This is a genomic window from Streptomyces sp. NPDC058401, from assembly GCF_042722885.1.
GTDB lineage: Bacteria > Actinomycetota > Actinomycetes > Streptomycetales > Streptomycetaceae > Streptomyces.
In genome coordinates this window covers 1-54557 of record NZ_JBHXKA010000010.1, presented here as the reverse complement: position 1 = coordinate 54557, position 54557 = coordinate 1, and the positions used below count along the sequence as shown (strand labels likewise).

53 protein-coding genes are annotated in these 54557 nt (G+C 73.8%); 27 read left to right on the top strand and 26 right to left on the bottom strand.

Going from position 1 to position 54557, the window contains the following annotated elements; all coding sequences use genetic code 11:
- The first annotated feature begins 70 nt into the window (after positions 1-70).
- The 9 genes from ACFWNV_RS05710 (at position 71) to ACFWNV_RS05670 (ending at position 7149) form a co-directional block, all read left to right on the top strand.
- Positions 71-802: a TetR/AcrR family transcriptional regulator gene (locus ACFWNV_RS05710; protein ID WP_383941001.1), complete on the top strand. Its 732-nt coding sequence runs from the start codon at positions 71-73 to the stop codon at positions 800-802.
- On the top strand, positions 799-1542 hold the full coding sequence (locus tag ACFWNV_RS05705) for a DUF2993 domain-containing protein (RefSeq protein WP_383940998.1): 744 nt from the start codon (positions 799-801) through the stop codon (positions 1540-1542). Before ACFWNV_RS05710 ends, ACFWNV_RS05705 begins: the two co-directional genes overlap by 4 nt.
- Before the next feature lie 121 nt (positions 1543-1663).
- A complete protein-coding gene (locus tag ACFWNV_RS05700) occupies positions 1664-2086 on the top strand; it encodes a hypothetical protein (RefSeq protein WP_383940995.1) in 423 nt (140 codons plus the stop codon).
- A 93-nt stretch (positions 2087-2179) separates the two neighbouring features.
- Positions 2180-2602, top strand: coding sequence for an SgcJ/EcaC family oxidoreductase (locus ACFWNV_RS05695; RefSeq protein WP_383940992.1), 423 nt, complete (start codon positions 2180-2182; stop codon positions 2600-2602).
- An 83-nt stretch (positions 2603-2685) separates the two neighbouring features.
- Complete coding sequence (locus tag ACFWNV_RS05690; RefSeq protein ID WP_383940989.1) at positions 2686-3633, top strand: ADP-ribosylglycohydrolase family protein; 948 nt, start codon at positions 2686-2688, stop codon at positions 3631-3633.
- Positions 3634-3658: 25 nt separating this feature from the next.
- On the top strand, positions 3659-4432 hold the full coding sequence (locus ACFWNV_RS05685; RefSeq protein ID WP_383940986.1) for a class I SAM-dependent methyltransferase: 774 nt from the start codon (positions 3659-3661) through the stop codon (positions 4430-4432).
- 113 nt (positions 4433-4545) lie between these two features.
- Positions 4546-5262 carry a VanZ family protein gene (locus tag ACFWNV_RS05680; protein WP_383940983.1) on the top strand — a complete coding sequence of 239 codons (717 nt, stop codon included), beginning with the start codon at positions 4546-4548 and terminating at the stop codon, positions 5260-5262.
- An 86-nt stretch (positions 5263-5348) separates the two neighbouring features.
- Complete coding sequence (locus ACFWNV_RS05675) at positions 5349-6059, top strand: response regulator transcription factor (protein WP_383940980.1); 711 nt, start codon at positions 5349-5351, stop codon at positions 6057-6059.
- Positions 6052-7149: a sensor histidine kinase gene (locus ACFWNV_RS05670; RefSeq protein WP_383940977.1), complete on the top strand. Its 1098-nt coding sequence runs from the start codon at positions 6052-6054 to the stop codon at positions 7147-7149. Before ACFWNV_RS05675 ends, ACFWNV_RS05670 begins: the two co-directional genes overlap by 8 nt.
- 51 nt (positions 7150-7200) lie before the next feature.
- Here the strand turns inward: ACFWNV_RS05670 and ACFWNV_RS05665 are convergent, their stop codons facing one another.
- Positions 7201-9315 (bottom strand): D-alanyl-D-alanine carboxypeptidase, encoded by a 2115-nt coding sequence (locus ACFWNV_RS05665; RefSeq protein WP_383940974.1) that lies wholly within the window; start codon positions 9313-9315, stop codon positions 7201-7203.
- A gap of 226 nt (positions 9316-9541) precedes the next feature.
- Between ACFWNV_RS05665 and ACFWNV_RS05660 the strand changes: the two genes are divergently transcribed.
- Entirely contained in the window at positions 9542-10234 is a 693-nt protein-coding gene (locus tag ACFWNV_RS05660; protein WP_383940971.1) for an N-acetylmuramoyl-L-alanine amidase, read from the top strand.
- A 13-nt stretch (positions 10235-10247) separates the two neighbouring features.
- On the opposite strand, the gene ACFWNV_RS05655 is transcribed toward ACFWNV_RS05660, so the two are convergent.
- Both ACFWNV_RS05655 and ACFWNV_RS05650 read right to left on the bottom strand, forming a co-directional pair.
- Entirely contained in the window at positions 10248-11129 is an 882-nt protein-coding gene (locus tag ACFWNV_RS05655; RefSeq protein WP_383940968.1) for an alpha/beta hydrolase, read from the bottom strand.
- A gap of 125 nt (positions 11130-11254) precedes the next feature.
- Positions 11255-13006, bottom strand: coding sequence for a chloride channel protein (locus tag ACFWNV_RS05650; RefSeq protein WP_383940965.1), 1752 nt, complete (start codon positions 13004-13006; stop codon positions 11255-11257).
- Positions 13007-13321: 315 nt separating this feature from the next.
- Here ACFWNV_RS05650 and ACFWNV_RS05645 point away from each other — a divergent pair, with 315 nt between their 5' ends.
- Positions 13322-14662 carry a cytochrome P450 gene (locus ACFWNV_RS05645; RefSeq protein WP_383940962.1) on the top strand — a complete coding sequence of 447 codons (1341 nt, stop codon included), beginning with the start codon at positions 13322-13324 and terminating at the stop codon, positions 14660-14662.
- Here the strand turns inward: ACFWNV_RS05645 and ACFWNV_RS05640 are convergent.
- Complete coding sequence (locus ACFWNV_RS05640; RefSeq protein ID WP_383940959.1) at positions 14634-15383, bottom strand: ZIP family metal transporter; 750 nt, start codon at positions 15381-15383, stop codon at positions 14634-14636. The genes ACFWNV_RS05645 and ACFWNV_RS05640 overlap by 29 nt on opposite strands.
- Before the next feature lie 144 nt (positions 15384-15527).
- Complete coding sequence (locus ACFWNV_RS05635) at positions 15528-18011, bottom strand: YfhO family protein (RefSeq protein ID WP_383940957.1); 2484 nt, start codon at positions 18009-18011, stop codon at positions 15528-15530.
- A gap of 376 nt (positions 18012-18387) precedes the next feature.
- On the opposite strand from ACFWNV_RS05635, the gene ACFWNV_RS05630 reads away from it, so the two are divergent.
- Entirely contained in the window at positions 18388-19008 is a 621-nt protein-coding gene (locus tag ACFWNV_RS05630; protein WP_383940954.1) for an L-threonylcarbamoyladenylate synthase, read from the top strand.
- 67 nt (positions 19009-19075) lie between these two features.
- On the opposite strand, the gene ACFWNV_RS05625 is transcribed toward ACFWNV_RS05630, so the two are convergent.
- The 6 genes from ACFWNV_RS05625 to ACFWNV_RS05600 form a co-directional block, all read right to left on the bottom strand.
- Positions 19076-19327 carry a hypothetical protein gene (locus ACFWNV_RS05625; RefSeq protein ID WP_383940951.1) on the bottom strand — a complete coding sequence of 84 codons (252 nt, stop codon included), beginning with the start codon at positions 19325-19327 and terminating at the stop codon, positions 19076-19078.
- The gene (locus ACFWNV_RS05620) at positions 19324-19917 is read right to left on the bottom strand and encodes a TetR family transcriptional regulator (RefSeq protein WP_383940948.1); all 594 of its coding nucleotides are present in this window, start codon (positions 19915-19917) and stop codon (positions 19324-19326) included. The genes ACFWNV_RS05625 and ACFWNV_RS05620 overlap by 4 nt, the downstream gene beginning before the upstream one ends.
- A complete protein-coding gene (locus ACFWNV_RS05615; RefSeq protein WP_383940945.1) occupies positions 19914-21392 on the bottom strand; it encodes an MFS transporter in 1479 nt (492 codons plus the stop codon). The genes ACFWNV_RS05620 and ACFWNV_RS05615 overlap by 4 nt, the downstream gene beginning before the upstream one ends.
- Positions 21393-21526: 134 nt before the next feature.
- Complete coding sequence (locus tag ACFWNV_RS05610) at positions 21527-22468, bottom strand: hypothetical protein (RefSeq protein WP_383940942.1); 942 nt, start codon at positions 22466-22468, stop codon at positions 21527-21529.
- 78 nt (positions 22469-22546) lie between these two features.
- Entirely contained in the window at positions 22547-23950 is a 1404-nt protein-coding gene (locus tag ACFWNV_RS05605) for a uracil-xanthine permease family protein (RefSeq protein WP_383940939.1), read from the bottom strand.
- Positions 23947-25077, bottom strand: coding sequence for an aryl-sulfate sulfotransferase (locus tag ACFWNV_RS05600; RefSeq protein ID WP_383940937.1), 1131 nt, complete (start codon positions 25075-25077; stop codon positions 23947-23949). Before ACFWNV_RS05600 ends, ACFWNV_RS05605 begins: the two co-directional genes overlap by 4 nt.
- Before the next feature lie 167 nt (positions 25078-25244).
- On the opposite strand from ACFWNV_RS05600, the gene ACFWNV_RS05595 reads away from it, so the two are divergent.
- Positions 25245-25841 carry a helix-turn-helix domain-containing protein gene (locus tag ACFWNV_RS05595; protein ID WP_383940934.1) on the top strand — a complete coding sequence of 199 codons (597 nt, stop codon included), beginning with the start codon at positions 25245-25247 and terminating at the stop codon, positions 25839-25841.
- A gap of 30 nt (positions 25842-25871) precedes the next feature.
- On the opposite strand, the gene ACFWNV_RS05590 is transcribed toward ACFWNV_RS05595, so the two are convergent.
- Complete coding sequence (locus ACFWNV_RS05590) at positions 25872-27038, bottom strand: AI-2E family transporter (protein WP_383940932.1); 1167 nt, start codon at positions 27036-27038, stop codon at positions 25872-25874.
- Between the two features lie 275 nt (positions 27039-27313).
- Here ACFWNV_RS05590 and ACFWNV_RS05585 point away from each other — a divergent pair, with 275 nt between their 5' ends.
- The 7 genes from ACFWNV_RS05585 (at position 27314) to ACFWNV_RS05555 (ending at position 36283) form a co-directional block, all read left to right on the top strand.
- Positions 27314-27685, top strand: a complete 372-nt coding sequence (locus tag ACFWNV_RS05585) for a hypothetical protein (protein WP_383940929.1) — start codon at positions 27314-27316, stop codon at positions 27683-27685.
- Positions 27686-27880: 195 nt separating this feature from the next.
- The gene (locus tag ACFWNV_RS05580) at positions 27881-31894 is read left to right on the top strand and encodes a helix-turn-helix domain-containing protein (protein ID WP_383940926.1); all 4014 of its coding nucleotides are present in this window, start codon (positions 27881-27883) and stop codon (positions 31892-31894) included.
- Positions 31895-32102: 208 nt separating this feature from the next.
- Positions 32103-32951, top strand: coding sequence for a C40 family peptidase (locus ACFWNV_RS05575; protein WP_383940923.1), 849 nt, complete (start codon positions 32103-32105; stop codon positions 32949-32951).
- A gap of 169 nt (positions 32952-33120) precedes the next feature.
- Positions 33121-34347 (top strand): serine hydrolase domain-containing protein, encoded by a 1227-nt coding sequence (locus tag ACFWNV_RS05570; RefSeq protein ID WP_383941128.1) that lies wholly within the window; start codon positions 33121-33123, stop codon positions 34345-34347.
- Between the two features lie 116 nt (positions 34348-34463).
- Positions 34464-35264 carry an NPP1 family protein gene (locus tag ACFWNV_RS05565; protein ID WP_383940920.1) on the top strand — a complete coding sequence of 267 codons (801 nt, stop codon included), beginning with the start codon at positions 34464-34466 and terminating at the stop codon, positions 35262-35264.
- 161 nt (positions 35265-35425) lie between these two features.
- Positions 35426-35998, top strand: a complete 573-nt coding sequence (locus ACFWNV_RS05560; protein WP_383940917.1) for an HPP family protein — start codon at positions 35426-35428, stop codon at positions 35996-35998.
- 99 nt (positions 35999-36097) lie between these two features.
- Complete coding sequence (locus ACFWNV_RS05555; RefSeq protein WP_284717145.1) at positions 36098-36283, top strand: DUF6381 family protein; 186 nt, start codon at positions 36098-36100, stop codon at positions 36281-36283.
- 48 nt (positions 36284-36331) lie between these two features.
- Here the strand turns inward: ACFWNV_RS05555 and ACFWNV_RS05550 are convergent, their stop codons facing one another.
- On the bottom strand, positions 36332-36682 hold the full coding sequence (locus ACFWNV_RS05550; RefSeq protein ID WP_383940913.1) for a hypothetical protein: 351 nt from the start codon (positions 36680-36682) through the stop codon (positions 36332-36334).
- Positions 36683-36801: 119 nt separating this feature from the next.
- Between ACFWNV_RS05550 and ACFWNV_RS05545 the strand changes: the two genes are divergently transcribed.
- Positions 36802-37377, top strand: a complete 576-nt coding sequence (locus ACFWNV_RS05545; protein ID WP_383940910.1) for a YdeI family protein — start codon at positions 36802-36804, stop codon at positions 37375-37377.
- Positions 37378-37391: 14 nt separating this feature from the next.
- Here the strand turns inward: ACFWNV_RS05545 and ACFWNV_RS05540 are convergent, their stop codons facing one another.
- A complete protein-coding gene (locus tag ACFWNV_RS05540) occupies positions 37392-37715 on the bottom strand; it encodes a hypothetical protein (RefSeq protein ID WP_383940908.1) in 324 nt (107 codons plus the stop codon).
- A gap of 107 nt (positions 37716-37822) precedes the next feature.
- Entirely contained in the window at positions 37823-39016 is a 1194-nt protein-coding gene (locus ACFWNV_RS05535; RefSeq protein WP_383940905.1) for a cytochrome P450, read from the bottom strand.
- 116 nt (positions 39017-39132) lie between these two features.
- On the opposite strand from ACFWNV_RS05535, the gene ACFWNV_RS05530 reads away from it, so the two are divergent.
- Both ACFWNV_RS05530 and alc read left to right on the top strand, forming a co-directional pair.
- Complete coding sequence (locus ACFWNV_RS05530; protein WP_383940903.1) at positions 39133-39897, top strand: dienelactone hydrolase family protein; 765 nt, start codon at positions 39133-39135, stop codon at positions 39895-39897.
- A gap of 177 nt (positions 39898-40074) precedes the next feature.
- Positions 40075-41199, top strand: coding sequence for an allantoicase (gene alc, locus ACFWNV_RS05525; RefSeq protein WP_383940900.1), 1125 nt, complete (start codon positions 40075-40077; stop codon positions 41197-41199).
- A 108-nt stretch (positions 41200-41307) separates the two neighbouring features.
- Here alc and ACFWNV_RS05520 read toward each other — a convergent pair whose 3' ends face one another.
- On the bottom strand, positions 41308-41718 hold the full coding sequence (locus ACFWNV_RS05520) for an organic hydroperoxide resistance protein (protein WP_383940898.1): 411 nt from the start codon (positions 41716-41718) through the stop codon (positions 41308-41310).
- Between the two features lie 127 nt (positions 41719-41845).
- Here ACFWNV_RS05520 and ACFWNV_RS05515 point away from each other — a divergent pair, with 127 nt between their 5' ends.
- Entirely contained in the window at positions 41846-42319 is a 474-nt protein-coding gene (locus ACFWNV_RS05515) for a MarR family winged helix-turn-helix transcriptional regulator (RefSeq protein WP_250741572.1), read from the top strand.
- On the opposite strand, the gene ACFWNV_RS05510 is transcribed toward ACFWNV_RS05515, so the two are convergent.
- The 5 genes from ACFWNV_RS05510 to ACFWNV_RS05490 all read right to left on the bottom strand — a co-directional run bounded on the left by ACFWNV_RS05510 (position 42282) and on the right by ACFWNV_RS05490 (position 46622).
- Positions 42282-42998 carry a cytochrome b/b6 domain-containing protein gene (locus tag ACFWNV_RS05510; RefSeq protein WP_383940895.1) on the bottom strand — a complete coding sequence of 239 codons (717 nt, stop codon included), beginning with the start codon at positions 42996-42998 and terminating at the stop codon, positions 42282-42284. The two genes, ACFWNV_RS05515 and ACFWNV_RS05510, sit on opposite strands and share 38 nt — an antisense overlap.
- Positions 42982-43647, bottom strand: a complete 666-nt coding sequence (locus ACFWNV_RS05505) for a molybdopterin-dependent oxidoreductase (RefSeq protein WP_383941125.1) — start codon at positions 43645-43647, stop codon at positions 42982-42984. Before ACFWNV_RS05505 ends, ACFWNV_RS05510 begins: the two co-directional genes overlap by 17 nt.
- Positions 43648-43914: 267 nt before the next feature.
- Positions 43915-45276, bottom strand: coding sequence for an FAD-dependent oxidoreductase (locus tag ACFWNV_RS05500; RefSeq protein ID WP_383940893.1), 1362 nt, complete (start codon positions 45274-45276; stop codon positions 43915-43917).
- A gap of 105 nt (positions 45277-45381) precedes the next feature.
- Positions 45382-45711 (bottom strand): hypothetical protein, encoded by a 330-nt coding sequence (locus ACFWNV_RS05495; protein ID WP_383940891.1) that lies wholly within the window; start codon positions 45709-45711, stop codon positions 45382-45384.
- A gap of 116 nt (positions 45712-45827) precedes the next feature.
- Entirely contained in the window at positions 45828-46622 is a 795-nt protein-coding gene (locus tag ACFWNV_RS05490) for a hypothetical protein (protein WP_383940888.1), read from the bottom strand.
- A 100-nt stretch (positions 46623-46722) separates the two neighbouring features.
- Here ACFWNV_RS05490 and ACFWNV_RS05485 point away from each other — a divergent pair, with 100 nt between their 5' ends.
- Positions 46723-47256 carry an HAD domain-containing protein gene (locus ACFWNV_RS05485; protein WP_383940885.1) on the top strand — a complete coding sequence of 178 codons (534 nt, stop codon included), beginning with the start codon at positions 46723-46725 and terminating at the stop codon, positions 47254-47256.
- 188 nt (positions 47257-47444) lie between these two features.
- Positions 47445-48206 carry a DUF1524 domain-containing protein gene (locus ACFWNV_RS05480; protein ID WP_383940883.1) on the top strand — a complete coding sequence of 254 codons (762 nt, stop codon included), beginning with the start codon at positions 47445-47447 and terminating at the stop codon, positions 48204-48206.
- A 6-nt stretch (positions 48207-48212) separates the two neighbouring features.
- Here the strand turns inward: ACFWNV_RS05480 and ACFWNV_RS05475 are convergent, their stop codons facing one another.
- From ACFWNV_RS05475 to ACFWNV_RS05460, 4 genes are all read right to left on the bottom strand, one after another.
- Positions 48213-49385 (bottom strand): hypothetical protein, encoded by a 1173-nt coding sequence (locus ACFWNV_RS05475; protein WP_383940880.1) that lies wholly within the window; start codon positions 49383-49385, stop codon positions 48213-48215.
- 211 nt (positions 49386-49596) lie between these two features.
- Positions 49597-50130 (bottom strand): GNAT family N-acetyltransferase, encoded by a 534-nt coding sequence (locus ACFWNV_RS05470; protein WP_383940877.1) that lies wholly within the window; start codon positions 50128-50130, stop codon positions 49597-49599.
- A gap of 138 nt (positions 50131-50268) precedes the next feature.
- Complete coding sequence (locus ACFWNV_RS05465; RefSeq protein ID WP_383940874.1) at positions 50269-51285, bottom strand: isopenicillin N synthase family dioxygenase; 1017 nt, start codon at positions 51283-51285, stop codon at positions 50269-50271.
- Between the two features lie 62 nt (positions 51286-51347).
- Entirely contained in the window at positions 51348-52406 is a 1059-nt protein-coding gene (locus ACFWNV_RS05460; RefSeq protein ID WP_383940871.1) for a GNAT family N-acetyltransferase, read from the bottom strand.
- 216 nt (positions 52407-52622) lie between these two features.
- Here ACFWNV_RS05460 and ACFWNV_RS05455 point away from each other — a divergent pair, with 216 nt between their 5' ends.
- Positions 52623-53375 (top strand): VOC family protein, encoded by a 753-nt coding sequence (locus ACFWNV_RS05455; RefSeq protein WP_383941122.1) that lies wholly within the window; start codon positions 52623-52625, stop codon positions 53373-53375.
- A 39-nt stretch (positions 53376-53414) separates the two neighbouring features.
- On the opposite strand, the gene ACFWNV_RS05450 is transcribed toward ACFWNV_RS05455, so the two are convergent.
- Positions 53415-54512: a PHP domain-containing protein gene (locus tag ACFWNV_RS05450; RefSeq protein WP_383940868.1), complete on the bottom strand. Its 1098-nt coding sequence runs from the start codon at positions 54510-54512 to the stop codon at positions 53415-53417.
- Between the last annotated feature and the right edge of the window lie 45 nt (positions 54513-54557).

The window sequence follows — 54557 nt, the reverse complement described above, 5'->3', positions numbered from 1 at the left end:
GAAAATGGCAGGACTGACAATTGTCAGTCCTGACGATTGACAGGGGTGACGGCATTGCTAGGCTTCGACGGTGAACCAAGATCCGGCCGCCCCTCTCTCCGCGCCCACGCCCGCGTCCGCGCCCGCGTCCGGATCCGAGCCGGATTCCGGCCCGCGCGATTCCGGCCCGCGCGATTCCGGCCCGCGCGATTCCGGCCTGCGCGAGCGGAAGAAGGAGCGGACCCGGAAGCTGCTGCGCGAGGGCGCCGCCGCGCTGTTCGCCGAGCACGGTTTCGCGGGCACCACGGTCGCGGACATCGCCGCCTGCGCGAACGTCTCCGAGCGGACCTTCTTCCGCTACTTCGACAGCAAGGAAGCGCTGCTCCTGCCCGACAGCGTCGACCTGTTCGCGTACGTCGAGGCGGAGCTGGCCCGGCGCCCGGCGCACGAGGATCCGCTCGACGCGGTCTGCAACGCCCTGATCTCCGCGGTGGCCCCGTTCGCGGCGTCCAGCCTCACCGCCCTGACCCACTCCGTGGCCATCGCGGGTGACGAGCGCGTGGTGGCGGCCCAACTCGTGCAGCTCTTCGCCGATTTCGAGAACCGGCTCACGCTCATGGTGCTGAACCGGCTCCCCTCCGACACCCCCGAGGCCGACCTGCGCGCCGGGGTGATCGCGGGCGCCGCCCTGTCCGCCGTCCGCGCCGTCCTGCGCACGCAGCGCCGGCGTCGCGCCAACGGCACCCTCACCGACACCCCGCCCTCCTCGCTCCTGCTGGAGGCCTTCGGCATGCTCAAACAGATCGGATCCGCAGCGCAATGAAGCTCCGACGCACCCCCGTCCTCATCACCGCCGGGATCACCGTCGCCCTGGCCGGCGTCCTCGTCGCCGACGTCGTGGTCGAACGCACCACCCAGGACCGCATCGCACGCGCGGCGGGCTGCCGCCTCCAGGCCCGCGGCCCCGTCACCGCGGAACTCTCCGGCGCCTTCGCCGGACTCCGCGCGCTGACCGGCCAGGTGGGTTCCGTACACCTCGCGGCCGAGGACGTGCGCCGCGCCGACACCGACATGGACATCAAGGCCGACCTGTACGACGTCACGCGCGAGGGCGGCATGAGCGGCGGCCGGGCGTCGGCCACCATCCCCTACGAAGCCCTGCAGAAGCGCCTCGCCGACTCGGGGGACACCGCGGCGGCGGGCGCCGAGGGGCTCACCGTGGGCGGCGACGCGAAGGGACTCACCCTCACCGGGACCGTGGGCGGCCTGGGCCTCCCCGTCACCGTGCACGCGAGCACCAGCACGACGTCGGCCGGCCTCACGATCACCCCGACGACGGTCACCGTACTGGGCCGCGAACTCCCCATAGCCACCGTGAGCGGGCTGCCCGGCGCGGCCGGTCTGGCCGAACGGCTGGCGCCCCGGACCGTGGACGTCGGCGACCTCCCCGAGGGGGTCAGCCTCACCGGAGCCCGGACCACCGGCGCCGGCCTCACCCTGGACGCCTCCCTCGCGAAGTCCTCCGGCTCGGACACCGACGGGAAAGCCTGCGCGTCGGTGTAGCCCTCCACCCCTCCCCGCCTTCCGTTTAGCAAATGCCATTTCCGGCGCAGATCCACCCAGTCCACCCCAACAACCAGGCCCTAAGTTGACTTTACGGATTCTTTAAATTTACCCTCACGCCATGCGCAAATCCCCCACCACCCTCCTCTCCGCCCTCGCCCTGGCCGGCCTGGCGCTCGCCACCGCCGGTTGCTCCGCCGGTGCGACCGACAAGGCCGTGGACCAGGTCGACAAGGCCGTGAACGAGACTTATGAGGTCACCTACGAGGTCAGCGGCAAGACCGTCGACTCGGTCTCCTTCCACGACGGAGGGGGCACGGCCACCGCGCCGAACCTCGTGACCGCCGAGCAGCCGGGCGCCGCCTGGACGAAGACGGTCACCCTGCGCGGCGTCATGCCCCCGGCGGTCTCCCCCAGCTCGGTCGACAACACCGCCGACCTCACGTGCAAGGTCATCTACAAGGGCAAGGTCATCAAGGAGGCCAAGGGCGAGGCCGCCATGGCCGGCGGCTGCGTGGCGGTGTCCCCGATCGCCACCTCGTAGCCGGTCCATATCCGGTCCGCAGCCGGTCCGGCCGTCGGGGCAGGCGCCTCGTACCTCAACGGGCTTGACCTCAAGCCTGCTTGAGGTATGACCATGATCCTCATGACCACACCATCCCCGTCGTCCCGCGCGGCGGACATCGAAGCGATCGGCCGGCTCGTCGCCACCGTCGAGCACTCCCAGCAGACCAAGGACCCCGAGGAATTCCTCGGCCTCTTCCACCCGGACGCGATCTGGACGACGGCCCACGGCAAGGTGCTCGTCGGTCTCGACGCGATCTCGGGTTTCACCCGCAAGGTCCTACCCGCGGCGACCTGGGACGGCCGGGTCACCTACGAGGTGGTCCACGTGCTCTTCATCCGCCCCGACGTCGCCGCCGTGAAGGTCCGCCAGCTCTACCTGTCCCCGGGCGAGCGGAGCGAGGGCGCTCCCCTGTACGTGATGGCGAAGCAGCCCGACGGCCGCTGGCTGCTGACCGCCTGCCAGAACACCGGGGTCGTCGTCGGGGACGCCTGAGCCGACGGACCGTAATCGGCTCGCGCTCATCGTCCGCGGACGGCGAGGATGGCTTGCCCCGTCCGCCGTCCGAAGGACTTCCGATGAGCAGCCCGCCGTACGACCGATCCGCCCGCGCCTCCCTCGACGGCCTGGTGATGGGCGATGCCTTCGGCGACAGCTGGTTCACGCTCTCCGGCGAGAACGTCGAGGAGCAGTGGGCGGCGCGCAGGCTCCGGTCCAGCCCGTGGACCTGGACGGACGACTCCGCCATGGCGTTCGTGCTCTTCGCCCACCTCGGGGCCCACGGGGAGGTCCGGCCCGACGCCCTGGCACGGGAGTTCGCCGCCGAGTACGCGCGGGATTCGGGGCGCAAGTACGGGGCGTCCATGCACGAGGTACTGGGCCGGATCGGCGCGGGCGAGGGCTGGCGGGGGGTCACCGCCGAGCAGTTCGGCGGGCAGGGTTCCTACGGCAACGGTGCCGCGATGCGGGTCGCACCGCTCGGTGCCTGGTTCCGGGGAAACCCCGCGGAGGCGGCCTCGCAGGCCCAGCTGTCGGCGGTGGCCACGCACGCACACCCGGAGGCGGTCGCGGGCGCCGTCGCCGTGGCGGTGGCCGCCGCGCTGGCGGCCGGGAGCAGGGAGCGCGAAGCGCCGGTGCGCGCCGAGTTCCTCCGGGAGGTCGCCGGGTACGTCCCGGGGAGCGAGGTCGGCTCCGGACTGCGGCTGGCCGCGGACTTGCCCGCGGGGACCCCGGTGGGCCGTGCCGCGTCCGTACTGGGATCCGGCTGGCGGATCTCGGCCCCCGACACGGTGCCGTTCGCCCTGTGGTGCGCCGCCGGGTACCTGGACGACCTGCCGGAGGCCCTGTGGCAGACCGTCGGCGGCTGGGGCGACCGCGATACGACGTGCGCGATCGCGGGCGGGGTCGTGGCGGCACGCACCGGCACCGGCGGGGTTCCGGCGGACTGGCTCGCGGCGCGCGAGGCCGTTCCCGCGTGGAGCGGGTGGACGCCCGAGCCTCCGGGTCCCCGGGCCCTGTCCCGGTAGATCATGTGACTACTAGGCTGCGGCGATGGAACAGGACCGGGATCAGGATCAGGGCCGGGTGAATCGTTACGACGGCTTCGCCGAGGCGTATGCGGCGGAGAACGAGAACAGCCTCGTCAACGCCTCGTACGAGCGCCCCGCGATGCTGGCCCTCGCCGGAGACGTGGCCGGCCGCCGGATCCTGGACGCGGGGTGCGGATCGGGGCCCCTCACCGCCGCGCTGCGCGAGCGCGGTGCGGTCGTCACCGGCGTGGACTCCAGCGCCGGGATGCTGGCGCTGGCGCGGCGGCGGCTGGGTGGGGACGCCGCCCTGTACGACGCCGAGCTGCACGACGCCGAGCTGCACGAGGTCGACCTGCGCGACCGTCTGCCGTTCGCCGACGGCGCCTTCGACGACGTGGTCGCGTCGCTGGTCCTGCACTACCTGGAGGACTGGGGACCGACGCTGGCCGAGTTCCGGCGCGTCCTCGGACCCGGCGGCCGGCTGCTGGTGTCGGTGGACCACCCCTTCGTGGCCTACACGTTCCAGGATCCGCGGCCCGACTACTTCGCGACCGGCAGCTACAGCTTCGACTGGACGTTCGGCGGGAAGTCCGTCCCGATGACGTTCTGGCGCAAGTCACTGCACGCGATGTCCGAGGCCTTCGCCACCGCCGGTTTCCGGCTTTCGGTCATCAGCGAACCGCAGCCCGACCCGGCGGCCCGCGAGCTGTTCCCCGACGCCTTCCGTGAGCTTTCGCGCACGCCCTGCTTCCTGTTCTTCGTCGTCGAAGTACCGCTGTCGGCTCCGGGTCCCTGATGCCCCGACCGCTGCGAGCGCTGCGACCGCCGCGACCGCGTCCACCGCAGGTATCGCGGGCGTATCGAAAACCGCATACGGGCTCGCAACGCACCGCCATGTCCCCTGGGGACATGAACCACACCGCACCCTTGTCGACACCGCCGCGCCGCACCCTCAGGACCGTACTGCTCGCCCTGGCGGCCCTCGGCTTGGCGAGCGTCCTCTACCTCGTGCGGGGGATGCTCTTCATGGCCGCTCCGAGGTGCATGGCCGGGCGGTGGCACGGGTGCCTCGACACGTTCAACGGGGTCGTGCTCGTCACCCTCGTGGCCATCCCGTTGGCCCTGCTGCTCGTGTGGGCCCTGGCGCGCCGCCGGCGTGGCGCGGGCGTCGACGCCCGGTCGGCGTGGCGGATCTCGCTGGCCGAGGTCGGCATGGTGCACGGGACGCTGCCGTTCGTGTGGATGACCATGATGCCGGGGTCCGGGGCCGGGATCGTGCCCGGCCGGTTCAGCCTGGTACCGCTGCGGGACCTGGTCACGATGGGGCCGCTCGGGATCGCCGGCAACCTGCTGGTCTTCGCCTCGCTCGGGTTCTTCGCCCCGATGCGCTGGACGGCGCTGGCCTCCGTGCCGCGGATCCTGGCCCTGGGCGCGGGCTGCTCCGTCCTGGTCGAGACCGCGCAGTACGTCTTCCAGCTGGACCGGGTCTCCTCCGTGGACGACGTCCTGGTCAACGCCACCGGCGCCGCCCTGGCCGCGCTGGCGTCGCGCCGCTGGTGGCGCACGAAGGCACCGGAGCCGTCGGAGCTGCCGCAGCCCTCGCCCGCGGCCGTACCGGCGGGCTGAGGCGCGTACCCGGTGCGCGCTCGGTGCACGCCCGGCTGCGCGCCGTGCATACGACGCCGATATGTCCCGGTGTTTAGGCTTCAGGCATGCGCGTACTGATCGTCGAGGACGAGCCCTACCTGGCCGAGGCCGTCCGTGACGGCCTGCGGCTGGAGGCGATCGCCGCCGACATCGCCGGTGACGGCGACTCCGCCCTGGAACTGCTGGGCGTCAACTCCTACGACCTCGCGATCCTCGACCGCGACATCCCCGGCCCCTCCGGCGACGAGGTGGCCCGCCGCATCGTCGCCTCCGGCAGCGGCATCCCGATCCTCATGCTCACCGCTGCCGACCGGATCGACGACAAGGCGTCCGGGTTCGGGCTGGGCGCCGACGACTACCTCACCAAGCCCTTCGAGCTGCGGGAGCTGGTCCTGCGCCTGCGGGCGCTCGACCGCAGGCGCGCGTACGCCCGGCCCCCGGTGCGCCTGATCGCGGGCCTGCGGCTCGACCCCTTCCGCCGGGAGGTCTTCCGCGACGGGCGCTACGTCGCGCTCACCCGCAAGCAGTTCGCCGTGCTGGAAGTCCTGGTCGCCGCCGAGGGCGGGGTCGTCAGCGCCGAGGAGCTGCTGGAACGGGCCTGGGACGAGAACGCCGACCCCCTGACCAACGCCGTGCGCATCACCGTCTCGGCCCTGCGCAAACGGCTCGGCGAACCGTGGATCATCGCCACCGTCGCCGGTGTGGGCTACCGCATCGACAGCCAGCCCGCCCCCGGGGTGACGCGCGAGGCGGACGGGGAGGCCGGCCGTGGATAGGGCGCCCGGATGGAGCGTTCGCTCCAAACTCGCCCTCAGCTACGCCGGATTCCTCATGGTCGCCGGGGTCCTGCTGCTCGGTGCGGTGTGGCTGTTCCTCCTGCGGTACGTCCCCGACCGCGCGCTCGTCGTCGACGCCGATAGCCCGCCCAACGGTGTCTTCCCCATCCGGTCCAACCTGCTGCGCGTCTTCGCTCCGAGGGCGGCCGCGGTCCTGGTGTTCCTGCTGGTGCTCGGCCTCGTGGGCGGGTGGATCCTCGCCGGGCGGATGCTCGCGCCCCTGAACCGGATCACGGACGCGGCGCGGACGGCCGGGAACCGGTCGCTGTCCCACCGGATCCGCATGAAGGGCCGCCAGGACGAGTTCCGCGAACTCTCCGACGCCTTCGACTCGATGCTCGAACAACTGGAGTCCCACGTGGCCGAGCAGCAGCGGTTCGCCGCGAACGCCTCCCACGAGCTGCGCACCCCGCTGGCCATCTCCCGGACGCTCCTCGACGTCGCCCGCAAGGACCCGACGCGGGACCGGGGCGAGCTCGTCGAGCGCCTGCACGCCGTCAACGCACGGGCGATCGACCTCACCGAGGCCCTCCTGCTCCTCAGCCACGGCGACCGCGCGGACTTCACCCGCGAGCGCGTGGACCTCTCGCTGCTCGCCGAGGAAGCCGCCGAAACGCTGCTCCCCCTAGCCGAGCAGCGCCGGATCACCCTCGACGTCACCGGCGGCACGGCCCGCACCGACGGCTCCGCGGAGCTCCTGCTGCGGATGGTGACGAACCTCGTCCAGAACGCCGTCGTCCACAACCTCCCCACCGGCGGGACCGTGACGGTCCACACCGAGGAGCACGGGGGCACGAGCGTGCTGCGGGTCGAGAACACGGGCCCGCGGCTCCCGCCGGAACTGGTCCCGACGCTCACCGAACCCTTCCGCCGGGCGACCGAACGCGTCCGCACGGACGAGCACGCCGGGGTCGGGCTGGGCCTGGCCATCGTGCACAGCGTCGTCCGCGCCCACGCCGGGACCCTCGACCTCGTCCCCCGCCCGGCCGGCGGGCTCCTCGTGACGGTCCGGCTCCCGGGCGCGGGGTAGGCGAAGCCCGCAGGCGCGGCCGAGGGCCGAGGGCCTCCGGCCGACGACCGTTCAGCGCAGGCGTACGAGCTTCGCGCCGAGGGACGGTGCGGACAGGTCCGACCGGAGTGCCACCGGTACGGTCGGGGCGCCCGGCCCGGTCCCGACCGTCAGGACCCCGATCTCGGTGCCGGCCGGCGCCTCCGCGGGGAGTCCCTTGGCTCCGACGGCCAGACTCAGTTCGAGCTGCTGCCCCGGTACGGCGACGGCGGCCGTGTCCCGGGTGGCCACCACCGGGGTACGGGTACCGAGCCCGTCGTCCACGTAGCCGACGACCTGGCCCTTCTTGACCACGGCGGCCGAGGTCAGTGCCGCGCGGACGGCCTCGATGACCTTCTTGCTGTTCTGCTTGACCAGTTTCAGGCTGTTGGCGCCGTCGGGGTCGGCTCCGGTGACGTGCTGGTCGAGCATCGTGCCGAGGATCAGCGGGGTCTTGTCGCCCACCGTCTTGTACGCCGCCCACATCAGCGCCCCGCCGGCCGCCGAACTGGAGCCCGTCTTGATGCCCTTGATGCTGAGTCCGGCGATGAGCAGGTCGTCGTTGTTGTTGATGAGCGGCTCGCTCAGGCCCGGGACGGTGGCGTTGGGGAGCATGACGATCGCCCGGAAGGCGTCGAACTTCATGACCTCCTCGGCCAGTTTCAGCTGATCGGTGGCGGTGCTCACGGTCTTGGCATCGAGCCCGCTCGGGTCGGTGTACGTGGTGTCGGTCATGCCGAGCGCCTTGGCCTCGGCGTTCATCTTCTCCACGAACGCGGCCTCGGAATCGCTCCCGGTGTCCCAACGGGCCAGCAGGCGGGCGATGTTGTTGCCCGAGGGGATCATCAGCATCTTCAGCATGTTCTGCTGGGAGAAGCGGGTGCCGGTCGTCAGCCCCTGAACGCGCGATTCGCTCGCCGAGTTGCCGTCCGCGACGGCCTTGGCGTCGACCTCGATCTGCGGGCCGTCCTCGTCCTTCTTCAGCGGGTGGTCCTTGAGGATCACGTAGGCCGTCATGACCTTGGCGACGCTGGCCGTCGGCACGGCCTTCTGCTCCCCGAACGTACCCACGTCGCCCGCGCCGCCGATCCGTACGGCGGCCTGGCCCTTCTCCGGCCAGGGCACCTCGAACCGGCCGTCGAGGGCCACGGAGGACGCGGCGTCCCCACTGGTGAGAACGGCGTCGGGCAGCGGCCGCAACGCCTGTACGACGGCCAGTACGGCGACCAGCAGGAGCAGCGGCGGCACCCAGATCCGGAACCGCCGGGCCACCGTCCGGCCGGGGGTCGCGGGCGGCGGCGGGGTGTTGGTGAGCTGCGCGAGCAGATCGAGCGCGGGCAACGGCTGCTCGGTGGTCCCCTCGGGGACGGCGGAGCTCCCCTGGGCGGGGCCGTCGCCCGGCCCCCCGTCGGCCCCGCCCGGAAGCCTTCCGGGAGCCGTCGCCGGAACCGGGGCGGTTCCCCGAGCCGGGGCGGGCGCCGCCGTCGGCACGGCCGGGGCCGGCTCTACGGGTACCGGCGCGGGTACGGCGGCGGGCGTCGACCCCTTCGCCCACTTCGGCACGGGCACCGACGCCGAGGGGGCCGCGTCCAAGGGCTTGAGCGCGATGAACTGGCTCGTCTTCTCGGAGTCCGACTCAGGACGGGGACGGGGACGGGCACCGGGGCCGGGATCGGGATCGGGATCGGGATCGGGATCGATAGCCGCGGCTGCCGCCCCCGGCTCCGCCCCGGTGCCGGACTTGACCCCGGCGGCGGGCTCCGCCCCGGGCGAGGGCACGGGCACGACCTTGGCCTCGGGCTCGCTCGCCGCCCCGGGGACGGACTCGGGCTCCGGCGCCGAGGCCGCCGCGAGCCCGGAAGCGGGCGCAGCATCGTGCTCACCGCCCGACGGAGGCACGGCGTCGGGTGCCTGCTCGGACTCGTGCCCGGCGTCGGGCTCGGGCTCGGGCTCGGAAACGGCCGGGGACTCCGCCCTCGGTGCCGGCACCGAGGGCGGGTCCGTGCGCGGGTCCGTACGCGGGGCGGGCTGCGGATCCGGCCGGGGCGCGGGAGCCGATGTCTGCGCCTCGGCCGGTCCGGGCGTCCCCGCCCGGTGCTCGTCCTTCGCCGCGCCGGGCGTCTCGCCCTCCACCGGTACCGCCGTCATGCCGTACACCGCCTTGCTCGTGCCGTTCTGGATGAGCCGTCAGTCTCCCTGTGGCATATGCGCAGGTGATGCGCGCCGGATGACCAATTGGTCACAATCCGTCCGGCCGGGCCCGGGCCGGACCCGTCATCAAACGGTCATCAAACGATCACGGTCCCCTCATGAGCGCCCCGAAGGATCGGTTTTCCCCCCGCACCACGCACCACCCGAGAACCGGACACCGCTCATGCACCCCAGCACCCCCGTGCCCCCGGCCCCGTCGCGGCGGCGCCTGCTCGCCGGTGGCGGCGCCGTGTTCCTCACCGCGACCGCCGCCTCCCTGCTGGCCGCCCGGCCCGGCGGTTCCGGACCGGGCGACGACGAGCGCGGCCGGAAGGCGGCACTGCCGGGGGCTTCGCCCACCGCCTCTCCCGCTTCCGGATGGATGCCCGGGGTGGCGAAGATGCCGCTGGAGCGCAACTTCGTCCACGGCGACCGCGATGCTCAGCGCGGGCTCGTGCTCCACGTCCAGGAGGGCGAGGGGTCCTTGCACGAGCGGTTCAACACCCCGGGGATCAAGACCTCCTCGCACTTCTGGGTCTCCCGGGACGGGGAGACGGAGCAGTACGTGTCCGTCCTGGACCGGGCCTGGGCGCAGGTGGACGGCAACGGGTCCTGGGCCTCGGTCGAGACCTCCGGTTTCGCCACCCGGCCGCTCACCGAGGCACAAGTGGACGCCGTCGCCCGGATCTACGCCTGGGGCGCCGCCTCGCACGGCTGGCCGCCGGCGGTCAGCGAGCACCCGGACCAGCCGGGGCTGGGCATCCACGCCATGGGCGGCACCGCGTGGGGCGGGCACGACTGCCCGGGCACCCTCCGCTCCGGCGGGCGCGCCGAGATCATCCGCCGGGTGCACGAACTTCTACCCGGCGGCGGGTGACCCAGTCAGCCGGTCAGCCGGTCAGCCGGTCAGCGAGGGTCTTCGCGGGCGGGCCCAGCACGATGGTGTAGTGGTTGCAGTCCGGCACCTGCTCGGTGTCGAGCACCGGGGTCCGCCCGGCCCAGTGGGACACCAGTGCGTCCGGGAGGAAGCCGGGGGTCTCGTCCGCCAGGCCCCGAGGGGCGTACACCAGCCGGGTGGGCACGGTCAGGGACAGCAGGTCGGCGCCGAAGTCGGCCGCCGAGGCGAGGAGTTCGCGGGTGTCCGCGCGGACGGCCGCTTCCTGGACCCGAGAGCGGACGGCGCCGTCGGGGCCCTGGCCGGTGGCGTCGTAGCGGACGTACCGCTCGATGTCCTCGTTCCAGTACGGGCCGAGCGCGGGATGGGCGCGGAAGAAGTCCAGGTACGCCTCCTCGTGCGGGAAGCTCATGCGCAGCCGGGCGAGCGCCGGGCCGAGCGTGGCCTCGGTCACCGCATCGGGGTCGGCGCCCTCGGGCAGCGGCAACGGCAGGCCGCCGTCGATGAGGAGCAGCCGGCCGAAGAGCCCGGGGCGGCGCACGGCCGCGCGCAGGGCCACGTAGGCGCCCATGGAGTGGCCGGCCAGGGCGACGGGACGGCCGTCGCCGAACCGCTCGGCGGCGGCGCACAGATCGGCGGCGTGCCCGTCGATGCCGTGGCCCTCCGGGGCGGCCGGGCTGTGGCCGCGGCCGCGCAGGTCGAGGGCGAACAGGCTCCAGTCGGCGGGGAGTTCGCGGGCGAGGCCGCGGAAGGCCATCCCGGACGCGGAGACCCCGTGCACGGCGACGGCGGTGCGCGGCCCCGTTCCGAAGCGCAGGACGCGCAAGGCGCCGCCGGTGACGGGGAGTTCGAGCTCGCGCGGTTCCGTGCGGTTCATCGGGAAGTCCTCTCCGTGGGTGCCGGGTGGATCTTACGCACGGGGGTGCCGCGGCGCGAGACGGCCGGGTGGCGCCGGTGGCCGGACGGACGTGAAAACCCGGTGGGGCGGACCGCGCAGCGTGCTCAGGGCCGGGGAGGGCGGCCCTCCGAGTCGGTGGGCGGGTGCAGGGTTCGCAGGGCCGAGCGGTGGGAGACCCAGCCCAGGAGGTGGAGCCGTTCCTCGTCGAGGACGGGGAGGCCGTCGCCCTCGCTCTCGGCGAGCAGGGGCAGTGCCTCCTGGAGGGACTGGCCGGTGAGCAGGGCCGGCGGGTGGTCGCGTAGCTCCTCGACGGGCGTGTTCTCGGAGAGTCCTCCGTGCAGGGCCCGGGAGAGGGCGGGCGCCCCGACCGTACCCGCGTAGTGGCCGTGCCGGTCGACGAGCGGGAGGCGGTCGGCGCCCGCCTCGATCATCACGGTCATCGCCTCGCGCAGGCCGGTGCCGGGTGCGAGCGCGGGCGGGGGTGGTCCCATGGCGGTCCGGACCTCGACCGCTGCCGGGCCGGTCAGGTCCAGGTCGACCCCGCGGCGGCGGAGTTTGGCCGTGTAGACGGTGTCCCGGCTGAGCGCGTGGCTGACTCCGGTGGCGACGGCGACGGCGGCCATCAGCGGCAGGATGATGCCGTACTCGCCGGTCAGCTCGTAGATGATGACGACGGCGGTGATCGGCGCGCGGGCCGAACCGGCGAAGACCGCGCCCATCCCGATGACCGCGTAGGTCATGGCCGAACCGGTGACTCCGGGTGCGAGGTGGTCCATCGTCTGCCCGAAGGCGCTGCCGAGCATGGCTCCGATGAAGAGGCTGGGGGCGAAGACGCCTCCCGAGCCGCCGATGCCGATGGTGACGCTGCACGCGATGATCTTGCCGACGAGCAGGACGAGCAGGAATCCGATCGCGTACCCGCCCACCGCGGCCTTGCCGAGGACCGGGTAGCCGACCCCGTACATCTCGGGCAGTGCGAGCAGGATCGCGCCCAGCACGATGCCGCCGGCGGCCGGGCGCAGCCACTCCGGGCCGTGCCAGACGGAGTCGCAGAGGTCTTCCACCCCGTAGAGCACCTTGCTGAAGAGCACCCCGACGACCCCGGCCACCGCGCCGAGCAGGACGTAGAGGGCGTACGCGGCCAGGTGGCCGGCGTTCACCGGTGCGAGGTCCAGGAACCTTTCGTCGCCGAGGATTTCGCGTCCGATCACGCTGGCGGTGACGGCCGAGACGGCGACCAGGCCGAAGGCGCGGGCCGTGAAATCGCGCAGGATCAGTTCCATCGCGAAGAACACCCCGGCCAGGGGTGCGTTGAAGGTGGCGGCGATGCCACCGGCCGCGCCGCAGGCGACCAGCAGCCGCATCCGTTCCTCGCGGACCCGCAGGAGGGCTCCGGCGGTGGAGCCGAGGGCGGCCCCGATCTGGACGATGGGCCCTTCGCGGCCCACGGAACCGCCGCCGCCGATGCACAGCGCGGACGCGAGCGATTTCACCACGGCGACCCGGGGCGGGATCCGGCCGCCCTGGCGGGCGACCGCGTACATCACCTCGGGGACGCCGTGGCCGCGCGCCTCCTTGGCGTAGCGGTAGACGAGCGGTCCGTAGAGCGCGCCCGCGACCACGGGCGCGAGGAGGACGAAGTACGGTCCGAGCCAGGGCACGTAGGGGTTGTCGGCGTGCCCGGCGGAGGAGTAGTCGTCGTGGCCGGACAGCGCCCGGGTGAAGACCTCGATCAGCCAGCGGAAGCCCACCGCGCCCAGCCCCGACCCGGCGCCCACGAGGATCGCGGGCAGCAGCATCGCGGCCTGGGTGCGGTTCAGCGCGTCCCGTGCCCCCTCCGCCGAGAACGGACCCATCGCCACTCCTCAGGAACCGATCCACTGCCGATCGCGCGCCCCGGCCCCTGACCACGATCCCCCGGACCCCCATCCAACGGCCCGCCCCCGGCCGGGGGCGGGAGGCGGGCCGGTGGTACACCCGCCCGGCGTAGGGGCCGTCGCGGGTCCGTCCGGAGGTTGGTGCGGCGCCTGGCCGAAGGCCGACCCCTGTCCGTTCCCGCTCCCGTACAGTCCGTGCTGCTGCCGCCCCGGCGGGCGGGAACGGACCCCGGCCGGCGGACGGTGGAGCGGACGGACGGCCGATCAGACGAACGTGCGGACAGGGGAACAGCGATGGCCATCGAAGCCGGTCCCGTGGGGCGCCCCGGTCTCCCGGTCCCCGAGCTGGATCCCTCCGTCGTGGAGCGGTGGAGCGCGGGGGGAGGCCGGCTCGTCGAGCTGCTGGCCGAGGTGTGCGGACGGCTCGGCGGGGTCGGCGCCTTCCGGCTCGGGGACGACGGCCCGGCAGGACGGCCGACCGTGCTGGTCACCGGTCCGGAGGCGATCCAGCACGTACTGGCCCTGCATCCCCGGCGCTACGTCAAACGCTCGCACCGCGCCCGGCTGCTGGTCGGCGACGGCGTGCTCTCCGCTACCGGTGAGGCGTGGAAACGCCAACGGCGGCTCCTGCAGTCCCAGTTCACGGGTACGGGCATGCGCCGCTATGAGCAGCGGATCGCCGGGGCCGCCCGGACCGCCGCCGGGCGCTGGGCCGCGTACGAGCGCACCGGGGAGGTCTTCGACGTCGGCGAGGAGATGCGGCGCTTCGCCCTCGACACCATCTGGCGCTCGCTGACCGGCCATCCACTGGACGAGGACACCGACCGCGAACTGGGCTCCGTCGCGGCCGTGGTGGCGGCGCTGCCGACGCTGCCCGCCGATTCCGCCGACGCCGGGGAGGCGGTCGCCGCGGATCTGGCCAGGATCGACGCCGTGGCCCGGCAGGCCATCGCCGCCGCCCGCCGGGGGTCCGCGGGCCCCGACGGGCCGGGGCTGCTCCACCTGCTGGTGGAGGCGTCCGCCGAGCGGCCCGAGTACACCGACCGGCTGATCCGCGACGAGCTGGTCACCCTGCTGGTCGCGGGACACGAGACCACGGCCACCACGCTGACCTGGCTGTACCTGCTCCTCGACCGCAATCCGGAGGCCCGCGCGTGGGCCCTCGCGGCGGGCGGCGAGGGCTCGGCCGAGCGCCGGGAGGCGATCCAGGCCCTGATCAGCGAGACCTTGCGGCTGTACCCGTCCGCCTGGATCCTGCCCCGGCACGCCGTCGAGGACGACGTCCTGGGGGGCTACTTCGTCGAGGCGGGCACCGACGTGGTCGTCTGCCCCTACCTCGCGCACCGCGACCCGGTGCTGTGGCCCGACCCCGAGCGCTTCGATCCGCGGCGCTTCACAGCAGCGGGCGGCCGGCCGTCCGTCCCCGGCGCGTACGTGCCCTTCGGCATCGGCCCCCGCGCCTGTCTCGGGCTGCAGTTCGCGCTGCGCGAGTCGACGCTGTTGCTGGAGCACCTGCTGCCGCACCGCGGGCCGGTCTTCCGCTCCGTTCCGGAGGCGGCCGCCTACAGCATCACGGTCCGGCCGGACGGCCCGACACCGGCCACGCTCACAGCTCACCCAGACCGAGGGCGGTGAGGAACCCCGCCACGGTCACCAGACCGGTGGCGAGGTGGGCGTTCTCCTGGGCCTCCGGGAGCATGGTGTCGGCGATCATCGCGAGGATCGCACCGGCGGCGAAGGCCGTGACCGCCGCGAGGGCCTCCGGCGGGGCGTCACCGAGCAGGGCGTTGCCGAGCAGCGCGGCCACACCGCTGAGCAGGGCGATGCCACCCCAGAGTCCGAAGACGTACCGGCGTCCGCGGCCGGCCGTGCGCATGCCGGCGGCGCTGGCCATGCCTTCGGGGATGTTGCTGATGAACACGGCGCCGATCGTGGCCAGTCCGACGGATCCCCCGCCGAGCAGGCTGGCGCCGATCACCACGGACTCGGGCACCCCGTCGAGCACGGCTCCCATCGCGATGGCGCTGCCGGAGCCGGGCTGCTGGTCCTCGGAGGGCTGGTGGCCGCCCGAGCGTTTGCGGTGCCGGCCGCCGCGCCGGGCCAGCAGGGCGTTGCCCGCGCTGTACACGGCCGCGCCGGCGGCCGTACCGAGCGCGGTCGGCAGCAGGCCGCCCGTGTCCTGGGCCTCGGCGATCAGATCGTAGGAGACCGCCGCGATCAGCACGCCCGAGCCGAACGCCATGATCAGGGCGATCAGCCTGCGCGGTACCGCGAAGAAGGTGCCGATGGCCGCGCCGGCCAGCAGGGCGCTGCCTGCGAGGAGCCCCCAGGCTCCGGCCGCGAGTGCGTCGTACAAGCTGCGCTTCCTTCCCCTGGCGCCGTGATCGGCGACGGCATCATTGTTCCCCCTTGCCGCCTTGCGGCCCGGCGGGACGGGCCGGAAGGCGGCAAGGGGCCGGGCACGAGCGGTGTGCCGTTCCCGGAGCCGGCTTCCGGTGTCTCAGGCCCTGCGGACGCGGCGGCGCGCGGCGGCCAGGACACCCGCGACGAGCAGCAGGCCCGCGGCGGTGCCGGCGAGGCCCGCGCGGAGCCCCTCGGGGACGTACGCGCACGCCAGCCGGTCGGCGCCGCCGGATCCCAGGGGGACGCCGAGCAGGCCCTGGTACGAGACCGGGGGGCGGGCCGGGCCGCCGTCGACCGAGCAGCTCCAGCCGGGGGACGGCGTGGTGGCGAGCACCGCCGTGCCGGTGGAGCCCGCGGGGAGCCGGGCCTCGACGGTGTGTCCGCCGGCCGTGACGTGGGTGGCCCCGCCCGCCTTCAGCCCGGCCACGGCCGCGTCGAAGGCGGCCTGGTCCAGGCAGCCGAGCGCGTCGGACGGCAGGACCTGGCCGTCTTGCGCGGTGCGCACGGAGAAGGTGAAGCGGCCGTCGGCCGCCGCCGTGCCCAGTTCCCTGACCGGGGCGCTGACCGCGGGAGGCCTGCCGGAGAAGCTCTCGTGCCGGCGGCTGTCGTCGGCCCGGGCGGTCGCGGAGAGGTCGGGCGCGTGGAGGAAGGCGCGGGCTCCGGGGGCGCACCGTCCCGTGAACGCGGTCCAGCTTTCGGGGCCCCAGCCCTCGGCCCGGGGCAGGGCGAAGCCCGGCCCGGCCGCTCCCGATGCGGGTGCGGCCGCCCCTGCGGGGGCGGTCTGTCCGTCGCCGCGGGTGAGCTCGGGGACGGTGTAGATCCTGGCGCCGAGCGCGGCTTGGCGCCGGGCCCAGACGGAGCCCGCGGGAGCCCCGTAGGGCTGGTCGCTGCCCGGTGTCCGGAGGGTGACCAGGGGCGGGGCGGGCAGGGTGCGGACGGTGACACCGTCCTCGCCGGCCGGTTCGAGGACGGTGCCGACGCCGAGCAGGGCCTGCAGCACCGGGTCTCCCGCGGGCCACAGGTGGCGGCCGCCCATGGCCTGGCCCAGGCCGAGGCCGCGCAGTGCGCGCGCGGTCTCCGCGCTCACGTAGCTGCTGTAGTAGGCGCCGCCCTGGCCGCCGACCAGCATCGCGTCGTTGTTGGTGACGAAGACGCCGGGTCCGGCGTCGGCCCGGGTGGCGGGCCAGTTCCGGTGCGCCTCCAGGGCCTGGCGCGCGTTCTTGCCGAGTTCGGTCATGGTCTGGGCGCGTACGGGGCCGCGCCGGCGGGGGTCGTCGGCGACGGAGTTCCCGTAGACGGAGTACACGGTGCCGGCGAAGACCGAGACGGCCAGCAGCGCCATCACGCCGATGCGGGCGGGGCGGCGCAGTCCGCGCGCGTAGAACAGCAGCAGGACCGTGGTGACGGCGCCGCCGATCAGGACGCCGGTGAGGGCGTGCTCGTTGACCGGCGGGAGGTCCTGGGCGGCCGTGACGAGCACGGCCAGCAGGCCGGCACCGCCGAGCAGGGCCCGGGGCCGGGGCATGTGGGCGAGGCAGATCCAGGCGGCCATCGTCAGCATGCCGCTGAGCACGAAGGATTCGCGGAAGGGGGCGCCGTGCGGGAGGGCCCCGCCCTGCCAGATCTTGGCGGTGGGGGTGAGGACGAAGGAGACCCCGGTCAGCAGCAGGAGCGAGCACCAGGCGAGGCGTTCGCGGCCGCGCACCTTCGACTGGAAGGGCAGGGTCAGGACGAGGAGGAGGACGAGCACCCCCGCGTAGACGTTCGGCGCGGGGCTGACGGGGTGGGTGCCCGGTATGAGCATCGAGAGGAGGGTCAGCGGATCGGTGTCCACGCTGACCACGTACAGCTCGGTGGGCTGGGCCCGCAGGTTGGCGTAGGCGCACACCAGGATGGCGGGGGCGGCGAGGAGCAGTCCGGTGCCGGTCATGGTGGCGGCCCGCCACAGCGCCCGGCCGCGGGTGCGCCGGTCGGCGTCGGCGAGCAGGAGCCGTACGAGGAAGACGAGCGCGGCGGCCATGGTTGCCATGGCGGCGGTGTAGAAGTTGGCGAACCAGCACAGGGCGACGAGGTGGCTGCCGAGGACCCAGCGGCGGCCGGTCAGACACCAGTCGGCGGCTATCCCGAGCAGGGGTATCGCGACCAGGCCCCAGGTCCACATCGGGACGACGGTGCCCTCGGCGACTCCCCAGCCGCAGACGGCGTAGCCGACGGAGAGCAGGGCGCGCAGCCAGGGCGAGCCGGGGCGCAGGCGCCCCAGGTACACGGTCATCAGCGCGGCGGCGAGGCCCATGCTGCAGAGGCTGACGAGGTAGACGGAGAGTTCCGCGTGCTGGCGGGGCAGGAGGCCGGCGAGCAGGGAGAACGGATTGGAGAGATAGGTGAAGAAGTCGCCGAGGAATCCGACGCCGTACCCGCTCTGCCAGTTGAAGAGCAGATCTCCCTGGGCGCTGCCGTGCTGGAGGTCCCAGAGGTGGGTGTGGAAGGGGACGTATTGGTGGCGCAGGTCGTTGTCGGCGCGCGGAACGGGCCCGAAAGGGTAGACCCCGCGCGTGGCGAGACCGATGCTGTAAGCCGCCATGGATATGAGCGCGGCCATGAAGGCCGAAAGGAATGCGATATTCCGCTTGACCCCGCCCACCTGGGACGCGACCTCTCTGCGGCCTCTCGCGGAGAGTGGTTTTCCGGCAGGCGAAAGCGACGTGGCGGTCATGTGTGGGAAACCCTCGTGCGTGACTAATCGGCCACGGACAGGCCGCCGATTCCCGCACCCTATGTACACCGCCGAAGAATTTACGCACGCGACGCAACAAATATGATCGCAATCACGGGAAGGTCCGGTCCAAGCAGGATAAAAAATGGACAATCGCCAACTTTTCGATCGCCCTGCGGCCACCCGCCCCCGGCCTGCCCTCGGGACAGGGTGCCGGAACCGCCGGATCCCGTAGGCTCGTCGGATGGCAAAGTACTTCGACGTACACCCCGACAACCCCCAGCCCCGAGCGATCGGCAGCATCGCCGACGGCATCCGCGCCGGAGGCCTCGTCGCCTATCCGACGGACTCCTGCTACGCGCTGGGCGCCCAGCTGGGCAACCGTGAGGGTGTGGACCGGATCCGGTCCATCCGGCAGCTCGACGACCGCCACCACTTCACCCTGGTGTGCGAGAACTTCGCGCAGCTCGGCCAGTTCGTCACCATCGACAACGACGTCTTCCGCGCGATCAAGGCGTCCACCCCCGGCAGCTACACCTTCATCCTTCCGGCGACGAAGGAAGTGCCGCGCCAGCTCCAGCACCCGAAGAAGAAGACCGTGGGCGTGCGCATCCCCGACCACGTCGTGGTGCAGGCGCTGCTGGCCGAGCTGGGCGAGCCGCTGCTGTCGAGCACGCTGCTCCTGCCCGACGAGGCGGAGCCGATGACGCAGGGCTGGGAGATCAAGGACCGGCTCGACCACGTCCTGGACATGGTGGTCGACTCGGGCGACTGCGGGACGCTGCCGACGACGGTCATCGACTTCTCCAGCGGCGAGGCCGAGATCGTCCGGCGGGGCGCGGGGGACACCACCCGCTTCGAGTAGCGGCCGGCGTCGGGCGGCGCGAAGGCAGGGCCGCAAAGGCAGGGCCTCCCCGCCGCCCGACGGCGCATCAGGTGCGCGGGTGCAGGACGGGCTTGAGGCCGTAGTCGAGCTCGGAGCCGTCCACGAGGAGGGCTTCCACCGTTCGGGTGACCGGATCGATGTCCGCCACCATCCCGTCACCCGAATAGCGGGGATAGCCGGAGGCGCCGTTCTGGCCGGTCGGTGCGACGACGGCGGAGCGGACGGCGTCGTCGGCCGACCCCTCCACCACGTGCTCGGGCACCAGCAGGATCTCGAAGGTCTGCGGTTCGGTACTCATCCCCCGACGCTAACCGGCTCCCGCGGATCATGCCCTCCGGCGCCGCCGTCGATGAGCCCCTGGAGCCCGGGGGCGTACAGGTCCGCCAGCCGTCCGGGCGGGGTACGGGTACCCGCGCCGTCGGGCCGGTGCAGACTCAGCGTCGCCCCCAGACCCAGCAGCTGGCCCGCGATCAGCTCGGCACGCAGCTCCCGGTCGGCGCCTTGGAGACGGTCGGCGAGGCGGGCGGTGACCTGTTCGCGGAACCGCTCCCGCAGCAGGGTGCGCTCGTCGTCGATGCCCAGGGAGAACACCACCCGCAGCAGCGGGTCCCCGCGGAGCTCGTCGCGCAGCCGGACCGTGGTCAGGACGAGGTGGCGGCCCAGTACGGCGGGCTCCGCCGCGAACAGGGCGTCGGCGGCCGGCTGGAAGTCGGCGACCGTGTTGAACAGCCCCTCCTTGCTGCCGAACCGCTTCACGATCAGCGAGGGGCTGACCCCGGCGTCGGCCGCGATGCCGCGCAGGGTGACCTCTGCGTAGGGCCGCAGGGTGAAGGCCCTGCGGGCGGCGCGCACGATGGCGTCGCGGCCGGACTCCTCGGCGGTGCTCATGTGCCCTCCCGGAGCGCGGACGCGGACCTGGTCACCCCGACCGTACCGGCCTGCGCGGACCCCGCCGGCCTGCCGGCGGGCAGACACAGGGCCGCCGCCAGCGCGGCGAGCGCGGCTCCGGCCGCGATCAGGAAGACCAGCAGGTACGCGTGCAGGGTGGGGACGCTGCGCCCGCCCGCCAGGAACGTGACCTGGGCGAGCACGGCCGCGACCACGGCGCTGCAGCAGGCCTGGCCCACGGAGCGCATCAGGGTGTTGAGGCCGTTCGCGGCGCCCGTCTCGGTCACGGGGACGGCCCGCATGACGAGCGCGGGCAGCGCCGAGTAGGCGAGGGCGGTACCGCAGGCGACCACCGTGGCGCCGGCCACGATCAGCCAGAGGGCGTGGCTGGTGAAGAACCGGACGAGGTAGCCGACGGCCATGACCGCCGCTCCCAGGGCCAGCGCGGTCCGCGGGCCGTACGCGGCGGAGAGCCGCGCCGACACCGGGGACAGCGCGACCATGGCCAGGCCTCCGGGCAGCAGGCACAGCCCGCTCACCACGAGGGAGGCGCCGAGCCCGTACCCGGTGCTCTTCGGCTCCTGCACCAGCTGGGCGGTGACCAGGGAGTTCGCGTAGAAGGCGAAGCCGACGAGCAGGGCCGCGAGGTTGGTGAGCAGGACGGCGGGGCGCGCCGAGACGCGCAGGTCGACCATCGGGGAGGCGGTGCGCAGCTCATGGCGCCCCCAGAGGGCCCCGGTGACCAGGGCGGTGGCCAACAGTGCGAGGGTGCGGGGCGCGGTCCAGCCCCAGTCCGCGCCCTGGGTGATGGCGAGGAGCAGGGCCACGAGGGTGGTGGCGAGGCCGAGGGTGCCCGGTACGTCGAACCGGCCCGCGGTGCGCGTCGGGGACTCGGGGACGGTCCACAGGACGAGGAGGACGTCCAGCAGGCCGAGGGCGGCCGAGGCCCAGAACATGGTGTGCCAGTCGAAGTTGTCGACGACGAGGGCCGCAACCGGGAGGCCGATCGCGGCGCCGATCCCGAGGGTGGAGCTCATGAGGGCGATGGACGGCAGGACGCGTTCCGCCGGGAGTTCGTCGCGGATGATGCTGATGCCGAGCGGGATGACGGCGAGCGCGGTGCCCTGGAGGGCGCGTCCCGTGATCAGGACGGCGATGTCGGAGGTGGCCGCGCACAGCACGGATCCGGCGGTCAGGACGACGAGCGAGGCGAGGAGCACGCGGCGCTTGCCGTACATGTCGCCGACCCGGCCGAGCACGGGGGTGCAGACGGCGCCGGTGAGCAGGGTGACGGTGACGAGCCAGCCCGCGGCGGCGCGGCTGCTGCCCGTCAGGTCGGGGATGTGCGGCAGCAGGGGGACGACCAGGGTCTGCATGACGGCCACGATCGCCCCGCAGAACGCGAGGACGGCCACCATCGGACGAGGGCCGGGGCGGCGGCGGGGGCGGAAGCGGGGGTGCGTCTTGGTGGGCATACGGCTCCGGACACTGGTCCGACGGAAGGGGTGCACATGCGTTCACCCCCAGGGTAAACGCGCGTGCACCCCCGTGTCCGCCCCTCCGGGGCAACGGATTCCGGCCGTTTCGCGCGGAACCGCCCGGCCGACGCCTACGGGCGGGCCGCACCCTCCGGCGGCCCGGCCTGCCCGGCCCCGGGGGCCGAGGGGTGGCGCAGCAGGCCGCGCGCCCAGCGTTCGTTGAGACCTGCGAGGAAGCCGATGGCTCCCCAGAAGAACCAGGTCTTGACCAGGGCCCCGTGCCCGTCGGCGGAGAGCGGGCCGGGCCCGCACAGTGCGGCCGGGGTGGCCGGCGGGGTGAGGAGGGTGAGGATCCCGCCGGCGACCAGGAGGTAGAGGGCGGTGGCCAGGAACCAGCCCACCACCACCCGGTACCAGCCCTCTTGGCGCAACGCACGGGACAGCTGGACCGGGTCCGAGAGCTGGACCGGGTCCGAGAGCTGGACCGGGTCCGGCAGCCCGACCGGGTCCACGCCGGGCCCGGTCCCGCCCGGGCGGGACCGGATCAGCTGCCGGGGATCGCGCAGCCGGACGATCACGCTGAAGACCGCGCCCGTGGCGCCGCCGGCGAAGCACACCAGTGCCCCGGCCAGGGCCAGCTGCTCCTGGCAGCCGAGGCTCACGCCGAAGAGCCGGGGCACCCACTCCCCCAGGGCGAAGACCAGGAGCAGGATCACCGGGCTGAGGACGATTCCGCAGGTCAAGCCGGTGTTCAGGCCGCGCGCCGCCGCCGTGGCCGTATCGGCTTCCAGTCGCGCTCCGGCCAGCGCTACGGCCGTCTCCAGCCGGGCCACGTCCGCCCCCTGGGCCACGGCGCGCAGGGCGCGGAGCAGTTCGTCGGTGACCGCGGTGCGCGTCCGCCGTTCGAAGGCCCGCTGCGCGGCCGTGTGCAGGCCGTCGAGGCGGAGCATGAGCTCCGGTTCGGCACACCACAGTTCCCGCAGCCGTTCCGGATCGATGCCGGGCACCTCTTCCAGTGCCCGTATCTCCCCGTCGGCCGCGCCGTCGAACCACTCGCGCGCATCGCGCAGCATCGGCTCCCCCTCTTCGCACAGCAGTTGTACTCGCCTTCGCCGCGCGAGGATAGCCGCAGGCCCGGCGGAGCGCCGCCGTCAGTCCGCCGGGCGGGCCTGCTCCGGGGGCGGGCTCCCGTCGCGGCCGAACGTGCGGAAGAGGGCGTGGAGCAGGACCGCGGTGAGCGTGCCCGCCACCACCCCGCTGCCCAGGACGGTCCGGGCCCAGGTGGGGAACCCCTGGTAGAGGTCGGGGGCCACCACCGGCAGCAGTCCGGCGGTGAGGGCCAGCGCGATCACGGTGGAGCCCCCGCCGGCGCCGGGCGCGGTCCGCCCGAGCATGTCGACGCCCATCACCGCGATGATCCCGTAGATCACCAGGGCGGATCCGCCCACGACGGGTGCGGGGATCGCGGCGAGCAGCCGGGACACGGGTGCCAGCAGGCCGACGGCGATGAGCAGCACGCCCGCGCCGGCGGTCACGAAGCGGCTGCGGACCCCGGTGAGCCGTCCGATGCCGATGTTCTCGGCGCTCGTGACCATCAGCGAGGTGCCGAACAGCCCGCCGAACACGGAGATCAGGGCGTCGGCCCGGGCCACCCGGGGGACATCGCGTCCGGGGTCGCTCTCGCGCCCCACGGTCTCGCTGTTCAGGACGGTCTGCCCGGTGATCTCCGCGAGGGTGGTCAGGCTGAAGACGAGCAGGGGCAGCGCGGCGAGCAGGTCGAACTGCGGTGCGCCGTACGGGAGGAGGTGCGGCAGGGTCAGGCCCCCGCCGGCCCCGCCCACGGGCGCGAGGTGGCCGAGGCCGGTCGTGAGCGCGATGAGGGTGCCCGCGCCCATGCCGAGGAGCACGGCGGTCTGCCGCCAGATCCCGCGCAGCACCATGAGGAACAGCACGGTGCAGCCGATGGTGGCGCCGGCCAGTACGACGGCCGAGGGCGCGGCGTACCCGGGGCTCCCGGGGCGGCCGGTGACCAGCTGGGCGGCGACCCGGATCATGGCGATCCCGATGAGCAGCACGGTGGTGCCCATGACCAGCGGCGGGAAGAGCCGGACGACCTTCGCGTAGAAGGGCAGTACGGCGAAGAGCAGCGCCGCGGCGAGGAGCACCGAGCCGGTCGCGGTCGCGGGGCCGTGGTCCTTGGCTATCTGAAGGAAGAGGGCGGTGGCCGCCCCGCCGGGGAGCATGACGAACGGCAGCCGGGCCCCGAACCGCCACACCCCGAGGGACTGGAGCAGGGTGCCTACGCCGCAGAGCACGAGGGTGGCGCTGAGCAGGGAGGCGGTGTGCGCGGCGTCGAGGCCGAGGGCCTGGCCGGTCAGGAACGTGGTGGAGACGGGCGCGGCCACCATGGCCAGGACGTGCTGCGCGGACAGCGGGGCCAGCCGGCGCAGCGGCAGCCTCTCGTCCACCGGGCTGACCGGGCTGACCGGGCTCACGGGGGCCGCGGGCTCCGTGGCCTTCCCGGGCTTCGTGTCCTTCGTGGAGGCGGCGCTCATCGGGCGGCCTCTCTGTCCAGCCAGGGCAGCTCTTCGGCGGTGTAACGGTAGGCGCGGAAGACCGCGTTGGGCTCGGACGGGAACAGGCCGCGGACCTCGGACTCCTGGTAGGCGCCGAAGTGCGGGACGACGTACTCCCAGCAGAGGTAGCCCTCGGGGGTCACCTCGAAGAGGCGGCCGGACGGGGAGTCGGTGACGAGGGTGTTGCCGCCGGCGAGCCGCTGGGCGCTGCCCATGAAGGGGGCGAAGAAGGCCTCGCGGGCGGGGTCGTGGTACTCCCAGACGACCTTGCCCGAGGAGCGCTCGACCTCGATGACGCGGGAGTAGGGGACGTCCGATCCGGGCCGGAAGACTCCGTTGTCGAACACCAGCACCCGGCCGTCGGCGAGTTCGGTGGGGGCGTGCTGCTGGGAGACGACTCCGGGTTCGGTGCGCCAGAGGATCTCGCCGGTCTCCCGGCTGATGACGACCACGGCGGAGACGCTGCGCAGGCTGGCGAGGACGTTCCCGTCGGCGAGCGGTACGACGCTGTTGATCAGCGGCCAGTGCTCCCGGGCGTAGTCGGGGTGCAGGGCGTATTCGGCCCGGTCGAGGTGTTCTGCCGCGTTCCACGACCAGCGTACGGAGCCGTCGGCGTCGACCTCCTTGATGGTGTCGGCCCATACCGTGCCGTCGGCCGCCTCCGAACCGGGGACTCCCCCGAGCACGCCCGCCGCGTCGGAGCCCCGCAGGGGTTCGAGCGCGGTGTAGAGCACACGGCCGCCGCCGAGGTGGTGGGCGTCGTGGTGCTGGAGGGGATCGCGGTGTTCGCGCAGGACGGTGCCGTCGGGGGCGGCTTCGAGCATCACGCCGCCGCGGTACTTGTGCCACATCGGGAAGAGCGCCTCCTGCCCGGGGAGCACGCCGCTGTAGGCGAGGTTGCCGTTGGCGAGTATCCGGGCGTGCCGGCCGGGGCGGTAGGGCAGCCGCCACTCGTGGACCACCTCGCCGTGGATGTCGATCAGGTACACCTCGCCGGTGCCGGTGAGCGGGGCGAAGAGGGTGTACCCGCCTTCCGAGGCCGCGGGGTCGAGGGCGATGAGACCCGTGCCGCGGCGGCGGCGGAAGTTCTGGTCGACCGGGGGCATGCTGTCCTCCTGCGGAGCGTGAAACTTTGTTTGATGCGAGCAATCTCCTTTGAAGTTAGCGGTGCATTGTTGCGGCACTGTGAAGGGAGTGCGAAGCCCGCGGCCGGGTGCGGGAAGATGATCGTCAGAGGCGTGAACGACGAGCGGGGTGCGGGGTGGGCGGCCAGGTGGAAGAGGAGACCTCCGAGCGGCGGATCGGTGCGGGCATCCGCAGGCGGCGCAGGGCCCTGGACCTCACCCTCGCCGAGGTGGCGGCGCGCAGCGGGCTGTCCTCGCCCTTCCTCAGCCAGATCGAGAACGACCGGGCCCGCCCCAGCATGCGCTCGCTCCAGCGGGTGGCGGACGCCCTGGACACCACGGCCGTGCAGCTGCTGGCCGCCGGGGAGACCCCGCGGCGCGTGGACATCGTGCGGGCCGACGCCGATCCGGGGCTCGACTCCGGCTTCGGGCCCGGCTCCGGGACGGATGCGACGGCCCGGGTCCGTCCGCTCGTACGCGGCCAGCACCAGATGCACGCGCTGGAGTTCACCGGGGACCATGACGCGGAGCGTGCGTTCCGGCACCGCAACGACGAGCTGATGTACGTGGCCGACGGCTCGGCCGAGGTCGAGGCCGACGGGCGGACCCACCGCCTGGGCCGCGGCGACACGCTGTACCTCACGGGCGGGGTGGAGCACCGCTGGCGGGCGCTGGAGGCGGGCACCCGGGTGCTGCTCGTCGCCGTCGCCGACCACGTCGAGGCCGTCGTGGACCCCCGGAGCTGACCGGGGGCCGCGCACGGGTACGGCGGTACGTCAGTCCGTGGGTACCTTGCGCAGGGACTGGTGCACGGACCAGGCCACCGAGACCAGGGGCACCGCCACCACCGCCCCCACGATCCCGGCCGCGATGGCTCCCGCGACCACCGACAGGGCCACCACCATCGGGTGCAGGCGCACCGCCCAGCTCATCACCAGGGGATGCAGCAGGTGTCCTTCGATCTGGCCGATGACCACGATGAGCGCGACCACCAGTGCGGCCACGAGCGGCCCCTGGGTGGCGAGCGCGACCACGGCTGCCACGCCGAGGGCGACCGGGGAGCCGATGAGCGGGACGAAGGCGGCGACGAACTCCAGCAGGGCCAGCGGAACCGCCAGCGGGACACCGAGGAGGTAGAGCGCGATGCCCACGAGGACGGCGTTGGTCGCGGCCACGAGCACGATGCCGTGGGTGTAGCCCGTGAAGGTCCGCCACGCGGCGCGTCCGCCCACGGCCATCCGGTCCCTTGCGCCTTCGGGAAGCTGTGAGCAGAACCAGTTCCACTGCCGGTCGCCCGAATAGGTGAAGAAGACCGAGCAGAACAGCCCGAGGGCCGCCACGGTGAACACCGCAACGACCCGTCCCGCACCGCTGAGCGCCGTGCTCAGCAGGGTGGAGCGGTGGCTGGAGAGGTAGTCGCCGATCTTCGACTGGGCATCGCTCAGGACGTGCGAGTCGAGCCGCAGCGGCGGACCCCGGAGCCAGTCCTGGATGCGGTCCAGCCCGACCCGGAACTCCTTCACCAGCGCCGGCCATTCGCCCGCGACGGCCTCGCCGACCAGCGCGAGGGCGCCGAGCACCACGATCAGACTGCCGATCAGTGCGCAGGCGACGGCGAGGCCGCGGGGCATCACCCGGGCCAGCAGACCGGCCGGCGGGCGCAGCATGGCCGCCGCGACCAGGCCCAGGAAGAGGGCGAGGGCGATCTCGTGGAACCGCCCCAGGACGGCGAAGACCGCGTACGCCGCCGCGCCGACGACCAGCAGCCGCCAGGCGTACCCGGCGGCTGTCCGCAGGGCCGGGGCCACCGGGGTCGCCGTCCGTGCGGCGGCCGGCGACCCCGCACGCGCCGGGGTACGGGCGGGGCCGGGCCGGCCTTCACCGCGGGGCCGGCCGCCGGGCGGGAGCCGCCGGGCGGGCCGCGTCACGAGTCGCCTGGTCATGTGCGGCCGCACCTCCGGGGTGTGTTGGTCCCCTCGGGCTATCACCCCGGCGGCGGCCGCCCCGTGCGCCGCGCAGCGCGTTCGCCCGAAGGCTTCATCCGCGCTGGGCCGAAGGAGCAGGCCCGGGCGTTGCCCCTCCTTCGGCGAGTGCGCTGGTCACAGGGGGTTTCCCGAAGCGAGCCGCCGACGGGCGACGGGAAACACGTCGACCCGGGTGCCCGCCGGGGACAGGCTCCAGGTGTCAGCACGGAGCAAGACCCGAGGGGACACCCACCATGCGCAAGATGATCCGCGGCGCCGCCGCGTTCGCCACCGCCGCAGCAGCCGTCGTCGCACTCAGCGGAGCCGCCGGGGCGTCCGGCGCGCAGCCGGCCGACACGTGGGCCGGGTGCCCGGACGGGGCGGTCTGCATCTACCCGCAGAACCAGAACCCCGCCGTCAGCCCGAGCCACGTCTTCTACAGCTACGGGGCGCACAACCTCAGCAACCAGTTCGGCAACCACTGGGTGCTCAACAACCAGTACGGCGGGGCCTCCGCACGCCTGTGCAGCGGCTCCAACGGGGCCAACTGCGGCAACCCCATCGCCCAGGGCACCGGGGTCTACGCCGACCTCGGGCCGATCAACTCGATCACCCTCAACCGCTAACGGCGCACAGCCGACCGCGCACCGCGAACGGGCGGGACAGCCCGTTCGGCACTCGCAAGGGCGTTCCGGATTCCGGCCCCCGGCCGGGCTCCGGAACGCCGCCGCTTCACGCCGCACCGCACGAACGGCCGGTCGGCCGTCAGACCCCCGCGATAGCCTGGGCACCTGCCTCTCACAGCCTGGGCGCACATTGCCATGGGGGACGTCTTGGGGGATCCGGACCGCGCGAGCGGGACCGCGGCGGGCTTTCCCGCCCAGTTGAGAAGGCTGCGCGTGGAGCGCGGCCTGTCCTTGGGCGACCTCGCCCGCCGGACGCACTACAGCAAGGGTTATCTCAGCAAGATCGAGACCGGCGCGAAGCCGGTCACCCTCGAGGTAGCCCGCAGCTGCGACCGGGTCCTCGGGGCAGAGGGCGAACTCCTGCGGCTGGTACCGGAGAACGAGGGGTCCGGGCCGCCCCCGGCGACCGGGGCCCGCGCCGAGCGGGCCGGACCCCACCCCGCGCAGGCCGGTCCGCCGCACCCGCGCGGTCCGCAGTCGGACGGCGCGTGCCCCTACCGCGGCCTGTCGGCGTTCACCCCGCAGGACGCCCGGTGGTTCTTCGGCCGGGAGCGGGCCACGGCCGCCCTCGTCGAGCGGGTCCACGACCGGCTCGGGCACGGCCCGTTGCTCCTCGTCGCCCGTTCGGGCGCGGGCAAGTCCTCCCTGCTCAGCGCGGGTCTGGTACCGGCCCTGCGGCGCGGCGGCCTCCCTGTGGCGGGGTCCGACGGCTGGCCGGTCGTCAGGTTCACCCCCACCGCGCACCCGCTGCGCGAGCTCCTCGAAGCCACCGTCAAAGCGGTGGGGGGCGACCTCGGCGTCAACCCGGAGCAGTTGGGCGCCCACCCGGAACGACTGCTCGAATCCGTGCACCGGCTGACGAGCGGAGACGGACCGGCCGGGCCCGCCCCCGGAGCGGACGGCCCCTCCCCCGGAGCGGCCGGGGGCCGGCTCCCGGCCGTGCGGCCGGTGCTGCTGGTCGACCAGTTCGAAGAGCTGTTCACCCTCTGCTCCGACGAGGAGGAGCGCCGCGCCTTCGTACGGGTGCTCCTCGCCCTGGCCACCGCTCGGCCGGCGGCGACGCCCGGCGGCGGACCCGACCCCGCCGTCGTCGTGCTCGGTGTGCGGGCCGACTTCTCCGGGCAGTGCCTGGACCTGCCGGAGCTGGCCGCCGTGTTCAGCGAGGGGCTGTTCGTCCTGCCCCCGATGTCCGTGGCGGAGCTGCGCGAAGCGATCACGCACCCCGCGGAGCTCTCCGGGCTCGTACTGGAGCCCGGGCTGGTCCCCCTGCTGCTGCGGGACGCGGGCGTACGGGACCCCGGTGCCGGTGATCCCAGGGCCGGTGATCCCGGAGCCGGTGACCCCGGAGCCGGTGATCCCGTGCCGCGCCCCGGCGGCGGTCCGGACGCCTGGCCCGGAGAGGCTCCCGCCAGCGCCCTGCCCCTGATGTCTCACGCGCTGATGGCCACCTGGCAGCGGCGCGAGGGATCCACGCTCACCGTCGCGGGGTACGAGTACGCCGGCGGGATCCAGGGCGCCGTGGCACGCAGCGCCGAGCAGGTGTTCGCCCGGCTGGACCCGGCCGGGCAGCGGACGGTCCGGCGGCTCCTCGTGCGGCTGGTGCACATCGCGGACGGTACGGGGCCCACCCGGCGCCGGATGGGCCGCACCGCCCTGCTGGCGGGACAGGCCGACCCGGTGCGGGCCGCGGCCGCGCTCGACGCCTTCGTCCGGGCCCGGCTGATCAGCGCGGACAGCGAGACGGTCGAGATCACCCACGAGGCCCTGCTGCACGCCTGGCCCCGGCTGCGCGGCTGGATCCATGCCGACCGGGCCGGGCTGCTCGTCCACCAGCAGCTGGCCCAGGCCGCCGACGAATGGGTGCGCGAGGCCCGCGACCCGTCGATGCTCTACCGCGGCAGCCGCCTCGCCACCGCCCGCACCTGGGCGGAGGAGCTGGACGGCCGCAGCCGGCTGGGCCCCCGGGAGACGGCGTTCCTCGACGCGAGCCGGGCCGCCGAGGAGGCGCGGAGCCGTCAGGACCGGCTCCGCGTCCGGCTGCACCAGCGGATGCTGGCCACGCTCGTCGTCCTGCTCCTGCTGGCGCTGACCGCCGGCGGGGTGGCCTACCAGCAGCGCGCGGGGGCGCTCGGGCAGGAGCGGACCGCCCGTTCCCAGGCGCTGGCCGCGCGGTCGCTGTCCCTGTCCGCCGGACAGCCCGAGGCCTCGATGCTGCTCGCCGGAGAGGCCTACCGGGCCGAGCCGACGCCCGAGGCCCGCGGCGCCCTGCTCAGCACCCAGGCGCAGCCCTTCCTGGCCCGGCTCGGCGGGCACGGCGGGCCGGTCAACGCGGTGGCCTTCGCCCCGGACGGCCGGCTGCTGGCGACCGGCGGCTCCGACGGGAAGGTGCTGCTGCGGCGGGTGGCCGACCGGAGCACGGTCGCCGCCTTCACCGCGCCCGGCCGGGTGCGCGCCGTGGCCTTCAGCCCCGACGGGCGGACCCTGGCGGCCGGTTCCACCGACGGCCCGGTCCGGCTGTGGCCCCTCGGTTCCGGCGGCGGCCCCGTGTCGGTGCTGCCCCCGAGCACGGCGGGCGCCCGGGCGGTGGCCTTCGCCCCCGACGGGGACACCCTGGCCGTGGCCGCCGCCGACGGGACCATCCAGTTGCGGGACACGGCCGGGGACCACTCCGAGCGGGCCGTCCTGACCGGGCACACCGCGCGGGTCAACACCCTGGCGTACGCCCCGGACGGCCGGAGCCTCGTATCGGCCGGCGCCGACGGGACCGTGCGGTTGTGGGACACGCGGCGGGCGGAGCCGGCCGGCGTCCTGGAGGGGCACACCGGGGAGGTGCTGGGCGCGGCCTTCGCACCGGACGGCCGTACGGTCGCCACCGGCGGGGTCGACCGTACGGTGCGGCTGTGGGACGTCGGCGGGCGGCGGGCGGCCGCGACGCTGACCGGGCACAGCGACGACGTCAACTCCGTGGCCTACACCCCGGACGGCACCACCGTCATCAGCGGGGGCGGCGACGGCACCACCCGGCTGTGGGACGTCCGGGGCGGCCGGCTCACGGCGACGCTCGCCGGTCACACCGACTACGTGCTCGCCGTCTCCGTGGATCCGGCGGGATCGGTGCTCGCCACCGCCGCGTTCGACCAGTCCGTCGTCCTCTGGGACCTGCGGGGGTCCGTGCTGACGGCGCGCCCGTTCACCGAGGTGTGGCACGCCGCGTACAGCCCCGACGGGAAGCTCCTCGCGACGGCCGGCGCCGATCACACGGTGCAGGTGTGGGACGTGGCCGGGCGGCGGGTTCAAGCCACTTTCACCGGACATGCCGAGACGGTGTTCTCGGTGGCCTTCGCCCCCGACGGACGCACCCTCGCCTCGGCCGGCGCCGACGGCACCGTACGCCTCTGGGACACCACCGCGCACGCTCCGCTCGCCACCCTCACGGGGCACGGCGGGACGGTGTTCTCGGTGGCCTTCGCCCCCGACGGACGGACCCTCGCCTCGGCCGGCGCCGACGGCACCGTACGCCTCTGGGACACCGCCACGCGCGCCCCGCTCGCCACCCTCACCGGGCACACCGACTTCGCCAACGACGTGGTCTTCAGCCCCGACGGCCGGACCCTGGCCAGCGCCGGGGACGACCTGACCGTCCGGCTGTGGGACGTGGCCGGGCGCCGCCCGCTCGCCGCGCTCGGCGGGCACGCGGGTGCGGTACGGGCCGTCGCGTTCGGCCCGGACGGGCGGACCCTGGCGAGCAGCGGCAACGACGGCACCGTACGGCTGTGGGACACGGAGCAGCGGCGCGTCACCGCGGTACTGACCGGGCACACCGGTTCGGCGCGGGGCATCGCCTTCTCCCCCGACGGGCGGACCCTGGCGAGCAGCGGCAACGACCGTACGGTGCGCCTGTGGGACGTCCCCGGACACCGGCTGCGGGCCGTGCTGTCGGGCCACACCAACGCGGTGTGGGGGGTCGCCTTCTCCCCCGACGGGCGGACCCTGGCGAGCAGCAGCAACGACGGCACCGTACGGCTGTGGAACCCGGATCCCGGCGCCCGGCTGGCGGAGATCTGCCGGACGGTGGGCCGCCTCGGGCCGCGCGAACGGCAGGCGCTCGCGCCCGGTCTGCCCGTGCGGGCTCCGCGGGGCGGCTGCTGAGCCGTCAGGGTTTCCTCCGGGGTTTCCCGTTGCCCGTTCGGGTGGTGCCCCGTCCGCCCCTCGACGGGGCGCCGCGGCGGCCGACAGGCTGATCCACGGATCCGGATCCGGATCCGGGCCCCGATCCGGGTCCGGGTCCCGCCGTCAAGTGCCTTGTCGGCGCCCGCGCTTCACCCCCCGCCCCACCGCGTGAAACGAGGTCTCCACCGTGCTGCGCCGAACTGGTCTCATCGGAACGCTCCTCGCGCTCCTGGCCGTACTCCTCTGCACCCCCGCAGGCCCGGCGTCCGCCGACGAAGGCTGCCGGGTCCTGGCCCCCGGCGCCTCGGCGGCGGCCGAGCGGGCCGTCGCCGCCGCCTGCGAACAGGTGGGAAAGGGGGTCTGGTACACCTGGGGCGGTGGTCACGGCCCGGGGCCCGGTGCCACGTACGGGCAGGTGGACCCCACCGATCCGGCGAGCGAGCACGATCCCGAACGGCTCGGCTTCGACTGCTCGGGTTTCGTCCGCTACGCCTACGCGCAGGCGGCCGGCTCGGACCTGCTCGACGGGGTGGCCAGTGCGCAGTACTACACGCACCGCGCGGCCACCCGCTTCACCGCCGCCCAGGGGCTCGCCCCGCTGCTCCCCGGCGACCTGCTGGTGTGGGGGACCTCCCGCGACCTGCACCACATCGCCCTCTACCTCGGGGCGGGCAAGATCGTGGAGGCCCGGCAGTCCGGCACCAAACTGATGGTCAGTGAGGTCACCGACGCCCGGCTGTCGAACGGCTATTACGGGGCGGTCCGCGTGGACACCGGCCCGGTCACCGGTCAGGTGTTCCAGACCTGGGGCACCGGCGTGTGGACCAAGGAGCAGCCCGCGACGGGGGCCGCGCGGGTCTACGCCCTCCCCGGGCCGACGACCGTCCGCATCTCCTGCCAGAAGCACGCGGAGTCGGTGACCTCGGACGGCTACACCAATGACGCCTGGTCCTATCTTCCGGACTACCGGGCCTGGATGACGAACATTTACGTCCGCGGGGCGGCTTGGCTGGAAAACGTTCCCACCTGTCGTTGATCATCCGTAAGGTCGGAAACGATCCGCAAACCCCCCAAGCCGGCCGACCCGGCCCATTTCGAGGAGCAACGTGCGCCCGTCTGCGTACCCGTCGTACCTGCCGTACCCGTCGTCCCCGTCCACCCGGTCCGCGCTCCCCCGCTCACGGCGGCTGGCCGTCGGCGCCGCCCTGCTCGCCGTCGTGGCCGGCGGTACGCTGCCCGCCACCGCCGCCCACGCGGCGAGCGCGCCCGGCTCCGTCGCCCAGGCTCCCGTCCAGCCGGTGGCCGCGCCCGATCTGGAGGCGCTGACGCAGGCCTTGCGCAATACGACGGCGGCCGGAGCCCCCGGGGCGATGGCCCGCTTCACCGGTCCGGACGGGGTCAAGAGCCGGGTGGAGGGCGTGCGCGACCGGGAGACGGGCGCGGCGATGGACCCGCGGGCCCGCTTCCGCATCGGCAGCGTCACCAAGACGTTCTCCTCGGTCGTCCTCCTCCAACTGGTGGACGAGGGACGGATCGAGCTGGACCGGCCGGTCAACTCCTACCTTCCGGGCCTGCTGCCCGACGACCGGATCACGGTGCGCCACCTGCTCACCCACCGGAGCGGTCTGGCGGACTACACGAACGCGATGTTCGAGCACACCGTGCCCGGCTTCGAGGCGGTCCGGAACAAGGTGTTCACGTACAAGGAGCTCGTCGGCCTCTCGCTCGCCGAGCCGAGGACCACCGAGCCCGGGGTGGCGTACAAGTACTCGAACACCAACTTCGTGGTGGTGGGGATGCTGATCGAGAAGGCCACCGGAAAGCCGGTGGCCAAGGAGTACGAGCGGCGCATCATCAAGCCCCTCAAGCTGAAGAACACCTCCTACGTCCACCCCGGCACGGCCATCAAGGGCCTGCACGCCAACGGCTACCTGCACCCGGACGAGGCCGGCGCCCCGCTGGTCGACTCCACCGAACAGACCGTCTCCTGGGCGCAGTCCGCGGGCGCGATGATCTCCAGCGCGGCCGACCTCAGCACCTTCATGTCCTCCCTGCTCGGCGGGAAGCTGCTGCGTCCCGGCACGCTGGACGCCATGATCACCGTGACCCCGACCGACACCACGAACACCCGGTTCTACGGGCTGGGCCTGCGCCGCTACGACCTCTCGTGCGGTGTGCAGGTCTACGGGCACACGGGCACGGTGCAGGGCTTCTACACCTACGCCTTCACCACCCGGGACGGCAAGCGGTCCCTGTCCACCATGGCGAACACCTCCAACCGGGGCCAGGCCAACACCGCCCTCGGCGGCACGCTGGAGGCCGCCTTCTGCGGCAAGGCTCCGGCCGCCGGCCCGGCCACGGCCACGGCGCGCGGTTTCGCGTTCGCCCCGGCCGCTGCCCCGGCGGAGGCGGACCTCCCCGAGAACCGCTGACGGCGATTCCCGGACACGGGTCGGCTCCCGCCCCTTGGCTTGGGGGCGGGAGCCCGGAAAGCTGAACTCCGCATTCCCGCACGGGCGTTGCCCGTGTGACCGATGAGGAGGACACGATGGCCGACGCACCGCCCGTGAAGCGTTCCCGCAGGGGGCCGGGCCGGCGGGCCCGCCGGATGCTCGCCGCCACCGCGGGGGCCGCGACGCTGGTCCTCGCGGTCCCCGGGGTCGCGTACGCGGCCCCGCCCCCGGCCCTGCCCGCCAACGCGGACGGGCTGGAGCAGAGCTTCCAGCCGGCCTACGACTACGACCGGGACGGCTGTTACTCCAGCCCGGCCATCGGCCCCGACGGCACCCTCAACGGGGGCCTGAAGATGGGCGGCGACGTCAACGGCCAGTGCCGCGACCTCTCCGACCTGAACAACACCAACGGCTACTCCCGCGCGAAGTGCAACAACGGCTGGTGCGCCGTCATGTACGCCCTCTACTTCGAGAAGGACCAGGTCTCGCTCGGCCCCGGCAGCGCCGGGCACCGGCACGACTGGGAGCACGTCGTGGTGTGGATCCAGAACAACCAGGTCGGCTACGTCTCCACTTCGGAGCACGGGAACTTCAAGGTCCACGCCGCCTCGCAGATCCGGTTCGACGGCACGCACCCGAAGATCGTCTATCACAAGGACGGGATCAGCACGCACTGCTTCCGTGCCGCGAACTCCAACGACGAGCCGCCGGAGAACCACAAGGGCACCTGGCAGTACCCCGCGCTGGTCGGCTGGAACGGCTACCCCGCCGGGCTGCGCGACAAGCTGAGCCAGGCCGATTTCGGCAGCGCCCTGCTCGGGATCAAGGACGGCCAGTTCAACGGCCACCTGGCCAAGGCCAAACCGGCCGGGATCCCCTTCGACCCCAACGCGTGACGGCCCCGGGACCTGCGGAAGGGCGCCCGGTGACGGCCCCGGGACCCGCTAGAGGGCGACCGGAAGGGCCCGGATAAGGTCGTCGCGGGACCGGCGCCGCCCCGCCGCCCCAGCTTCGCACCTGCCCGGCCGACGGCCGCCCTGCCCGGAAACCTGCCGCCATGAGTACCGCGCTCCACCCTGCCCAGTCCCCCGACGCCTCCGGCTCCTCCGGGGCCGCCGCCCCCGAGCCGCCCCGCCGGCGGGCGATCGGCGGCCGGGCACCGGCCCGGCCGACGGCCGCCGCCGCGATCCACAGCATCAGCGCCGCCACGGTGGTGCTGCTGTGGCTCGTGGCGATCGGAGCCATGATCCACGAGCCGATCCTCATCCCCCCGCTGGCCGCCAGCGCCGCCCTCGTGCACAGCGCGCCCACGCTGCCGCTGGCGCAGCCGCGCGGGGTGGTCATAGGCCACATGGTCGGGGCGGCCGTCGGCTACGGGGTGCTGGCCGTGGCCGGAAGCAGCGCCTGGGGGGCCGCCGTGGCCGCCGGTGTGACGCTGGCGCTGGTCATGGCCGCGCGCACCCCGCATTCACCCGCCTGCGCCACCGCCGTGGTGGTCGTGCTCCAGACCCCGGTGGCGGCCCGGTTCGTCCCGCTGCTGTTCGGATCGACCGTGCTGATCGTGCTGACCGGGTACGCGGCCTCCCGGGTGCGCCGCAAGGCGCCGAGGTACCCCGCGTACTGGTGGTGACCGTACGTCGCCACGGGCCGGGGTTCGAGATGCGCTCCCGGCGTACTGCTGGTTCGCTGAAGGACGCCCGGCGTCCCCCCACAGCGCCCAGGAGTGAACATGAGTGCAGGCGAGTCCCACGGCCGGTCCCGGCAGCTGCGCGACAAGGCGCAGGAACTGGACGAGGCCGCCACCCGCTCGACCGACCCGGACGAGAGCCGGCGGCTGCGGGACAAGGCGCGCCGCCTGCGTGAGCAGAGCGAGCAGGAGCGCGTCATCGACGACCCGGGGATGGACCTGCGGTAGCCCCGTAGCGGGCCGGCTACGGGGCTGCCGGCCTACTGACCTGCGGACCTACGGGGCCACGGCCGCCGCGGGGGCCTCGTCGAGCTCCCATGCGTGGCGCTTGAACTCGCGGACGAAGTCGGCGTGGTCCTCCCACTGGCGGGCGATGCCGCGCAGCACGTCCCAGTGGTGCTCCACCGCCTGGTCGATGACCCGGCGGACCGTCGGCTCGGCCGTCTCCCGCTGCGCGATGAGGCCCTTGGCGACCGAGGCCTCCAGTGCCGCGTTGCGCAGGGCGCGCAGGGCGCGGGAGGTGTCGTCCATCCCGAAGCCGTTCTCGCTGCCCGTCTCCTCGGCGAAGAGCGGGGTGAGCCGCGCCTCGATGAAGGCGGTGATCCGCTCGAAGTGGCGTACGTCCATCGGGGGCTCCATCTCGGGTCGCTGCGCTGTCCGGCGCGAACCGGGCCCGCACCGGCGATCATTATCCCGCAGCCGGGCACCCGCTCCGCTCCGGGGGTGGGGGCACTAATCTGGCGTGCATGGACGAGCTGGACGGCGTGGAGGTCATCGCGTTCGCCGATGCCGGGGCCTTCGAGGACTGGCTGGCCGGGCACCACACCCGGCACGAGGGCGTGTGGGTCAGGCTGGCGAAGAAGTCGTCGGGGATCCCTTCGGTCTCCTCGGACGAGCTGGTCGACATCGGGCTGTGCTACGGCTGGATCTCCGGGCAGCGCCGGTCCCTGGACGAGCGCCACTACCTCCAGAAGTACGTGCCCCGCAGGCCCCGGAGCCTGTGGTCGCAGGTCAATGTCGACAAGGTGACCGAGCTGACGGCCCTGGGGCGGATGCGCGAACCGGGCCTCGCCGAGGTGCGCAGGGCGCAGGAGGACGGCCGCTGGGCGGGGGCCTACGCCTCCCAGCGGGCGGCGGAGGTGCCGGCCGACGTCACGGCGGCCCTGGCGGAGGATCCGGCGGCCCGGGCGGCCTTCGAGGCCCTGGACCGGACCGGGCGCTACCTCGTCGTTCTGCCCCTCCTCCAGGCCCTCACCCCGGAGACCCGGCGGGCCCGCCTGGAGCAGGCCGTACGTCTCCTGGCGCGGGGTTCCGCCGGCTGAGAGGGGTGCGCGGCTCAGGCCTTCGGGCGCACCTCCCGGCCCCGACCGCGGCCGTCCACCCGGACGAGCAGCGGCCGGAGGTTTCCGTAGGAGAAGGTCACCTCCGTCGCGTCGGACGAGACCACGTCCAGCCCGTCGAGGAACAGCCGTTCCGGCGAGGGCGGCCCCTGGGTCTCCGCGCACTGGTGCAGCCAGGCCGCGGGCGCGTGCGCGAGGGTGAATGCCCGCAGGGTGTCGAGCCCTTCGAGGATGCGCCGGATCCGCGCCGCGGCCTCGTCGAGACCGGCGGCCTCTGCGTCGAAGGGATCTGCCCCGGCCCCGTCGGGACCGATCCTCACCTCGCACGAGGTGTCCCCGTCTGCTGAGGCCGGTACCGGACGACTCGCGGTGGCATCGCCCTCCTCCGACGGATCCCGGGCCGCGGACCCGGGCCCGGCCGCCGGGGCTACCAGCGCAGCGGGAGGCGGCTCACGCCGTGCATCAGGGTGCCCGGCAGCCAGGCCCGCGGGCCGGCTTGCGGGTCCTCGGCCAGGTCGGGGAAGCGTTCGAGCAGGGAACGGATGGCGATGCGGCCCTCCATGCGCGCCAGCGGGGCGCCGATGCAGAAGTGGAGTCCGTGGCCGAAGGCCAGGTGGCCCTGCGGGGCGCGGCCGATGTCGAAGACCCCGGGGTCCGCGAAACGGGCGGGGTCGCGGTCGGCGCCGCTCAGGGAGACGAACACGGTGGCCCCGGCCGGGATGATGGTGCCGCCCACGTCGAGGGGTTCGCGGGCGAAGCGGTACGTGGTGTGCTGCACGGGGCCGTCGTAGCGGAGCATCTCCTCGACCGCTCCGTCGATCAGCCCGTCCGGGTCGGCTCGCAGTGCGGCCAGTTGGGCGGGGTGCGCGAGCAGGGCCCGTACGCCGTTGGAGATCAGGTTGACGGTGGTCTCGTGGCCCGCGATCAGCAACAGGAAGGCCATCCCGATGACCTCGTCGGGGGACAGGGAGTCCCCGTCCTCGTCGCTGGTGCGGATCAGCGCGCTGAGCAGGTCCTCGCCGGGGTCCTTGGACTTGGCCCCGATGAGCTCCACCAGGTAGGCCCCCATCATCTGGTTCGCGGTGCTGTTCGCTTCGGGCGAGGTGGGGGAGACGATCTCGTTGGACCAGTACCGGAACCTGGCCCGGTCGAGGTCGGGGACGCCGAGCAGCTCGCAGATGACGGTCATCGGCAGCGGGAACGCCAGCGTCTCGATCAGGTCGCCGCCGCGCTCGGGCCGGGCGGCCATCGCGTCGAGCAGTTCGTCGGTGATCTGCTGGATCCGCGCCCGCATGCCCTCCATCCGGCGCGCGGTGAACTCCCGTGACACCAGGCGTCGCAGCCGCGTGTGGTGCGGCGGGTCGGATTCCAGCATGTTGGAGTTCACGGCGCTGAGCTGGATGTCCGGAAAGTTGCCCGAAGCGCGCCAGTCCTTGGACAGCATCGGGTCGTTGAGCGCGCGGCGCGCCTCCTCGTGCCCGACGATCATCCAGGTCGGCACGGTGTCGCCGGCGTTGAGGATGATCTGGTGGACGGGCCCTTCCGCACGCATCCGCTCGTAGAACGCATACGGGTCGGCGTCGAACTCTTCCGCGCTGGCGCTGATGTCCACTACTGGCATCGGACCACGGTACGCCCCCAACCGGGGCCCGGTGGGGGCGGTTTCCGGACACTCCGGGACAAGACCCCGATCACGGTAGTCTGCGGCCTTCGCCAAACGAATAGAGGGGGACGGCCATGACGACCGCATGCGAGGTAGTCCGGACGACGGTGGAGGTCGTCACGCGGGACGGAGCCGCCGATGCCTATCTGGCCCGGCCCGACGGCGAAGGCCCGTACCCGGGGGTGCTGTTGTACGTGAACGCGCTCGGGATCCGTCCGCACGTCAAATCGGTGGCGGACCGGATCGCGGCGGCCGGTTACGTCGTGCTGATGCCCAACCTCTTCTACCGCCACGGGCGCGCACCGGTGTTCGAGCTTCCGGAGTTCGTGGACTTCGGCCGGCAGCCGGAGCTCTTCGACCGGGTCGGCCCGGTCCTCGATTCGCTGACCGCCGAGCTGGCGATGCGCGACGCCGAGGCCTATCTGGAGCGGCTCGCGGGCCTTCCGGAGGTGGCCGCCGGGCCGGTGGCGCTCACGGGGTACTGCCTGGGCGCCCGGCTGGCCCTGCTCACGGCGGGCACGTATCCCCAGCGGGTGGCGGCCGCGGCCGGTTTCCACGGCGGGTTCCTGGCCACGGACGCGCCGGACAGTCCGCACCTGGTGGCGCACCGGGTCACCGCCGAGCTGTACTTCGGCCACGCGGACCAGGACCCGTCCCTGCCGGCCGAGGAGATCGACCGGCTGGCGAAGGCCCTTTCGGCGGCGGGCGTCCGCCACCAAGCCGAGGTGTACGAGGGCGCGGCGCACGGCTACACGCTGGCCGACACGAGTTCCTACGACGCGGCTTCGGACGAGCGGCACTGGTCCGCGCTGTTCGCCCTGCTGGCCCGGACGTTCTGAGTTCCGCGGGCCCGGCGCACTGCCGGGCCCGCGGTGCAGCCCGCCTGCACCGTTCAGGTCTGCTGAAAGGAATGATCGAAAACAATCGATGGACCTGCGCAATCCCGCCGGGCGAGAGTAAGGGCATCCCACCGAGTCCCAACTCCCTTACCGGCAACGGAAAGCAGGCTTCCGCACATGCAGCTCCCGACCACAGATTTCGCCGCCGCACCCTACGTCTCGGGCGATCCGTACGCCGACTACCGCGGCGGCACCTTCGGCTTCTCCCACCTGACCGACCTCGCCGACCGGCGGCTCGGCGCGGGGGTCATCGCGGCCAACGACGAGTTCTTCGCCGAGCGGGAGAACCTCCTGCTGCGCACTCCGGCCGTCTTCGACGTGCACGACTACGGCAACAAGGGCAAGGTGATGGACGGTTGGGAGACCCGGCGCCGGCGCGGAGCCCGCGCGGACGAGCCGTTCCCGACGGACTCCGACCACGACTGGGCACTGATCCGCCTCGGCGCCCCCGGCGTCATCCGCGGGATCGTCGTCGACACCGCACACTTCCGCGGCAACCACCCGCAGCAGGTCAGCGTGTGGGCGGCGGCCTTCGAAGGGACGCCCTCGGCCGCCGAACTCCTCGAACGGGCGGACGCCTGGGAGGAGATCGTCCCCCGCACTCCCGTGTACGGCCACGCCGCGAACGGGTTCGCGGTCGACTCCGAGCGCCGCTGGACGCACCTGCGGGTCAACCAGCATCCCGACGGGGGCATCGCCCGCCTGCGGGTCCACGGCGAGGTGCTGCCCGCCCCCGAGTGGCTGGCCCTGCTCGGCGCGGTGGACGTGGCCTGCGTGGTCAACGGCGGGGTCGTGGAGGATGCCTCGGACGGCTTCTACTCCTCCCCCGGGAACACGATCATGCCGGGGCTGTCGCAGAAGCAGGACGACGGCTGGGAGACGCGCCGGCGCCGTGACAAGGGGAACGACTGGATCGCGTACCGGCTGGCCGGCCAGTGCGAGATCCGTGCGGTGGAGGTGGACACCGCGAACCTGAAGGGAAACGCGGCCGGCTGGGTGTCCCTGTCCGTCAAGAACGGCGCGGACGGCGCGTGGAAGCAGGTCCTCCCGCGCACCCGGCTGGAGCCCGACAGCCCGCACCGGCTGCCGCTCGCCGCACCGGTCCTGGCCACGCACGCCCGGATCGACGTCTACCCGGACGGCGGATTCGCCCGGCTGCGCCTGCACGGCCGCCTCACCGACGCCGGAGCCGCCGCCCTCACCGCCCGCGCGGCGCGTGCGGCGGGGGAAACGGGGATCTAGCTCTGACGCGGAAGGGCGGCGACTCCGGCAGCACGCCCGGAGCCGCCGCCCTTCGCGGCCCGATCGACTTGATCCGTCTGATCCGTCCGATCCGCCTGATCCGTCTGACTACTCGACGACGAGTTCCACGGGGATGTTGCCGCGCGTGGCCCGGGAGTAGGGGCAGACCTCGTGCGCCTGCTTGACCAGCAGGGTGCCGGTCTCCCCCAGCAGGGCCTCGGGGAGTTCCACGCGCAGGACGACGGCCAGCCCGAAGCCCGCGCCGTCCTTGCCGATGGAGACCTCCGCGGTCACCGAGACCTCACTGGTGTCGACCTTGGCCTGGCGGCCGACCAGCCCGAGGGCGCTGGCGAAGCAGGCGGCGTATCCGGCCGCGAAGAGCTGCTCGGGGTTGGTGCCCAGGCCGTTGCCGCCGAGGGCCGGCGGCATGGCCAGCGCCAGGTCGATCTGGCCGTCGGAGCTGACGGCGCGGCCTTCGCGGCCGTTGGCGGTGGCGACAGCGGTGTAGATCGCGTCCATCTCGGGGGTTCCTCTCAAGGGGCGGAGGCGGGGCCGCCGACCGGCGGCCTCGCTCCATCAATATGGCACACAATTAAGTTGTGCACAATTTAGTTGCCGACACGACACCCCGGGTACACTGGCCCCCATGACCGAGCAATCGACCGACGCCCTCCCCGACCAGGACTTCCTGCGCCTCGATGGCCAGATCTGCTTCGCGCTCGGCGCGGCGAACCGCGCCTTCGGCGGGCTCTACCGGGTCGTCCTGAAGGACCTCGGGCTGACCTACCCCCAGTACCTGGTGATGCTGGTGCTGTGGGAGCACGGCGAGCTGCCGGTCAAGCAGCTCGGACAGCACCTGCGGCTCGACTCGGGCACCCTCTCCCCGCTCCTCAAGCGGCTGGAGGCGGCCGGCCTGATCGTGCGCGAGCGCAGCGCGGCCGACGAACGGTCCGTGCACGTACGGCCCACCGAGGCCGGTACGGCGCTGCGCGCGCGAGCCGTCGAGGTGCCCCGGCGCATCGCGGCCGCGACCGGCTTCGAACTCTCCGAGGTCAAGGACCTCCAGGACCGCCTGCGGCGGCTCACCGCCGCCCTGGACGCGGCGGTTCCGCCGGAGTAGGGCGCCCGGCCCGTGCGGAGGAGGATCCGTGCGGGCGCCACAGGGGGTGCTCGCGCCGCGCCCAGTCGGCGGCCACCGAGCCCGTGCGCATACCGCGCCGGGCCTCCGGATCGCGGACGGCCATCATCACGTGGCCCCCGACGGCCGCGGCCATGGCGAGGGCCAGCCAGTCGTGCACGAAGGTGGCCCCGGTCCGCCAGGGCAGCGGGGTCAGCCCGGTGAACCACATCAGCAGACCGGTGCCGAGCATGACGAGGGCGGCCCCGGCGCTCCAGCTCGCGTAGAGCTTCTGCCCGGCGTTGAACTTGCCCGCCGGGCGCGCGGCCGGCCGGCGGTCGCGGCGCAGGGCGGCGCGCAGCCAGGTGCGGTCGTGCGGGCCGAAGCGGTTCAGCCGCCCCAGGTCCCCGCGGAAGGCCCGGGAGCCGAGCCCGAGCAGCACGGGGGCCGGGATCAGCAGTCCGGACCACTCGTGGACGGTGACCACGAGGTGGCGGCGGCCGACGAGTTCGGCCAGGGGCGGCAGGTAGAGGCAGGCCGCGCTCGCCAGGCACACCCCGGTCAGGGCGGCGGTGGCCAGGTGGACCAGCCGTACGGCGGGGGTGAACCGGGCGACGCGGGCGGGGTGTCCGGGCACGGCCTCTCCGGCGTGTCCGGCCGGGAGTTCAGACGGTCGGGGCATCGTCGCGTCCGTTCGACTTGCCGACCCAGGCGTCGACGTCGTAGCCGAGTTCCTCCCAGTAGCCGGGCCGGACGTCCCGGGTGAGGGTGATGCCCGACAGCCATTTCGCCGACTTGTAGAAGTACATGGGGGCCGCGTAGAGGCGGACCGGGCCGCCGTGGGCGTGACTCAGCGGCTTGTCCTGCATGTTCAGGGCGACCATGACGTCCTCGCGGCGGGCCTGCGGGAGCGTGAGGCTCTCGGTGTAGGTGCCGTCGAAGCAGGTGAACCGGATCGCGCGGGCCTCGGGGCGGACCCCGGCGGCGTCCAGCAGCCGGAAGAGCGGGACGCCCTCGAAGGGGGTCTCGGGGACCCGCCAGCCCGTCACGCACTGGACGTCGCGGACGATCCGGGTCAGCGGCAGGGCCCGCAGCGCGTCGAGGGTGTACGTGGCCGGGCGCTCGACCAGGCCGTCGACGGTCAGCCGGTAGTCGGCCGGGCCGCGCTCGGGGACCGAGGAGGCGACCGAGTAGTACCGGAACCCGCCGCCGCCCGGCAGCAGTCCGGTGAGCCCGGTGGGGTCCTTGCTCGCGGCCGCGCCCAGCACGGCGTCGAAGCCCGACTGGAGCTTCGGCGCGAGGGCCAGTCCGAGGGCGCCGAGCCCCACCATGCCGAGGACCAGCCGCCGGCCGACGGGGACACCACGGCCGTCGGGATCGTCAGCGGGGGCGGGGTCTGGGTCGGGATCGAGGTCCGGGCCGGGGTGCTGGTCTGTGCTCACACGGTGATTCGACCACCCGCGGCACCCCCGCGGCCAGGGTCCGCGCCCGCCCGTCAGAGTTCCGTAAGACGCGCGCGCAGGCCCGTACGGCAGTCCGGCCGGGCCCGCACACGGCGGGACCGGCCGGACTCCGGGGACCGGGCCCGGGAGGCGGGACTACGCGCCGCTGGCCTTGAGCATGTCCTCGCGCTCGACGAGCTTCACGCGCTCGCGGCCCTGCGGCTCGCCCAGCGCCTTCTCGGCGGCGTCGAGCTTGTACCAGCCCTCCCACGTCGTGAAGCGGACCTCCTTCTGCGCGAGGAAGGTCTCGACCGCCTCCGGCTCGGGAGCGGCCGGCGTCAGCAGGTTGCCGGCCGAGTGGTCGGCGAGCAGGCTGGCGACCGTCTCGTTCGCGTCGCCCTTGGTGTGGCCGATCAGGCCGATCGGGCCGCGGCGGATCCAGCCGGTGACGTACGTGGACGCCAGGTGCGCGCCGGCCTCGATGACGCGGCCGGCCTCGTCCGGAACCGTGCCGGAGTCGACGTCCCACGGCAGCTTGGGCAGCTCGTCGGAGAGGTAGCCGACGGCGCGGTAGACGGACTGGACGTCCCAGTCGGTGAAGGTGCCGGTGCCCTTGACGTTGCCGGTGCCGTCGAGTTCGGTGCGCTCGGTGCGCAGGCCCACGACCTTGCCGTCCTCGCCGAGGACCTCGGTGGGCGACTCGAAGAAGTGCAGGAAGAGCTTGTGCGGGCGCTCGCCTATGTCGCGGATCGCCCAGTTCTCCAGGGTCTTGGCGACCATGTCCGCCTGCTTGTTGGAGCGGCGGGTGGTGATCGAACCCTCGTCGTAGTCGATGTCCTCGGGGTTGACGATGACCTCGATGTTCGGCGAGTGGTCGAGCTCGCGCAGCTCCATCGGGCTGAACTTGGCCTGCGCGGGGCCGCGGCGGCCGAAGACGTGGACTTCGAGGGCCTTGTTGGCCTTGAGGCCGTCGAAGACGTTCGCCGGGATCTCGGTCGGCAGCAGCTCGTCGGCGGTCTTGGCGAGGATGCGGGCCACGTCGAGGGCGACGTTGCCGACGCCGAGGACGGCGACCTTCTCGGCCTCCAGCGGCCAGGTGCGCGGCACGTCGGGGTGGCCGTCGTACCAGGAGACGAAGTCGGCGGCGCCGTAGGAGCCGTCGAGGTCGACACCGGGGATGGTGAGCGCGCGGTCCGCGGTGGCGCCGGTGGAGAAGATCACGGCGTCGTAGAAGGAGCGCAGCTCGTCGAGGCTGATGTCGTTCGGGTAGTCGACGTTGCCGAAGAGGCGGACCTGCGGCTTGTCGAGCACCTGGTGCAGGGCGGTGATGATGCCCTTGATGCGGGGGTGGTCGGGAGCGACGCCGTAGCGGATCAGACCGAAGGGAGCCGGCATCCGTTCGAAGATGTCGATGGACACACCCGGCTCGACGGCCGCCTCGGACTTCAGCAGGGCGTCGGCGGCGTAGATGCCGGCGGGGCCGGCACCGACGATTGCTACCCGCAGGGGGCGAGGCATGGCTGGGTTCCCTTCGAACGGCGAAAGACTCGATCAAGAGGAACCCTAAGCTAAGGGCAGCCTAACTCGGCACCCACCCCCTGGTTATACCCCCATAAGAAAACCTTATGACGCCCCCAAGCCCTGATTGGAGTCGGCATGGGCCTCGCGAGCCGTGAGCTGCCCCTGAAGGAAGGCGTCGGTATCGGGTGAATACGGCCCGCCGTGGTCGAAGAGCAGCTCCGTGATGCGCCGCCATTCCGCGACGGCGGCGCGGGTGGCGGCGTCGGCGCTCTCCAGGTCGCCCGCGGCCTCCGCGGCGGCGGCCTCGGCGGCCTCGAGCGCCTCCTCGGCCTGGTGGTGGGTCAGGCCGACGGCCTGATCCCGTACCCGGGCGCGGGCCGCGCGCTCCGCGTCGGAGGGGACGTGCGGTTCGTTGGCGGCGTCGTCGGTCACGGCTGTTCTGCCTCTGCTTCCGGTTCCGGGGAGGGTGGGGGTGGTGCGGTTGGTGGCGATGGTGGGGATGGTGGGGATCTTCGTGGGCGGGCGTTGCGGGCGGATCCGGCCCGGGGTCACCAGGTTTCGGTGACGGTCACGGGGAACTCCTCGCGCGTACGAACCGTGACCGTGCCCGCATCCGTGCCCCCGTACACCTCGTGTCGCCAGGCCGCGAAGACCCGTACCACCCTGCGGGCATCGTCGCCGCGGCCCTTGCCCGCCGCGCGGGTGGTGAAGCTCACCTCCGCGAGGCCCCTCCCGCGCACCTTGCGGACGCGGACCTCGCCGATGCCGTCCGCGGAGACGAACGTGTCCTCGTCGGTGCGGTGCTCCGCGTAGTAGGCGACGAAGTCCCGCCTCATGTCGAACCACCCGGCCGCCCCGCAGGGACCCGCGCCATTGGTGGCGGGGCCGGGTCCGGAGGCGCCGTCCGTGGGCGGGTCGGGCGCGCCGGTGTCCTGATCGGTGGGCGGACCGGCGGGGCCGCCCGTCTCCTCGTCCGTCGGGGGACCGGCGTCACCCCCGGTCTCCCCGTCCGTGGGCGGGCCCGCGTATCCGCCCGTCTCCTCGTCGGTCGGGGGACCGGCGTATCCGTCCGTCTCCCCGTCCGTGGGCGGGCCCGCGTATCCGCCCGTCTGCTCCTCCGTCGGGACGTCGGGCGCGGCGGTGGACCCGCCCGGGCCCGCATCCGTGCCCTCCGCACCCTCCAGATCGCAGCGCTCCGGACCGGGCACCGCCACGGGAGCGGCCGGCCCGGCCGCCTCCCCGGCCCGTACGGTGCCACAGGCCGCGAGTCCGGCGCACAGGAGTACCGTCACCAGCCCGGCCAGGGCCGTCCGCCCGGTCCGGGATGCCGCAGTCGTCGTCATGTCATCTCCCCCTCGGCCATATAGAGGGCTCCGCGCGGGCCGCGGTTCCCTGCCGGGCCGCCGTTCCCGCAGGTCCGGGGGCGTGGTATCGCTGTGCCGCATGACGAACCCCCCGACTCCCCCGATCCCCCTCGTGGCGCGGCCCGTCCTCTTCCTCGACGTGGACGGCCCCCTCATCCCGTTCGGGTCCGCCCAGGCCTACCCGGTCTACGAGTCCCCCGGCGCGCCGGGCGGAGCCGGCCACAACCCCCTTCTCTCCCGGCTCGATCCCGCGCTCGGGCCGCGGCTCGCCGGTCTGCCGTGCGAGCTCGTCTGGGCCACGACCTGGATGGACGACGCCAACGCCTGCGTCGCTCCTCGGCTCGGGCTGCCGGACCTGCCGGTGGCGGACTGGCCCGAGCCCTCCGCCGCGGACCTCGTGAGCGGCACCCACTGGAAGACCGCCGGCCTCGTCGCGTGGGCCGCGGGCCGGGCGTTCGCCTGGGTCGACGACGAGATCGGCGACGCGGACCGCCGGTGGGTGGCCGCCCACCACCACGGCCCGGCCCTCCTGCACCGGGTCGACCCCCGGACCGGCCTCGGGGACGCCGACTTCGCCGTCCTGGAGGCATGGCTGCGCACCCACGGCGCGTGATCCCGGGCGGCAACGGGGGCCTGCGCCGGAGCCGCCCCCGACCCGGTCCGGAGCCGCCCCAGCCCGTCACCCGGCGTACGCCCGGCGAGCGTTCGCCGCCCGCCGGGCCAACGGGCCTGGCTTCGAGCCCCGTCCGGCATGGGTAGGCTTCCCGCGACACAGTGGGCTGCGGGGTTCGGGGTGGGGTCATGGGGCGTCAGATGCGCGTGCCCGGTGCGGTACTGGCGGCCGTGCTGCTGCTGGCCGTCGCCGGCTGTTCCGGAACGACGGGCGGGGCCGGGTCGGGTCCCGGCGACGATCCGAAGCCGGGCGGCGGCGCGCCTTCGGCTCCCGCCACCTCCGCCGCACCCGGCAAGTCCCCCGCTCCCGCCGACGGGAAGCCCCCCTCCGGCGACGTGCTCCCCGGCATGGTCGGCGTGTCCGTGGCCCGTACGCAGCTGGCCGCGCTGAAGGTGGCGCCGCCGGGAACCATGTCCGGCTACAGCCGGGACAAGTTCACGCATTGGGCGGAGCAGGGCGACAAGTGCGACACCCGCGAGGTCGTCCTCCAGCGGGACGGCGCGAACGTCACCCGGGACTCCCAGTGCAAGGCCGTGTCCGGCACGTGGAAGAGCCTGTACGACGAGGTGGTGGTCACCGAGGCCTCGAAGATGGACATCGACCACATGGTGCCCCTCGCCGAAGGCTGGCGCTCCGGTGCGGCCGGCTGGGACGCCGCGAAGCGCAAGGCCTTCGCGAACGATCTGACGCGCCCCCAACTGCTCGCGGTGACGGCCTCCTCGAACCGCTCGAAGGGCGACCAGAGCCCCGACCTGTGGCAGCCGCCGTCGAAGGCGTCCTGGTGCCAGTACGGGCGGGCCTGGACCACCGTCAAGTCCGTGTACGGCCTGACCGTCACCGAGCCCGAGAAGAAGATGCTCTCCACCATGCTCGACACCTGCGCGGGCTGACGCCGTTCACCCCAGGACGGCGATGCCCAGGGGACGCGAGCCCGCCGCGAGCCGGCGGCTGCTCCCGCTGTCGAGGTCCACGACCGTGATGCCGTTCCAGTAGCCGTCCCGGGTGTAGCCGCCGGTGACGTAGGCCGTCCGCCCGTCCCGGGACACGGCCACGTCCTCGTGCGGTCCGTCCAGCGGGTACACCCGCTCCGAGCCGTCGGGGGAACGGACCGTGAGGGAGGGCCCCTTGCCCTTGCCGGGTTCCACCGCCCCCGTGCCGACCACCAGCAGCCGGCCGTCCGCGGTGACCGCGGCCCCGTGCTGGTGGGTGTCGGCGGTCATCTTCTCCACGGTGGTGCGGCCCGTCCGCGGATCCACCACCGCGAGCCGCTCGCCCTCGAAGGGCAGGAGCAGCATCCCGTCGGCCGGCCGTACGGCGGCGTAGTGCGGTTTCAGCCAGGAGCCGAGGCCGCCCTCCGTCCCGTAGGGGGCGACCTCGATGCGGCGCGGCGCCGGTCCGGCAGGGCCCGCGGACCCGACCGGCACGACGGTGACGTCGAAGGAGTCGTGGCCGGTGACGTACACCTCCGAGCCGTCGCGCGAGACGTCCACGTCGAAGGGCCGCCGGCCCACCGGGACCACCATCGTGACCTCGCTCCCCGCCGTGTCGACCACCTCCAGGACACCGGTGGTCCCGGGTACGTTGACCCCGACGTACGCGTGCGCGCCGTCGGGCGAGAGCGCGATGCCCATGCCTCCGCCCCGGTACTCGCCGCCGGTCACCGGCCCGGTGCCGGTGGTGCGGTACGGGATCAGGGCCGTGCGGGTCCGCGTCTTCGTGTCCACGACGGCGACCCCCTCGGCCGTGGCCACCCAGGCCCGGCCGTCCGCGCCGACCGCCAGCCCGTACGGGGCCCTGCCCACCCGCACCGAGCCGACCGCACCGCGCTCGGGGTCCACGAAGGTGACCGTGTCGGCCCCGAAGTCGGCGACCAGCAGGGTGCCGCCCGGGGTGCTCGCGGCCGTCGGCAGCGGAGAGGCCGCCGAGGGGGCGGGGGCGGTGGGGGCGGCTGCCCGGGGTGCGCCGGGAGCGGAGCAGGCCCCCAGCAGCAGTGCTCCGGCGAGGGCCGCGAGGGCGGTACGGGATCCCCGTACGCGGCGGCGCGGGTGCGGGCGGTCGTGCTGCGGCATGGGCGTGGCCCCTCTCGGTTCCGGGGGCGGGGCCGGTGGTGCGCCCGCTCCCCCGTACCCATCCTCACCGCGCGGGGCCGCCCGACCGCTCGGCCCGGCGGCCGACAGCGGGGTCAGCCGATCGGTCGATGCGGAGGAGACGAACCGGAGGCGGACCGGAGACGGACCAGAGACGGGGCGGAGACGGACCTGAGGCGGACCGGGCCGCGGCTCAGCCCTCGTACTCCGTGAGGTCGATGCCGTGGAGGTTCAGGAGCGCGTGGGTCTCCGGGTGGTTGATGTCCTTCTCGGCGGCCATGCCGAGCTTGCGGATCACGTTCTCCGACTCGTCGTTGCCCGCGCGGTTGACGGCGACGACCCGGTCCAGACCCCGCTCCTGGAGGGCGAACTCCAGGGTGGCGTGCGCGGCCTCGGATCCGTAGCCCTGACCCCAGTAGGACCGGCCGAGCCGCCAGGTGATCTCCGCCGCGGGCAGGACCTCGGGCAGCCACCACGGCATGGACAGGCCGACGGCTCCGATCAGCTCTCCGGAGGCCAGCAGCTCCACGGCGAAGATCCCGAAGCCCTCCTCGTCCCACTCGTCCTCCCACCGCTCGATGGTCTCGGCGGTCTCCTCCAGGTCGAGGGTCTCGCCGTCGCCGATCCAGCGCATCACCTCGGGGTCGGCGAGGATCTCCGACAGGGGGACGAGGTCGTCCTCGGACCAGCGGCGGAGGAGGAGGCGGGGGGTACGGATCTCGGTCATGACACCCATCCTGCCGAACGTGCCGGACATCGGGTAATCGGGTCCCCGGCCGGGCCCCCGCAGGGCCGCTCCGGGGCCGTCGCCGGACCCTCGCAGGCCCCCGACCAGGCCACCACCGGGCCATGGCCAGGCCCTCGGCTAGGCCCCCGGACCCGCCCGACCGGTCACCGGGTCCTCCTCCGGGGCCCCCGCCGGGACGGTGATCGCGTCGAGCTGGGCCCGCAGGTGGACGTGCGAGTCAACCGGCTCGTGCACGATCCGCCCCAGGGGCGGCGGCAGGGGTTCCACCCGGGTGTGCGGATCGCACTCGTAGAAGTAGACCAGCGAGACCAGCTCCTCGGCCGGCACGTCGGCGGGCGGCGGCAGGACCCGGTGGCGGCCGGCCCGCCACCGGTCTCCGGTCCAGCGCGCCATCAGGTCTCCGATGTTCACGGTGAGCGCGGCCGGATCGTACGGGGCGTCCTGCCAGCCCTCGGCGTCCGTGTGGATCTGGAGGCCGCCGGCCCCCAGCTCGCGGTCCAGCACGGTGACGGTTCCGAAGTCGGTGTGCGCCCCGATGCGGAACTGGCCGGGCAGCGGCGGCCCGACGATCTCGGTGCCGGGGTACCAGTTGACGTTGAACCCCCAGGTGGGGTGACCGGTGTGGCGGGTGAAGTGGTCCGGGCCCAGGCCGAGGGCGGTGGCCAGCAGCTCCAGCAGCTCGTCGGAGAGCGCCCGCATCGCGGCCAGGTACTCCGTCACCAGGGGCCGCAGCGCGGGCACTTCGGCCGGCCACGCGTTGGGCCGGAACCACTCGGCGTCCACCGAGGGGATCCCCGTCGGGTCCTCCGCCGCCCAGGACCAGGATTCCTTGAGGTCCGGCGGGGAGGCCTCGCCCTCCGCGTAGCTGTTGGCCTCGGCGCCCGGGCCGAGCCAGCCGCGGCCGCCGACCGCGACGGCGTACGGGGCCTTGGCGGCGGCCGGGAGCCGGAAGAACGTGCGGGCGGCCTCCCGGATCCGCCGGGGCAGCTCCGGGTCCACCCCGTGCCCGGCCACCAGCAGGAAGCCTGCCGTCCGCAGCGCCTCGTCGACGCGGGCGGCCACGAGGCGGCGCGCCTCGGGGCCGCCGGTGCGCCACGGGCCGAGATCGATCGAGGGAACCTGGGAACTCGCCATGCGCGACCTGCTTTCCGAGCCGGGGGCGCGGCGGGAGCCCTGGGCGTGCGCCCGGGCTCCGCTCAGCCCCGTAGGACGTACCGGACCAGGCCCTCCCCCGTACCCGCCCCGGTGAAACCGGCCCGCCGCAGCACCGCCTGGGAGAGCGCGTTGTCCTCGTCCGTCGTGGCATCCAGCCGGGTGACGCCCGGCCGCCCGAGGGCCCACGCGGACAGTGCCTTCAGCCCGTCGGTGGCGTAGCCGTTGCCGCGCGCCGAGGGGACGAGGTCGTAGCCGACCTCGGTGCGCCCGTCCGCGTCCGGGGCGGCGTGGAAGCCCATGCCCCCGATGGCCTTGCGGTCGCTCGTGCGGACGATGACGTACGGTCCCCAGCCCGCCCGGTAGGTCCCCGCCTCCCGGGCCCGCGTGACGATCCCGGCGGCCTCCCGGGTGTCGTCGAGGGGGCCGTCCTCGACCCAGACGAAGCCGCCGTTGCCGCCGGCCTGGAGGTCGGCCGCGATGGCCGGGGACATGGGGAGGAGCAGTACGCGGCCGGCCGCGACGGGGTCGGCGTACCAGCGCCAGGCCGTCAGGGGGGCCAGGCCCGGGAGTTCGCCCCGGCCCGCGGCCCAGAGCAGGGTCGGCCAGGCCGCGCGGCCGCGCGGGAGGTGCGGGAAGAGCCGGTCCAGGACCCGTTCGGCCAGTGCGGGGTCCGGCTCCCAGTCGTGGACGCCGAGTCCGCCGAGGATGTCGTGGGTGTGCAGCAGGGTCTCGACGACGCCCATCGCCGCGAAGCCGTCCGCGCCCGCGTCCCCGTACGGGTGCCAGGCGCGGGCGCCCGGTCCGGCGAGGGCCACGGCGGCGGACAGGAACCCGCCGGTCGCCTCGATCAGGTCGACCAGGCCGGCCGGGCCGGTGCCCTCCTCGGCACGTATCTCCAGGGGGACGTACGCGTCGGTGGCGCGGACCGTGAGCTGGGCGGCGTAGGCGGTGAAGTCCTCGGCCACGTGGACGGCGGTGTCGCGGCAGCTCCAGTCCAGTCCGGCGGCCGGAACCTCCCAGTCCAGGTGCGCCACTTCCCGCAGCGCCCGGGTGGTGAGCGACACCGCCGTATCGATGTCCTCGGAATTCATGATCGTCATAGTGGGCACGGTAGGGGGCCCGGCCGGGTGCCGCCAAGGGGATATCCGTGGCCCACGGGCGGTGGTCCCGGTGGCGCGCCTGCGGGCCACGGCCGGGGACGGGGCGCTACTGCTTGTGCTCGGACGGCGCGCTGACAGCGCCCCGGTGAAGGGCGGAGCAAAACGGTGGAGATTTCGACGAGGGACGTCTTCGGGGCCCCGTGCTGGGTGAGCCTGATGGCACGGGACCTCGGCGCGGCCCAGCGGTTCTACGGTGAGGTCGCGGGCTGGCGGTTCCGGCCCGCGCGGCTCGGCGAGGCCTTCTCCGTCGCCGAGCTGGACGGCATGCCGGTGGCCGGGATCGGGGCGCTGGCCGGGGACCTCGCGGTGGCCGTGGCCTGGACCCCGTACTTCGCGGTCGACGACGCCGACGTGGCGGTGGACCGGATCCGGGAGCGCAGCGGCACGATCGCGGTCGGCCCGGTCTCCTTCGAGTCGGGGGGCCGCGGGGCGCTGGTGGCGGACCGGGACGGGGCGGTGTTCGGGATCTGGGAGGGCCAGGTCTCCTCGGGCTGGCGGGTCGGTACGGGGCAGGCCCCGGCCTGGCTGGAGCTGCGCACCCGGGACGCCTTCGAGTCGGCGATCTTCTACGGGGAGGTCCTGGAGTGGGCCACCGGCCGCGCCGGGTGCTGCGAGGTGGCGTACGAGGAGGACCGGGTGGTGCTGCGCCAGGACGGGGGCCCGGTGGCCCGCCTCGACAGCGGTCCCGTGGAGCCGGGTTCGTACAGCCCGTACACCCGGCCGCGCTGGCACGTGCACTTCCGGGTGCCCGCGCTGGAGCCCGCGGTGGAGGCGGCCGTCGCGCTCGGCGGCCGCACGGTGTCCGAGCCCGGGTCGAGCGCGACCGAGCGGTGGGTGTCGCTGCGCGATCCGGACGGGGCGCTCTTCACCCTCACCGCGTCCCGGACGGACGACGGGAGCGACGGGTAGGCCCTGGTCCACTTCTGCCTGGTCTACGGGCCTACGGGTCTACGGGGTCTGTGGGGCCTGTGGGGCCTGTGGGGCCTGTGGGGCCTGTGGGGCCTGTGGGGCCTGTGGCAGTCGGCGGGTGCGGGTCCAGGCGGTGAGATCGGCCGCGGACCAGGTGTTGACCACCCGGTCGGCCGTCACCCCGCATTCCAGGGCGCGTTCGCAGCCGAGGGTCTGCCAGTCGAGCTGGCCCGGGGCGTGCGCGTCGGTGTCGATCGCGAAGAGGGTGCCCGCGGCCACGGCGAGCCGCAGCAGCCGGCGCGGCGGGTCCAGCCGCTCGGGCCGGCTGTTGATCTCCACGGCGGCGCCCGACTCGGCGCAGGCCGCGAAGACCGCCTCGGCGTCGAACTCCGACTCCGGCCGGGTCTTGCCCGTCACCAGCCGCCCGGTGCAGTGGCCGAGGACGTCGAGGTGCGGATTGCGGACGGCGGCGACCATCCGCCGGGTCATGGCGGGGGCGGCCATCCGGAGCTTGGAGTGGACGGAGCCGACGACGAGGTCCACCTCGGCCAGGAGTTCCGGCTCCTGGTCCAGCGATCCGTCGTCGAGGATGTCGCACTCGATACCGGTGAGCAGCCGGAACGGGGCCCAGGTGGCGTTGAGTTCGGCGACCGTGCGCAGCTGCTCCCGCAGCCGCTCGGGGGTGAGCCCCCGAGCAATGGTCAGGCGCGGCGAGTGGTCGGTGAGCACCGCCCACTCGTGCCCGAGGTCGGCCGCGGCCCGGGCCATCGCCTCGATGGGGCTGCCCCCGTCCGACCAGTCGGAGTGCAGGTGGCAGTCACCGCGCAGGGCTGCGCGCAGGGCGAGGGCCTCAGGGCTCGGGGGCGGGCCCGCGGGGTGGGCCGCGACCTTCTCCTCCAGCCCCTGCAGGTACGCGGGGATCGCTCCGCCGAGGGCTTCGCGGACGACCTGGCCGGTCTTCGGGCCGATGCCCTTGACCGCTTCGAGGGTGCCCGCGGCGACCCGTTCGGCGAGCTCGCCCTCGCCCATCCTGCCGAGGGCGGCGGCCGCCGTGCGGAAGGCCTGGACCCGGTAGGTCGGCTCCTGGGCACGTTCCAGCAGGAAGGCGATCCGGTCCAGCGCGGCCACCGGGTCCATCGCGTGTCTCCCTCCGCCAAGCGGTGAAACGGCGGGGAGGGGGCG

What these genes read in the sequence shown, in the direction of transcription:
- ACFWNV_RS05680 (WP_383940983.1), top strand. Translation starts at nt 4,546, where the DNA reads ATGAACCACACCGCACCCTTGTCGACACCGCCGCGCCGCACCCTCAGG.
- ACFWNV_RS05580 (WP_383940926.1), top strand. Translation starts at nt 27,881, where the DNA reads ATGGGGGACGTCTTGGGGGATCCGGACCGCGCGAGCGGGACCGCGGCG.
- ACFWNV_RS05690 (WP_383940989.1), top strand. Translation starts at nt 2,686, where the DNA reads ATGAGCAGCCCGCCGTACGACCGATCCGCCCGCGCCTCCCTCGACGGC.
- ACFWNV_RS05695 (WP_383940992.1), top strand. Translation starts at nt 2,180, where the DNA reads ATGATCCTCATGACCACACCATCCCCGTCGTCCCGCGCGGCGGACATC.
- ACFWNV_RS05520 (WP_383940898.1), bottom strand. Translation starts at nt 41,718, where the DNA reads ATGGACGCGATCTACACCGCTGTCGCCACCGCCAACGGCCGCGAAGGC.
- ACFWNV_RS05565 (WP_383940920.1), top strand. Translation starts at nt 34,464, where the DNA reads ATGGCCGACGCACCGCCCGTGAAGCGTTCCCGCAGGGGGCCGGGCCGG.
- ACFWNV_RS05505 (WP_383941125.1), bottom strand. Translation starts at nt 43,647, where the DNA reads ATGGTGGGGCTCGGCGCCCTCGGACTGGCCCTCGCGCCGAAGCTCCAG.
- ACFWNV_RS05500 (WP_383940893.1), bottom strand. Translation starts at nt 45,276, where the DNA reads ATGCCTCGCCCCCTGCGGGTAGCAATCGTCGGTGCCGGCCCCGCCGGC.
- ACFWNV_RS05660 (WP_383940971.1), top strand. Translation starts at nt 9,542, where the DNA reads ATGCACCCCAGCACCCCCGTGCCCCCGGCCCCGTCGCGGCGGCGCCTG.
- ACFWNV_RS05615 (WP_383940945.1), bottom strand. Translation starts at nt 21,392, where the DNA reads ATGCCCACCAAGACGCACCCCCGCTTCCGCCCCCGCCGCCGCCCCGGC.
- ACFWNV_RS05455 (WP_383941122.1), top strand. Translation starts at nt 52,623, where the DNA reads ATGGCACGGGACCTCGGCGCGGCCCAGCGGTTCTACGGTGAGGTCGCG.
- ACFWNV_RS05535 (WP_383940905.1), bottom strand. Translation starts at nt 39,016, where the DNA reads ATGCCAGTAGTGGACATCAGCGCCAGCGCGGAAGAGTTCGACGCCGAC.
- alc (WP_383940900.1), top strand. Translation starts at nt 40,075, where the DNA reads ATGCAGCTCCCGACCACAGATTTCGCCGCCGCACCCTACGTCTCGGGC.
- ACFWNV_RS05515 (WP_250741572.1), top strand. Translation starts at nt 41,846, where the DNA reads ATGACCGAGCAATCGACCGACGCCCTCCCCGACCAGGACTTCCTGCGC.
- ACFWNV_RS05550 (WP_383940913.1), bottom strand. Translation starts at nt 36,682, where the DNA reads ATGGACGTACGCCACTTCGAGCGGATCACCGCCTTCATCGAGGCGCGG.
- ACFWNV_RS05635 (WP_383940957.1), bottom strand. Translation starts at nt 18,011, where the DNA reads ATGGCGGCTTACAGCATCGGTCTCGCCACGCGCGGGGTCTACCCTTTC.
- ACFWNV_RS05650 (WP_383940965.1), bottom strand. Translation starts at nt 13,006, where the DNA reads ATGGGTCCGTTCTCGGCGGAGGGGGCACGGGACGCGCTGAACCGCACC.
- ACFWNV_RS05630 (WP_383940954.1), top strand. Translation starts at nt 18,388, where the DNA reads ATGGCAAAGTACTTCGACGTACACCCCGACAACCCCCAGCCCCGAGCG.
- ACFWNV_RS05625 (WP_383940951.1), bottom strand. Translation starts at nt 19,327, where the DNA reads ATGAGTACCGAACCGCAGACCTTCGAGATCCTGCTGGTGCCCGAGCAC.
- ACFWNV_RS05590 (WP_383940932.1), bottom strand. Translation starts at nt 27,038, where the DNA reads ATGACCAGGCGACTCGTGACGCGGCCCGCCCGGCGGCTCCCGCCCGGC.
- ACFWNV_RS05605 (WP_383940939.1), bottom strand. Translation starts at nt 23,950, where the DNA reads ATGAGCGCCGCCTCCACGAAGGACACGAAGCCCGGGAAGGCCACGGAG.
- ACFWNV_RS05530 (WP_383940903.1), top strand. Translation starts at nt 39,133, where the DNA reads ATGACGACCGCATGCGAGGTAGTCCGGACGACGGTGGAGGTCGTCACG.
- ACFWNV_RS05610 (WP_383940942.1), bottom strand. Translation starts at nt 22,468, where the DNA reads ATGCTGCGCGATGCGCGCGAGTGGTTCGACGGCGCGGCCGACGGGGAG.
- ACFWNV_RS05555 (WP_284717145.1), top strand. Translation starts at nt 36,098, where the DNA reads ATGAGTGCAGGCGAGTCCCACGGCCGGTCCCGGCAGCTGCGCGACAAG.
- ACFWNV_RS05460 (WP_383940871.1), bottom strand. Translation starts at nt 52,406, where the DNA reads ATGACGATCATGAATTCCGAGGACATCGATACGGCGGTGTCGCTCACC.
- ACFWNV_RS05655 (WP_383940968.1), bottom strand. Translation starts at nt 11,129, where the DNA reads ATGAACCGCACGGAACCGCGCGAGCTCGAACTCCCCGTCACCGGCGGC.
- ACFWNV_RS05645 (WP_383940962.1), top strand. Translation starts at nt 13,322, where the DNA reads ATGGCCATCGAAGCCGGTCCCGTGGGGCGCCCCGGTCTCCCGGTCCCC.
- ACFWNV_RS05685 (WP_383940986.1), top strand. Translation starts at nt 3,659, where the DNA reads ATGGAACAGGACCGGGATCAGGATCAGGGCCGGGTGAATCGTTACGAC.
- ACFWNV_RS05485 (WP_383940885.1), top strand. Translation starts at nt 46,723, where the DNA reads ATGACGAACCCCCCGACTCCCCCGATCCCCCTCGTGGCGCGGCCCGTC.
- ACFWNV_RS05545 (WP_383940910.1), top strand. Translation starts at nt 36,802, where the DNA reads ATGGACGAGCTGGACGGCGTGGAGGTCATCGCGTTCGCCGATGCCGGG.
- ACFWNV_RS05510 (WP_383940895.1), bottom strand. Translation starts at nt 42,998, where the DNA reads ATGCCCCGACCGTCTGAACTCCCGGCCGGACACGCCGGAGAGGCCGTG.
- ACFWNV_RS05480 (WP_383940883.1), top strand. Translation starts at nt 47,445, where the DNA reads ATGGGGCGTCAGATGCGCGTGCCCGGTGCGGTACTGGCGGCCGTGCTG.
- ACFWNV_RS05665 (WP_383940974.1), bottom strand. Translation starts at nt 9,315, where the DNA reads ATGACGGCGGTACCGGTGGAGGGCGAGACGCCCGGCGCGGCGAAGGAC.
- ACFWNV_RS05585 (WP_383940929.1), top strand. Translation starts at nt 27,314, where the DNA reads ATGCGCAAGATGATCCGCGGCGCCGCCGCGTTCGCCACCGCCGCAGCA.
- ACFWNV_RS05620 (WP_383940948.1), bottom strand. Translation starts at nt 19,917, where the DNA reads ATGAGCACCGCCGAGGAGTCCGGCCGCGACGCCATCGTGCGCGCCGCC.
- ACFWNV_RS05675 (WP_383940980.1), top strand. Translation starts at nt 5,349, where the DNA reads ATGCGCGTACTGATCGTCGAGGACGAGCCCTACCTGGCCGAGGCCGTC.
- ACFWNV_RS05465 (WP_383940874.1), bottom strand. Translation starts at nt 51,285, where the DNA reads ATGGCGAGTTCCCAGGTTCCCTCGATCGATCTCGGCCCGTGGCGCACC.
- ACFWNV_RS05475 (WP_383940880.1), bottom strand. Translation starts at nt 49,385, where the DNA reads ATGCCGCAGCACGACCGCCCGCACCCGCGCCGCCGCGTACGGGGATCC.
- ACFWNV_RS05600 (WP_383940937.1), bottom strand. Translation starts at nt 25,077, where the DNA reads ATGCCCCCGGTCGACCAGAACTTCCGCCGCCGCCGCGGCACGGGTCTC.
- ACFWNV_RS05705 (WP_383940998.1), top strand. Translation starts at nt 799, where the DNA reads ATGAAGCTCCGACGCACCCCCGTCCTCATCACCGCCGGGATCACCGTC.
- ACFWNV_RS05560 (WP_383940917.1), top strand. Translation starts at nt 35,426, where the DNA reads ATGAGTACCGCGCTCCACCCTGCCCAGTCCCCCGACGCCTCCGGCTCC.
- ACFWNV_RS05450 (WP_383940868.1), bottom strand. Translation starts at nt 54,512, where the DNA reads ATGGACCCGGTGGCCGCGCTGGACCGGATCGCCTTCCTGCTGGAACGT.
- ACFWNV_RS05470 (WP_383940877.1), bottom strand. Translation starts at nt 50,130, where the DNA reads ATGACCGAGATCCGTACCCCCCGCCTCCTCCTCCGCCGCTGGTCCGAG.
- ACFWNV_RS05490 (WP_383940888.1), bottom strand. Translation starts at nt 46,622, where the DNA reads ATGACGACGACTGCGGCATCCCGGACCGGGCGGACGGCCCTGGCCGGG.
- ACFWNV_RS05700 (WP_383940995.1), top strand. Translation starts at nt 1,664, where the DNA reads ATGCGCAAATCCCCCACCACCCTCCTCTCCGCCCTCGCCCTGGCCGGC.